We start from the raw sequence: 56,588 nt of genomic DNA on the forward strand, positions 1-56,588 counted from the left end.
CCTATGCAACATGACCCTCCGGGGGATGCGCACTACGCGCCGGGGAAATATGGCCGCTAAAGCGACCGCGCTTCGGCGCGAGAGTCCGGCGAGCCGGACTCTTTATTCTTACATAGGAAACTGCGTTCCCTATGTAACAAACCCACCGGGGGATCGCACTGCGGCGTAAGGAATTACGTCGCTAAAGCGACATGCCGCAGACGGGGAATCCCGCGAGCGGGATTCTTTATCATTCATGGGAGTTTGTTTAAAAGAAACAGAAGTTGAGGAAGTGAGGATTTTCACGATATGACAAGACGTGCCATGCGTGAGCATGTATTTAAAATTGTTTTTCATCTGCCTTTTTATCCTGCAGAGGAAATGGACGGCCAGATTGAGCGCTACTGGAAATCAGCAGAGGATGTCACCGAGGCGGAGCAGGCTCTGCTGACGGGCAAGGCAAAAGAAATTTTGGCGAAAGTGCCGGAATTGGATGAGAAGATTACCGCATCCACAGAAGGCTGGCGTCTGAACCGTTTTAACCGGGTGGACCTGGCAGTGGTCCGTCTGGCTCTGTACGAGATGCTCTATGATGAAGAGGTTCCTGTAAAGGTTTCTATCAATGAAGCGGTAGAGCTGGCGAAAAAATTCGGCGGGGATGAATCTCCTCAGTTCGTAAACGGAATTCTGGCAAAGCTGCTGAAGGCAGAGGGGCTGGACGGTCAGGAGTAGGACATGGCGGGAAGTATTTATACGGTAGCCCAGGTCAATTCTTATATTAAAAATATGTTCACACAGGACTTCGCTTTGAATCAGATCTCGATTCAGGGGGAAGTCTCTAACTGTAAATATCATCCTACGGGACACATTTATTTTACTTTGAAGGATGAGCGCAGCGCTCTGGCCTGCGTGATGTTTGCGGGAAATGCCAGAAGCCTGAATTTCCGGCTGGCGGAAGGACAGCAGGTTGTGGCCAGAGGCTCTGTCAATGTCTATGAGCGGGACGGAAAATATCAGCTTTACGCGTCAGAAATTAACAGAGCAGGGGTGGGAGACCTCTACCGGCGGTTTGAAGAGATGAAGCTGCGGCTGGAAGAGATGGGCATGTTTGATTCCTGCTATAAACAAAAAATCCCCCGATACGGGATGAGAATAGGGATCGTGACCGCATCTTCTGGGGCGGCGATCCAGGATATTATGCAGATCAGCAGGCGGCGCAATCCTTATGTGCAGCTGTTTCTCCAGCCGGTGCTGGTTCAGGGAGAACAGGCTCCGGAGAGCATTGCGGCAGGGATTGCCAGAATGGATTCCCTGGGAATGGACTGTATGATCGTAGGCCGGGGAGGAGGCTCCATGGAGGATCTGTGGGCCTTTAACGAAGAAGTTGTGGCCAGGGCGGTGTTTGCCTGTGAGACGCCTGTGATTTCTGCAGTGGGACATGAAACGGATGTGACAATTACAGACTATGTGGCGGACCTGAGGGCCCCGACACCTTCGGCGGCGGCAGAACTGGCGGTATTTGATTACCGGCAGTTTATTGAGCGTCTGCAGGAATGCGATCAGAGAATGATCCGCAGGCTGGAGGCCGCGCTGCAGAGGAATATTGCCAGATCTAAAGAACTGGCGCTTCGGCTGAAGCTTCAGCATCCGGGCAGAAAACTGGACCAGCAGAAGCTGAGATCCGCGGATCTGAGGACCGCCCTGGATACGCTGATGGATCAGAAAGTGCAGCGCATGAGGCACAGGCTGGAGCTGCAGGCGGAAAAAATGTCCGGCCTTTCCCCCTTATCCAGGCTGACGGGAGGGTATGCCTATGTGAGCCGCGACGGCAGCACAGTCCGCCGGATCGGAGATCTGAAAGATGGGGACAGGATCGTAGTGCGCATGAAGGATGGAACAGCAGAAGCGCGGATATTGTCAAAGGAGCTTACAGATGAAGATAGAGGAAAACTTTGAAAAGGTGGAGGAAATTATCCGCCGGATGGAATCTGGAGAGCAGTCGCTGGAAGATGCGTTTGCAGATTATGAAGCGGGTCTTCGGCTTCTGAAGGACAGTAATGACCAGATAGCCAGAGTAGAACAGAAAATACAGATACTGGTGGAAGAGTGAGGTTGTGGATGGAACAGAATGTGTTTGAGGAAGAGCTGAAAAACAGGGTGAGTTCCGTAGAAGGGATTCTGGCAGAATTTCTGCCGGAAGAGACGGGTTATCAGAAAACGATTTTTGAAGCCCTCAATTACAGCCTGCTGGCCGGAGGGAAAAGGCTGCGCCCGCTGATCATGCGGGAAGTATATTCCATGTTTGGAGGAAGCGGGCCGGAGATCCGTTTCCTGATGGCCGCAATTGAAATGATTCATACCTCTTCCCTGGTTCATGATGATCTTCCCTGCATGGATAACGACCTGTACAGGCGGGGAAAGCCCACTACATGGTCCAAATTTGGGGAAGACATGGGAACCCTTGCGGGCGACGCGCTGATGATTTATGCTTTTGAGACAGCGGCCGGCGCTTTTTCTAAAACATCAAACCCGGGCCGGGTGGGGGAAGCCATTCGGGTTCTGGCGTCTAAAACCGGCATTTATGGAATGATCGGCGGACAGACTGCAGATGTGGAACTGACGGGAAAGCAGATGGACGGAGAACAGCTGGAATTTATTTACCGGCTGAAAACAGGAGCTCTGCTGGAAGCTTCCATGATGATCGGCGGAATCCTGGCGGGAGCCTCTGAAGAACAGACTGCGCGTTTGGAGAACATTGCCCGGAATGTGGGCATGGCATTTCAGATCAGAGACGATATCCTGGATGTGACCAGCAATCTGGAAACCTTGGGTAAACCTGTTCACAGTGATGAACGCAATCAAAAAATAACGTACGTGACGTTGTACGGCCTGGCAGAAGCGGCGGAAAAAGTGCGTGAACTGTCAGAAGAAGCGATCCGGGAACTGGACGGTCTTCCGGTAAAAAATGAATTTCTCAAAGAATTAATTATGAATTTAATTACGAGAGAAAAATAAGGCTGTGAATCGTGATGGTATTAGAAAAAATTAAAAAACCTAATGATATAAAGAAGCTGCAGCCCGAAGAATTTGGGCTGCTGGCAGAAGAAATCCGTAGTTTCCTGATTGAGAAAATCAGCGAGACCGGCGGGCATCTGGCGTCCAATCTGGGCGTGGTGGAATTGACCATGGCCCTGCACCTGGCTTTTGACCTGCCGGAGGACAAGCTGATCTGGGATGTGGGCCATCAGGCCTATACCCACAAGCTATTGACAGGAAGAAAAGAGGATTTCGGCATGCTGCGCCAGCATGGTGGAATCAGCGGATTTCCGAAGCGGAGAGAGAGCGATTGTGACGCTTTTGATACAGGGCACAGTTCTACGTCTATTTCTGCAGGCCTGGGCCTGGTCTGCGCCAGGGATCTGATGCAGCAGAAGCATTCTGTGGTTTCTGTGATCGGAGACGGCTCCATGACGGGCGGCATGGCTTATGAAGCGATGAATAATGCGGCCACGCTGAAAACAAACTTTATTATTGTGCTGAACGACAATAATATGTCAATTTCTGAAAATGTAGGGGGTATTTCCCGCTATCTCACCGGCCTGAGAACAAATACCGGATATAATGATTTTAAAGAAGGGCTCAGTTCTGCCCTTTCCCGCATTCCGGTGCTGGGTGACGCGCTGGTATACAGGCTGAAGCAGACGAAAAGCAGTATTAAACAGCTTTTGATTCCGGGCATGTTTTTCGAAGAAATGGGGATTACCTATCTGGGCCCTGTGGATGGGCATAATATTCAGCAGATGATGCAGGTTTTTCAGGAAGCGAAAAAGGTGCGCCATGCGGTGCTGGTCCATGTGCTGACGAAAAAGGGGAAAGGTTACCGTCCCGCGGAGATGAATCCCAGCAAATTCCACGGCGTATCGCCGTTTCATGTCAGCACCGGAAAGCCAAAGGAACAAAAACGTCAGCCGGATTATACGGATGTATTTTCCGATCAGATCTGCCGCCTGGCGGCCGAGGATGAAAGGATAGTTGCAGTTACGGCTGCAATGCCGGGCGGGACAGGGTTATCCAGATTTGCGCAGAAATATCCAAAAAGATTTTTTGATGTGGGAATTGCAGAAGGCCATGCGGTTACTTTTGCTGCCGGAATGGCTGCTGCGGGCCTGCGTCCTGTTTTTGCCGTATATTCTTCTTTCCTTCAGAGAGGGTTTGATCAGATTCTGCATGATGTCTGCATCCAGAACCTTCCGGTATTGTTTGCTGTAGACCGGGCGGGGCTGGTAGGCTGCGACGGAGAAACCCACCAGGGTATTTTTGACTTATCCTATCTCACCCAGATTCCGAACCTGACGGTGATGGCGCCCAAAAATGGCTGGGAGCTGGGAGAATTTATGAAGCTGGCCCTGGAGCTGGAGGGTCCTGCTGCAGTCAGATATCCACGGGGACCGGCCTGTATGGAATTGGAAGAATACCGCGCTCCCGTGGAGTACGGCAGAGCGGAAGTGCTGGAAGAGGGCGGAGACATTGCTTTCCTTGCAGTCGGCAGTATGGTGGAGACCGCCATGGAGGTACACAGACGTATGCTGGAGCAGGGAAAAGGTTCTTTTGTAGTAAATCTCCGTTTTGCCAAGCCTTTTGATAAAGATACAGTAAGAAGGCTGGCAATGAACAGCAGGCTGTTGGTGACAATGGAAGAAAATGTGCATATCGGCGGACTGGGAGAACAGATTGCCGCCTGGCTGTCGCAAGAGGGATTAAAAGTGAAGGTGCTGCAGATTGCGCTTCCTGACGCATATGTGGAACATGGAAACGTGATGATTCTGCGGGAAGAAAACGGGATTGACGCCGGAAGCATTATGCGCCGGATAACAGAAGTCAAAGGAGAAATGGAATGAAGGAACGACTGGACGTGCTGCTGTGCAGCCGGGGCCTGGCAGCTTCCCGGGAAAAGGCAAAGGCAGTCATTATGGCCGGGCTGGTCTATGTGAACGGGCAGAAGGAAGATAAGGCCGGCGCTTCTTTTGACGCGGAGTCCGATATTGAAGTGCGGGGAAATGCTCTGCCATATGTGAGCAGGGGGGGATTAAAACTGGAAAAGGCCATGAAGGAATTCGGCCTGACCCTGGATGGCCTGGTCTGTATGGATGTGGGGGCTTCTACCGGAGGATTTACGGATTGTATGCTCCAGAACGGCGCGGTACAGGTGTTCGCTGTAGACGTGGGCCACGGACAGCTGGACTGGAAACTGCGCAACGACCCGAAGGTGGTCTGCATGGAGCGGACGAATATCAGATATGTGACGCCGGAGGATATTGGCGTGGCTGTGGGATTTGCTTCCATAGACGTTTCCTTTATTTCTCTGACAAAGGTTCTGGGGCCGGTCCGGGAGCTGCTCACGGAGCAGGGACAGATTGTCTGCCTGATTAAGCCGCAGTTTGAAGCGGGCAGGGAGAAGGTGGGCAAAAAGGGCGTGGTGAGAGACAAGGCAGTGCATCGTGAAGTGATCGAGGCAGTGATGGACCATGCCAGAAGCCTTGGGTTTGGGCTGCTTCATCTGACTTATTCTCCCATTAAAGGCCCGGAAGGCAATATTGAATATCTGCTGCATCTTCAGAAAAATGCCGGTGAGACAGAGGGACCGGACTTTGACACGGCGGCTCTGGTGGAGGAATCCCATCAGGCGCTGCAAGGATAAGAGGATAACAAATGAAGCATTTTTTCCTGATTATAAACAGAGAAAAGGACAGAGAAGGTAAAGTGACCGCGCGAGTCAGGGATTATCTGAAAAAAAAAGGCGCTGTTTGCGTCTGTTGCAGCGGCTGCGCGGAACAGAAGGCTTCTTACCGGTATACTGATCCCGCAGAAATCCCCCCTGAAACGGAATGTGTGATTGTATTGGGGGGCGACGGAACGCTGATTCAGGCGGCCAGAGACCTGGTACATACGGATTATCCCCTGCTGGGCATCAATATGGGGACCCTGGGATATCTGGCTGAGGTGGACCTCTTATCGATTGAGCAAACCCTTGACTGCCTTTTGGAAAACCGGTTTTATCTTGAGAAGCGCATGATGCTTTGCGGCAGAATTTACCGGGATGGAGCGCTTTTGCGGGAAGACGTAGCGCTCAATGATATTGTAATTTCCCGCAGCGGGCGGCTTTGTGTCCTCCATTATCATGTGATGGTGGACGGAGAGCCCCTTAATGATTATCTGGCCGATGCGCTGATCACCAGTACTCCTACAGGTTCCACCGCCTACAATATGTCGGCCGGCGGGCCGGTGGTCTCTCCCCAGGCTTCTCTTTTTGTACTGACGCCGGTCTGTTCCCACTCTCTGAATGCCCGCAGCATCGTGCTGCCCGACAGTGTTAAAATATCTGTGGAAACTGTGGGAGAGATGAAGTATCCGGATCTGGAATGCCTGGCCACATTTGACGGGGACGGGCCGATCCGGCTTTTTCCGGGAGATCTGGTGGAGATTACAAAAGCAAATTGTATTACCCGCCTGATCAAACTCAGCCGGGTGAGCTTTCTGGAAACGCTGCGCAGAAAAATGATCTGAACCTGTCGCGTTCCATGGGTTTGCCTGCCGCAATATAAATTTAAGAATTTGTAAGAGAAAATTATAAAATATTTCTAAAAAAAACCCTTTGACCTTTTGTAGTATCTCCTGTATAATACATTCGAAAGGATGATGATATGGGACAGAATAAATTTCGAACCAAAATTATGAAGCGCCAGCTGCAGCGCTGGGTATCAGATGCATCCTGGATGGTGCACAGGAACTCATTCCAGGATCAGGAATATATCAGCTGTGTGGAAGATATTCTGGACAGTTCAGTATTTCAATCCATGAACCAGTATATTCAGCATGGGCATACAACCTGCCTGGAACACTGTGTTCAGGTTTCCTATCTCAGTTATCGGATCTGCAGGCTGTATGGGCTGGACAGCAGAGCCGCTGCGAGAGCGGGGCTGCTTCATGATTTATTTCTCTACGACTGGCATACTGTTGCGAAAGAAACGGGGAATCATTTTCATGGTTTTACACATCCCCGGGTTGCGATGAATAATGCGCAGGAACACTTTACCCTGACAGATAAAGAACGGGATATGATTCTGAAACACATGTGGCCGCTGACAGTAATTCCGCCCAAGAGCCGGGAAGGATTTGTTTTGATGTATGCAGATAAATACTGCAGTATCGCTGAAGTTGGGAAGCGGGTGCAGGGCGGTGTACAGAGGCGTGTGATACGCCTGGCGGCAGGAAGGTCATAAGGAGTTGCTTTTATGATATTAGGAATGAATTTTTTCTACTTTTTAAATTGGTTTTTTGCTTTCAGTATTTTTGGCTATATTTTGGAATGTATTGTTTTGAGTATGGAAAACCGAAGGCTGGTTTTGGACAGAGGTTTTGTCCACGGTCCGTTCTGTATCATTTACAGTTTCGGGGCGCTGGGAGCTTATCTGTTCCTGAAGCCGCTGGCAGGAAATTTGGTGCTGCTGTATTTTGCCAGTATGGCTCTTGCAACCACGATGGAACTGGTGACAGCTCATGTGATGATCCGGTTGTTTGGTTCCTTCTGGTGGGATTACAGTAAAAAACGTTTCAACTATAAAGGGATAATCTGCCTGGAGAGCAGCATTGGCTGGGGATTTTTAGGAATATTCTTCTTTTATGCGCTGGATAAATTTGTGCATGGAGTTGTCGGCCTTATCCCTCCTCAGGCAGGAATGGTGCTTGGAGTAGGCCTTCTGACCTATTACATAGTGGATTTTACAGTCTGTCTGGCGAAGAACCGCCGGGAGAAAAACAATCCGGAATCAGAGGAGCGCGTGGGCAGGCTGAGAGTATTGTAAACGATGTTTGAAGATGGATTTGTACAACCAAAGCAGAAGGGGCTGTCAGGAAATAGACAGCCTCTTTTGCTTTCTGCTCTAAAAATAGATTAATTTTCTTCAGCATTCCCCTCCCTGCAATTTATTCTTCAAGAAGCGTCGGCCCGCTGATATCAGGAGCCGCCACCATAGAATAATTGCTGTGATAGATGACGAACCCCGGCTTCCCGCCGGCGGGTTTTTTCACCTGTTTTTTATCAATATAATCAATCTCCACCTTTTCGGCATTCCTGCCCTGGGAGTAATAAGCAGCCAGAGAAGCGGCCTCTTCGCAGGTGCGGTCAGGAATCTCAAACCCACGGCCGCCGGTTTTCACAATCACATGAGAGCCGGGGATTTTCTTGGCGTGAAACCAGAGGTCTTTCCCTTCCGCAAACTTAAAGGTCAGTTCCTCATTCTGCAGGTTGTTGCGGCCCACATAGATATCAAAGCCGTCTGAAGACAGATAATGCCAGGGGCGGCTGGAAAGTTTGACTTTCTGCCTCCCTTTTGTTTGGACATGGCGGCGCATATATCCGCACTGAATCAGTTCTTCTTTGATCTGTACCAGGTCGTCCGGGTTTTGAGCCATATCAATAGAAGCTGCAATGGATTCCAGATGGGAAATTTCATCGCCGGTTTCCTGAAGGTGGCCGGTGAGCGCTTCACAGGTGCGTTTCTGCTTGCTGTATTTTTCATAATAGCGTTTGGCGTTATCCAGAGGGGACATCGTATCGTCCAATGGAATGGTGATTTCCTGATTATCGTAAAAATTCACCACTTTGGCCTCTCTTTCCCCGGCCGGAAGCTGATAGCCGTAGGTGGTGAGAAGCTCGCCGTACAGCCGGTACTTATCCCTTTTTTCCGTATCCTTCAGCTGCTTTTCCTGAAGATCATATTTTTTGCGGCTTCTTTCCAGCAAAGTCTGAACAACTTTTCGAAGCTCCGCGGATTTCTGCCGGATCCGCACAGCCTGATTTTTCTCTGCATAAAACTGTTCCAGCATGCGGCTGGGGCTGTCAAAGTCTGTTCTGGCACATTCCGTAAGAGAGGACAGCTGAAGGCTGGAAAACTCCACGGGTTCCTGTCCGAGGTAATAGACAGAAGGGAAAAACTGCCCGGATTTTACCTCGTCCAGCAAAAGGAAAAAAGTATGTGCCAGATGGGTAAGGCTCAGTTCATCCAGTTCGCTGCAGGGAACCGCACCGTCAATTCCGGCACGGAACAGCACCTCCTCGGATATGGCGGGGCTGATCCCGGTAAACAGGGTGTAAAAGGCTTTGTGGCCGGGGCGGGAACAGGATGCAAGAGCGGAACGTATTTCTGTTTCCGGCAATTCCAGCGGGTTCAATTTATGCATGGTGTCCGGAATAAACCACTGGCGTCCGGGCAGCACCTCTCTGACGGAGCTCATCTGGGCGGAAACATGTTTGATGCTGTCGATGATCCGGTCGCCTTCTTCACAGAATATGATGTTGCTGTGTTTTCCCATCAGCTCAATGATCAGATGTTTTTTTTGCAGGTCTCCCAATTCATCCAGATGTTCCACCTCTATGTCCAGAATCCTTTCCAGACCGGGCTGCCTGACGCTTAAAATCCTTCCGTTGCCGATATGCTTGCGCAGCAGCATACAGAAATTTGGCGCAGTGGCCGGGTTGGAAAAAGTGTTTTCAGTAAAATAAGCCAGGGGAAGCCCCGCGCTGGCAGAGAGCAGCAGTTTATAAGTATCCCTGCCTGCCTTAACAGTCAGCAGCAGTTCGTCCGGTTCCGGCTGGGCGATCCGGGAAATTCTGCCGCCAATCAGACAGCGGGAAAATTCATCGGCCAGGCTGGCGATTACAATTCCGTCTAAAGCCATAATTTCTCTCCTTTAACTCCGTATAAACGGCATAATATTTATATTTTAGCAGAAAGAAGGCAGAAATACAACATAGAACAAATTTTGTAATTAACAGTAATTTTTTTGCCCAAAATAAAGTTATATCCTGACGCCGCAGTACGCATCCCCCGGAGGTTTTTGTTGCATAGGGAAAGCAGTTTCCTATGTAACCAGAAAAACTTGATAATATTGATTTACGTATCCGGAAGACGCAGGTTATAATTATTTTAAATACAGAGAGACTATGAAAGTAAAGGAGAGATTTAATGAGAATTGTTCAATGTTTCAATGAAGACTGGCGTTTTATCAGAGAAGATGCAGGGCTCCCTTCCTCCTGCCCGGACCACTGGGAACAAATTTCCCTGCCCCATACCTGGAATGCCGTGGACGGTCATGACGGAAAAGGTTCCTATTACAGGGGCAACTGCTGGTATGTTAAAAAATTCGAGACTCCTGCGTTAGTGGAAGGAGACAGAGTGTATGTGGAAGTTCTGGCCGCAGCGCTGTCAGGAACAGTTTATATGAACGGGCAGGAAATGATCAGCCACGAAGGCGGTTTTTCCAGATTCCGTGTGGATGTGACAGACGCCCTGAATGAGAACGGGGAAAATCTGCTGGCAATCAGTGTGGATAACAGCGAGAGATCCAATATCTATCCTCAGATGGCGGATTTTACTTTCTACGGCGGTTTATACCGGGGCGTGAACCTGATTATTGTGCCGCACGTACATTTTGACCTGGAATACTGCGGAACTCCCGGCCTGGCGGTAACGCCGGAGGTAAAGGACGGCGGAGCGCTGGTGCACCTGCAGTCCTGGGTGCAGAATGGGGATGAAAACTATACGGTGCGCTATCAGATTCTGGACGCTGACAGCAGGGAGGTGGCGGAAAGCTGGCGGCCTTCGTCAGAACCTTCCAGCCAGATATTTTTGCCGGAAGCTCATCTGTGGCAGGGAGTGGAAGATCCTTATTTGTATACCTGCATAGCCTCTCTGGTGCGCAGGAATGAAACAGTGGATGAAATCACCACCAAATTCGGCGTGAGAAGCTTTTCTATAGATCCTGAAAAAGGGTTTATTCTCAATGGAAAGCCCATGATGCTGCGGGGCGTTTCCAGGCACCAGGATAAATTGTACCAGGGAAATGCCCTGACAAAAGAAGATCATGAACTGGACGCTGCGCTGATCCATGAGGTGGGCGCTAATACAGTCCGCCTGGCGCATTACCAGCACAGCGAGGATTTTTATAATGCCTGTGATGAATATGGGTTTGTGGTGTGGGCGGAAATCCCGTTTATCAGTTCTCAAAATGAGGACCCTCTGGCCCATGAAAACTGCCGCCGGCAGATGCAGGATCTGATCATTCAGAATTACAACCATCCTTCTATTTGTTTCTGGGGGCTGTCAAATGAAATCACCATCAGCGGCGGGACAGACCATATTGTAGAGGATCACAGAGATCTGCATGAGCTGGCAAAGAGCCTGGACCCCACCCGCCTGACTACGATTGCCCATGTGTCCATGCTGCCTCAGGACAGCGGCCTGCACCAGGTCTCTGATATAGAGAGCTATAATCATTATTTCGGATGGTACGGCGGGGAATATACCGCCAACGAAGTCTGGCTGGATTCGTATCATGCCAAATACCCGGACCGGTGCATCGGCCTGTCCGAATATGGGGCGGAAGGAATCATCACTTATCAGACAGACGAACCCAGATGCCGCGATTATTCCGAAGCATATCAGGCGGAATATCACGAACACATGGCGAAAATCCTTTCAGAGCGGGAATATATCTGGAGCGCCCACGTGTGGAATATGTTTGATTTCGGGTGCGCAGCCCGGGATGAAGGCGGGGTGGCCGGCAGGAACAATAAGGGCCTAGTAACCATGGACCGCAAAATTAAAAAAGATGCGTTTTATTTGTACAAGGCATACTGGAGCAGCGATCCTTTTGTGCATGTATGCGGGCGGCGCTATGCTCAGAGGGCCGGAGAAACTGCAACGGTCCGGGTATATTCCAATCAGCCTCAGGTAAGCCTTTACGCAGCAGGCAAACTGGTGGAATCCAGATCCGGAGATAAGGTATTTATTTTTGAAAATGTTCCTCTGGAAGATGGGTTTACCACAGTAACGGCCTGCTCCGGCAGCTATTGTGACAGTATCGCATTGGAAAAAGTGAAGGAAAAGCCTGGGATCTATACGCTGCCTATGGAGGAGGACGACGACATGTCCGGCGTGGCGAACTGGTTCGAACAGGCGCCTGAGGAAGTGTCAAATATTACTGTTCTGGAATTTCCGGAGGGATTCTTCTCTATCCGAGATAAAATCAAAGACATCGCCAATGATCCGGACGCCTTTGAGATACTGAGGAACGCGCTGGCTTCTATGACAGGAATGAAGCTGAAGAAGGGGATGCTGATGATGGTGGGGAATAAAACCCTGGAGGAGATGATGTCCATGACAGCCGGCATGAGCATGGGCGGCGGACAGAACATTCCGGAAAATGCTGTCTGCATTCTCAACGCGCAGCTGAACAAAATCCCTAAAAATTAAAAGGAGCGGATATGACAGTAGATTTAAAGGCCAGGCCTTATTTTCTGGAGGAAGAGGACTGCAGATGGGTGGAAGAGACCATTCTGTCCATGAGCATGGAGGAAAAAGTGGGACAGCTGTTTTTTCAGCTGACCGCGTCTCAGGAGGAAGCATACCTGAAAGAACTGATGGAAAAGTATCATTTAGGAGGATGTCGCTATAATCCTGCTCCTGGAAAGACGGTGCAGGAACAGAACCGCATACTGCAGAAATATGCAAAAATACCGGTATTCATCGCTTGTAATACAGAAGCCGGAGGGGACGGGGCCTGTGCGGATGGGACTTACATCGGTTCCGGTGTCAAAATCGGCGCGACAGGAAAGGATGAATATGCCTGGGCGTTGGGAAAGATGGCAAATGAAGAGGCAGCGGCGCTGGGCTGCAATATGGCTTTCGCGCCGGTCTGTGATATTCTTTATAACTGGCAGAATACGGAAGTGGCTACCCGGGCATTTGGCAGCGATCCGGAGCTGGTAGCCAGAATGAGCGCAGCATATTTGAAGGGGGCGCACACAATTCCGGGATTTGCCTGCGCAGCCAAGCATTTCCCAGGAAACGGACAGGATTTCCGGGACGCCCATCTTTCCAACAATGTGAATTATTTCAGCGTGGAAGAGTGGGACAGGACTTATGGTATGGTTTACCGAGAGCTGATTAAAAATGGGCTGGACGCCGTAATGGCAGGTCATATTATGCTTCCTGCCTATGCCAAAGAAATCAACCCGAAGCTGCAGGAAGAGGATATGATGCCGGCCACGCTGAGCCCTGAAATCATGAAAGGGCTGCTTCGGGATAAACTTGGTTTTAACGGCATGGTCGTAACGGACGCGTCCCATATGGTGGCGATGACTGACCGGATGAAGCGGGCAGAAATGCTTCCCCGCGCCATAAATGCAGGCTGCGATATGTTCCTGTTTTTCAATGATCCGGAAGAAGATTTTTCTACCATGCTGGAAGCCTGCCGAAGCGGCATTATTTCAGAGGAGAGGATGCAGGAGGCGCTGGAACGCGTTCTTGGGCTGAAAGCCCATCTGGGGCTGCATAAAAAAGAACAGCAGGTTCCTGCAAAAAATGTTCTGGATACAGCGCTGGGACGGCAGGAATACAAGGATATGCAAAGAGCGATCAGCCAGGACTGCCTGACGCTGGTGAAATATAAAGATATGGGCGTACTGCCTGTGACGCCGGAACGATTCAATAAAATCATGATAGTTCATATCAAGGGTGCGGAAAGCTCTATGTCCATGCTGATGAAAGCAATGGGCATGGGCAGCGGAAATGCGGCGGAACTGCTGAAACAAAAGCTTTGCGAAAAGGGGTTTGACGCATTTATCTATGAAAGTCCGCTGGAGGAGATGAAGAAGCAGATCGCCGCGGGAGAAAAGCCGAATCTGAATCTTTATTTTGCAGGAAAAAATGCGATTGCGGATTTTGTCTCTGAAATGGATCTGGTTATTACGCTGTGTGATGTACCAAGCGGAAGGCCCAGCTTTGGCATGTCCAAAGGCGGCGGGGAAATTCCCTGGTATGTATTTGAAGTGCCGGTGGTGGCTGTAGGGTGCGGACAGCCCACCATGCTTGCCGATCTTCCTCAGGTGCGCACCTATATCAATGTGTATGATACAAAAGAGACAACTTTTGACGCTCTGACAGAAGCGCTGGTATCAGGCCCGGAAGCATTCACGGGAAAAGACCCCATCGACAGTTTCTGCGGACTGTTTGATGCGAGACTGTAAAAATTGTTATGAAGACTTCCGGACAGGCGGCGCGTATTCCGCTTGTCCGGAAGTTACTTTGTTGCATAAGAAACTGCGTTCCCTATGCAACAAACCTTCCGGGGGATCACACTGCGGCGTAAGGATTTCGTCGCTAAAGCGGCACGCCGCAGGCGGGGAATCCCGTGAGCGGAATTCTTTTTTAAAAGATTCTTTTTCATGCTTTTTCTTGACTTGCAATTATGAATGACTTATAATAAATGAGATATAGGCTGTTCTTGACAAATATTGGAAACAGTCTGAATAAAGATGAAGCGAGTGAAAGAAATGTTGAAAAGTATGACGGGATTCGGGCGTTTTGAGACAGAAAATGCCTGCGGGAAGCTGTCTGTGGAAATGAAGGCGGTGAATCACAGGTATCTGGATCTGAATATCAAGATGCCGCGCCGGTTCAACTGTTTCGAATCGGAGATCCGCAGCCTTCTGAAAAAGGATGTGCAGCGGGGCAAGGTAGATCTGTATATATCCTATGAGGAATACGGCCAGGCAGCAGGAGCGCTGAAGTATAATGGTACGCTGGCGGCGGAATATCTGAAATACCTCCGCCGGATGACAGAGGAATTGGGCGTGGAAAATGATGTAAAGGTTTCCGGGCTTTCCAGGATGCCTGAAGTATTTACCATGGAACAGAACGCAGAGGATGATGAGGAGCTGTTTTTGCAGCTGCGGGAAACACTGGTGTGTGCAGTGAAAAAATTTGTGGGCAGCCGGGAGCTGGAGGGCAGCCACCTTCAGACAGACCTGCTGGAAAAACTGGCGAATATGGCGGCGCTTGTGGAACACGTGGAAGCCCGTTCTCCGGAAGTGCTTCGGGCTTATCATGATAAGCTGAAAGCAAAGGTCACTGAACTGCTGGGAGATACCACGGTGGAAGAAAGCAGAATCGCTGCAGAAGTGATTCTGTACGCGGACAAAATCTGTGTGGATGAGGAAACAGTACGTCTGAAAAGCCATATTTCCCATATGTCCGAGGCGCTGAAACAGGGGGGAAGCATCGGAAGGCAGCTGGATTTTATCGCGCAGGAGATGAACCGGGAAGCCAACACAATTCTGTCCAAGGCCAATGACCAGCAGGTGACGGATCTGGCAATTGCCCTGAAAACAGAGATTGAAAAAGTGCGTGAACAGATCCAGAATATCGAGTGACGGGAAGGGCTGGCATGTTTATCAATATCGGATTTGGCAATTATATTAACTCAGATCAGATTATATCTGTATCGAGAGCGGACTCCGCTCCCATGAAGCGGCTGGTGCAAAACGCAAAAGATCACGGGACAGCGGTGGACGCCACCCAGGGACGCAAGACAAAATCAATCATCATGACAAATGGAGGCTATGCGGTGCTTTCCGCACTGCTGCCGGAAACCATTGCCGGACGTTTCCGGGATAACGAGACAATAGAAGAGACCAGGGGGGACTGTGATGAGGCGTGAGGGAATTCTGACTGTGGTGTCCGGCTTTTCGGGAGCAGGCAAGGGTACCGTGATGAAACGGCTGATGGAGCTGTATGGCGATACCTATGCGCTTTCTGTGTCAGCTACCTCCAGAGCACCAAGGCCGGGAGAAGAAGAAGGCCGGGAATACTTTTTTAAAACAGAAGATGAATTTAAAGAGATGATCAGCAAAGGCCGGCTGATTGAATACGCAAAATATGTAAATCATTATTACGGCACTCCTGCGGAATATGTTTTTTCTCAGATGAAAGAGGGGAAAGATGTTATTCTGGAAATTGAAACCCAGGGAGCGCTGCAGGTGAAAGAGAAGTATCCGGACACGCTGCTGGTGTTCATCACCCCGCCGTCCGCGGAGGAGCTTCATTCCAGGCTCAGCTCCAGAGGGACGGAGACGGATGAAGTCATTGCGCAGCGTCTGTCTCAGGCGGCGGAGGAGGCTGTCCTGATGCCGCGGTACGACTATATTGTCATTAACGAAAACGGCAGGGTTGACGCCTGTGCCCGGGAGCTGCACGGATTGATCCAGAGTCAGCATGGGGCCAGCGGGCGCTGCAGGGAATTGATTGAAAAAATGAAAACAGGACTGAGCACATTTTCGAAAGGAGAATAAAACTATGATCCATCCTTCTTATACTGAATTAATCGATGTAGTAAACAGCGAGGCTGAGGACGAACAGCCCGTGATCCAGAGCCGCTATTCCATTGTAATTGCCACCGCCAAGAGGGCGAGACAGCTTGTGGCCGGAGCGCCGACAGGCGTAGAGAATTCCTCCAACCAAAAACCGCTGTCTATCGCTGTGGAAGAACTGTGGCACAAAGATCTTAGAATTGTTGGCGAGGATGATATTTCCGAGGATGAGATAGAAGTATGAAAATATTGTTCGTATCCCTGGGCTGTGACAAGAACCTGGTGGACACTGAGAAAATGCTGGGGCTTCTGGCAAAAGCCGGCCATACGTTTACGGACGATGAGGCAGAGGCGGAAGTTATCATTGTAAATACCTGCTGTTTCATCGGTGACGCCAAAGAAGAGAGCATCAATACGGTGCTGGAACTGGCCGCCCAGAAAGAAGAAGGGAAATGCAGAGCTCTTCTGGTCACCGGATGTATGGCGGAACGATACCGCGAAGAAGTGTTAAAGGAAATGCCGGAGGTAGATGGGATTCTGGGAATATCTTCTCTCCAGGAGATCCCTCTCCTGGTGGAGGAAGCTGTGGCGGCGCACAGGCCGGTGATCTTCCATCCCAAAGAAGAGCTTCCGGATACCGGGAGCGCCAGAGTGGTCACAACCGGGGGGCATTACGCTTACCTGAAGATTGCGGAAGGGTGTGATAAACGCTGCACCTACTGCATTATTCCCAGCATACGCGGACCATACCGCAGCGTGCCGGAGGAGAAGCTTCTGGAAGAAGCGCGGCAGCTTGCCCAGGCAGGGGTAAAGGAGCTGATTCTGGTAGCCCAGGAGACCACCGTCTATGGGGTGGATCTCTGGGGAGAAAAAAGGCTGCCCCAGCTGCTGAAAAAACTTGTGCGGATTCCCGGAATCCAGTGGATCCGGTTACAGTATTGTTATCCGGAAGAACTTACGGAAGAGCTGATCCAGGTGATGAAAGAAGAACCTAAGATCTGTCATTATCTGGATATACCCATACAGCATGCGTCTGACCGCATCCTGAAAAGGATGGGGCGCAGGACTACGCAGGAGCAGCTGCGCAGGACGATTGCCTGGCTGCGGGAGGAGATTCCGGATATCGCTCTGAGGACTACGCTGATCGCGGGTTTTCCCGGAGAGACCCAGGAAGATCATGAAGAGATGATGCGTTTTGTGGATGAAATGGAGTTTGAACGGCTGGGCGTATTTACATACTCGGCTGAGGAAGATACTCCTGCCGCGGGGTTTTCTGATCAGGTGGAGGAGGAAAGGAAATGCCTCTGGCGCGATGAAATCATGGAGCTGCAGCAGGAAATATCTGAAGAACACTGCGCTTCCATGAATGGAAAAGTTCTGGAAGCGATGGTAGAGGGGCAGCTTTCCGGGGAGCGCGCCTATGTGGCCCGCACTTATATGGACGCTCCCGGGGTGGACGGCTATCTGTTTATTCAGACGCCGGAGGAGCTGGTTTCCGGTACATTTGTGCAGGTACGGGTGACAGGAGCTCTGGAATATGATTTGATTGGAGAATTATATCATGAATCTGCCGAATAAATTGACCCTGATCAGGGTCATACTCATTGTTCCTTTTGTGGCATTTCTGATGATGGACTGTAAAGATGTCACCTTCATCAGCCAGGATGTGGCGAGATATGCGGCGCTGGCGATTTTCATACTGGCCAGCCTGACAGATCTGGCGGATGGAAAAATCGCCAGAAAATACCATATGGTAACAAATTTTGGAAAGTTTATGGACCCGCTGGCCGACAAGCTGCTGGTCTGTTCTGCGTTAATCTGTTTCGTATCTCTGGACAGAATCCCCCTGTGGGTGGTTCTGGTCATCATTGCGAGGGAGTTTATTATCAGCGGATTCCGGCTGGTTGCAGCGGATAATGGCATTGTGATCGCCGCCGGGATCTGGGGGAAATGGAAAACTGCGGTACAGATGGCCATGGTTATTGTATTGATCGCCAATATACCGGGAACATTTTTTTATGTAGTGGAACAGATTTTAATTTATGCTTCGGTTATTCTGACCATCATCTCCCTGGTGGATTATATCTGGAATAACCGGTCTGTTTTGTCTGAAAGGAGCAATTGATGGCAGTAGAACTGATATTTGTCGGGACAGAGCTTTTGCTGGGCAATATCCTGAATACCAACGCGAAATATCTTTCAGAGAGATGCGCGCTTTCCGGTCTTTCTGTATACTATCAGTCGGTGGTAGGGGATAACGAGGAGCGCCTGGCGGAAACCATTCGCACCGGCCTGAACCGCAGCGATATTCTGATCCTCAGCGGCGGCCTGGGGCCTACGGAGGATGATCTGACAAAAGAGACGGCCGCAAAGGTCCTGGGCCTTCCTATGGTGGAAGACCCGCATACAAAAGAGCTGTTAAAGCAGTATTTTGCTAAGCTGAAGCAGAAAAATGTGACGGAAAGTAATTGGAAGCAGGCGTTGGTTCCGGAGGGCGCCGTTGTTCTGGATAATGATAACGGTACCGCGCCGGGGCTGATTCTTGAAAAGGACGGCAAAACCATAGTCCTTCTTCCCGGCCCGCCGGCGGAACTGATTCCGTTATTTGAAAAAAAAGTGGAGCCTTATTTATGTTCCAAACAGCCTGAAACCATCCGCTCCACTATGGTGAAGATTTGCGGCGTGGGCGAGAGCAAGGTGGAGGACATGATCAAGGATATGATTGCCGGCCAGGACAATCCCACTATAGCTCCCTATGCGAAAACAGGGGAAGTGCACCTGCGGGTGACGGCCCGGGCGCAGAGCGAAGATGAAGCGAAAAAGCTCATGAAACCGGTGGTGAAGGAGCTGAAGAGCCGATTTGGCAATCACATCTATACGACCAAAGAACAGGATACGCTGGAACAGGTTGTGGTGGATATGCTGAAAAAGTACGAGCTGACGCTGACCACTGCGGAATCCTGTACCGGCGGCCTTCTGGCCGCCAGGCTGATCAATATTCCCGGCGTATCCGAGGTGTTTAAATCAGGCTTTATTACTTATTCCAATAAAGCGAAACGCAAGCTTTTGGGCGTAAACAAAAATACGCTGAAAAAATATGGCGCGGTGAGTGAAGAGACTGCCCATGAAATGGCTAAAGGATGCGTGTTTGAGACGGATTCCCTGGCAGCCCTGGCGATTACAGGAATTGCGGGGCCTGATGGGGGAACAGATGATAAACCTGTGGGGCTGGTCTATATTTCCTGCTATTTGAACGATCAGGTGGTGGTGAAAGAGTGCCGCTTTAAAGGGGACCGGAATAAAATCCGGGAACAGGCTGTGGTGCGTGCGATGGATCTCCTGCGCCGCTGTATCATAGACCATTTTGAGACAAAAAAATGACAGAGGATAAAATAGAATGGCAGAATTATCAACCATAATCAGGCAGCTGCAGAAGGGGAAAAATGTGGAATCAGGACTGGCGCTTTTTAGCAGCAGCATGATGAATACAGCCAACCGGCTTTCCTTTGTGCGGCTGGCCATGAACTTTTGTACCTTGTACGAAGTTGCAGTGGAAATGCAAAAAGAAGGGATTGATGTTGCTTCTGCTGCCGGCGGAAGCCTGGAGCTGCTGTGCCGTCTGGTGGAGACCGCCTGCAGAGACGGAATCTGCGGGGAGGCTCAGGAGCAGGCTGTGGTTTTGGCGGACAACCTGAGAGAAAGTCTGATGAAGCAGGTGCGGGGGTTGAATTATTATTATGACTGTTTTGCTGTGGAAGAATATGTACTGAACCGGGTGGAATACAGATTCCGCGCGCCCGGCGCGCCTTACTCTGAAGATCTGCTGCGTCAGGAAATCATGCAGTATATCACGTCCGATCAGGACCGGATTATCATGCGCGATAAAATCAGCTCTGTGATCGGACAGCTTCCTTTGAGGATGACGAAACAGCGTTTTCTGCAGATTGTACAGGATGGGTTAAGCGTTTATACAGGCTCGGAGCAGCGTACAGTATCCGACCTGATCTATATGATCCGCACCAGCGCCCTCTTAGAGGAGCCGGAAAATGCCCTGCAGTCAGATCCGGAATTGGCCGGAATTTATGCAAAATTGAAGGATATTGACAGCAGCTCTCTGGACCGGGAGTCATATGAAGCAGCTGGGAAAGAGCTGGAGAAGGGAACTAACAGACTGAACAATCTGCAGGATCTGGCTGTGCTGGAGCAGGGGCTGGTCAATGATTTGTATGTCATTTTCCTTTCATCCCCCTATGCGATGTATGATGTGGAGGAACGAAGCTGTGTGCACAGGCTGCTGGAACAGATTTTGGCGCTGTTCCGGACAGGAACCTGGCGGGAAGTGCCCGAAGATTATTATGATGGTTTCCTGCCCCTGGAAGGCGTTCAGGAACGGCTGTATGAAAGCTTTTCCCAATGCGACGCCGTTCTTGAGGAATTGTCAGAATCATATAAAAAGCTGATCCCCGGACTGATGCTGGACAAGATTTTCTGCTCGCTGAGCAGAATCAGCAAACTTCTTTCAGACAACTTATTTATTGATCTGGAGGAAAACGGCAGGAAGGATAAGGCTGATGAAGCTTATGTGATGCAGGCCGGGGGAAAGCTTCGGACAGAGCTGGAGGCCCATCTGAAAAAGATGTCCAAGCTCAGGGCCAGGGCGGTCATGTCTAAAGTGCTGGAACAGCTCCCGCCTTTTTTAAATACTTATTCAGAATTGGAAGAATATGTATCCGGCAGTCTGGCTTCCTGTACCGATGAAGCTGAACGCTATGGGTGCATGGAAATTCTGCATCAGATGATGATAGAATAGAGGGATGAGATGCGTTGGTACCACGGGCTGTATACAGGAGAGATGGCCAGACCCCGCCGGTTCCGGATTGTGGCAGGTGTAAAAGCGGGCAGGCTGCAGGACAATGTATATCTGCTGACCCTCCCATCCAATCCGCAGAACCTGCTGGATATTTATCCTGCCTGGGTGCTCAGGCAGAAATATTTCCGCAAAGCGGATATGCTGGTGGTAGGGATTGCGCTTGGTTACCGTGAGGCAGTGGAGCTGGCAGCAAAGATCATGAATGAGATTTATGAGGAAACAGGAATATATTCCACAGCCGGATATTTCCGTGAAGGCTGACAGGAGGGCTTATGCTGCATGTGATCTTGCTTATACTGAAAATAGTGGGAATCATTTTGGCCTCTGCGGCAGGCCTTGTTGTGCTGGCTGCTTTGGCCATACTTTTGGTTCCTCTGCGGTATCAGGCGAAGGGAAAGGCAGTGGAAAAGGATGCGGCGGTGTCCGCCCGGCTGTGCTGGCTTTTTCGCATTCTGACTGTACGGGCAGATTTTGTCCGGCAAAAGCTGGTGCTGCGGGTTAAAATACTGGGAATTACATTTTATGACAGCAGCCGTCCGCCGAAACAGAAAAAAAGCAGGAAAAGAGAACGATATCCGGAAGAAACGCCGGTGCTGGCGGCGGTGGAATCTCCAGAAGCAGATACAGCTGCGCAGGAAGAACAGATGGAGAACCGCTGCGAGGAAGCAGTTCTTTCCGATTTTCCGATAGCAGAACAGAAAGAAAAAAGACGAAAGAAACCCGGCTTTTTCCGCTGGCTGTATTGGAAGGCCAGGAAGGCAGTACAGAAGATCAAGAAATGGTATGACAAGATCAAAACGTTTCTGCAGAGCCTATTGGAAAAAGGAAAAAGCTGGAAAGAGCGGATTTGTGCCTGGGCAGAAACTGGCAGGCGGGTGAAAGAGCTGCTGAACAGCGATAGATTCCGCAGGGCCTGGAGGAAGTTGAAAACAGAGATAATGCGCCTCTGGAAACATATCAGGCCCCGGAAATTGGATATCAGAGCGCATATTGGGCTGGATGATCCGGAACTGATGGGAAAGATCACAGCTGCTGCAGGCATGCTGTACCCGCTATATACTGATCACGTCGTATTACTGCCGGAATTTGAACAGCAGGTAATGGAAGTGGAATTCAGCCTGAAAGGCAGGATTCGGACTGGGACGCTGCTGCTCGCGGCGCTGCGGCTGTTTTTTGATAAAGACATAAAGGATATGATCAGGGATTTTAGAAAGGCAACAGAGGAGGTTTCTTATGGCAAAGGATAACAATAGTTTTCATGAAACAGTGAATTCACTGTTCCAGGGAATGGATGGTATGATCACATCTAAAACAGTGGTGGGGGAGGCTGTAACCATCGGGGATACCACGATCCTGCCTCTTGTGGATGTGCAGTTCGGCGTGGGGGCGGGCGCTTTTTCCAATGACAGCAAGAGCAACGGCGGCGGCGGAATTTCCGGGAAAATTTCTCCCAGCGCGGTCCTGGTGATCAGCCAGGGAACTACGAAGGTGGTCAGCGTGAAAAACCAGGACGGCCTGACGAAGATTCTTGATATGGTGCCAGATCTGATCAATAAATTCACCGGAAAGGATAAAGAAAAGACGCCGGAAGAGCAGGCGGTGGAAGACGCGGTGGATGATATTCTGAATGAGGAAAAGAATTAGTAAGGAATCAGATGGAGCAAGGACGCATAAGATAAGATGAGCAGGTGATTGGGAGCTTGTGATGAGACGATTATGCGGCCTTGTTTTATTTTGTATTGGCTTTGGCATGGCGGTAATGCTTTTTCTGCCGATTGGCTTCTGGTCAATCTGTATTATGCTGTGCCTGCTGATGATCGGATATAATTTATTCTGCCAGTCCTGAACTGGCGGCAACAGGAGATAAAAATCAATGAAAACAGAAGATAAGAATTTTTACCGTTCCCTGCTGATGTTAGTGGGGCCTATCGCGCTGCAGTATCTGATTAATACTGCTGTAAGCTCTGCAGATGTGGTAATGCTGGGATATGTGAGCCAGACGGCCCTGGCCGCCGGTTCTCTTGCAAACCAGATCCAGTTCATCCTGAATTTGTTTTTGGCTGGACTTACATCCGGTATGACGATCCTGGCTGCTCAGTATTGGGGCAAACGGGATCTGGACTCCATCCAGAAGATTTTGGGAATGGGGCTGAAGCTTTCGGCTTCTGTAACATTTTTATTCGCTGCCGCAGCCTGCTTCCTGCCGGGTATGCTGATGAGGATTTTTACTGATGATGAGAATATGATTGCCAGCGGCATTATTTATCTGCGGACGGTGGGCGTTTCTTATTTTTTGATGGGAATATCGCAGACCTATCTCTGTGTGATGAAGAGCATGGAGCGCGTGCGCGCTACCACAATGATCAGCAGCAGCGCGCTTGTACTGAATATTTTTTTGAATGCAGTATTTATCTTTGGGCTATTCGGAGCGCCGCAGCTGGGGATCATGGGCGTGGCGCTGGCTACTTCTATTGCCCGGGGAATTGAGCTGCTGCTCTGTGCCATAGACTTGAAATTCCAGAACACCGTGGTACTGAAGTGGAAGAAAATGTTTCAGAAGGACAAGCTGCTTTTTGGCGATTTCATCCGCTTTTCCCTGCCGGCTCTGGGAAATGAGGTGGTATGGGGCGTCGCCTTTGCTATGTATTCTGCGATTATGGGGCATCTGGGCGAGGATATGGTTGCGGCCAATTCAGTGGTGGTGGTTGCAAGAAATCTGGGAACCGTGCTCTGCATGGGTGTAGCCAATGGCGGCGGCATTCTGCTGGGGAAAGAAATGGGGCAGAACAGGTTAAAGGAAGCGAAACGGGATGCGGCCAGGATCAGTTGGATCACGCTTGGGACCAGCCTGCTGGGGAGCGCAGTGATTTTGCTGCTGCGCCCGGTATTTTTACAAATGGCCAACCTTTCTCCGATGGCCCGGGAATATCTGGGATTTATGGTTTTGGTCAACGCAGTCTATATCCTTGGCCAGGGAATCAATACTTCCTGGATCTGCGGCGTTTTCCGGGCCGGAGGGGATTCAAAATTCGGATTTATTATGGATCTGATTATCATGTGGGGTTATGCCGTTCCCGCAGGTTTTCTGGCCGCATTTGTTTTCCGGTTCCCGCCCATGCTGGTATATGTGGTGCTGTGTACTGATGAATTTGTTAAAATGCCGTTTATCTTCTGGCGGTATAAGAAATATAAGTGGCTGAAGAATATTACCCGGGGCTGACCGGAAGGCAGGATACATATGAAAACCTATATTTTTTTCCAAAGTTGCTTATCCTATTTTTTTGTGCTGCTATTTCTGCTGTTGTTTCTCCGCCTGCGAAAAAAACTTCTTTTTAATATTGCTGTCTCGTTCGTCAGTTTTGCGCTCTATTGTCTGCTTGCATGGGGAAAATCGGAGGATCAGCTTTGGGGCTGGCAAGTTCTGGCTGTTACAGCGGCTCAGATATTGCTGACCCAGGGTATTGCTTTTTATCTGGACGCCTACCGGGATTTCAGGACGCTCTTTACAGGATTCAGTTCCGCCGCATTTACCATGGCCTGCGGAGTACCTTCCAGTGCGGTATATTCTCTGACAAAACAGGTGTGGATTTCCATGGTGACGCTGGTTGCTGTAAACGGTCTGGCGCTGTGCATCCTGGCACATTTTATCAGGGCATATTATCACACTGAGCAGCGGATGAGAAAAGGGGGATGGCTGAAGCTATGTGTAGTGCCTGCGGTATTTTACATCACTGTAAATGCGCTGGCGGTATTCCCGGCTAATATTTCTGAAACGCCCCAAAACTGGCTGGCATTGGTGATGGTGCTGATCCTGCTGGTGGTTTCGTATATCACCATATTTCAGCTTCTGGCTGCCCAGAGGAATCAGAATATGCTGCAGCGCAACGCAGATTTTTTGACCAGAGAATCGGAACAGCTGTCGCTCCGGCTGAAGATGAATAAAGAACAAGAAACGAATATGGCGATGCTCCGCCATGACATCCGCCATTATCTGATTTCAGTGTCGGCTTTCTGCAAAGCAGGAGACTGCGGGCGGGTACGGGAAATTTTACAGGAAGCCGAAGCATGGGTACAGGAAAATTCCGACAAAAAGTTTTGCGAAAATGTGATGGTGAACAGTGTGGCGGCATATTATATCCGGGAGGCTGAGAAGAAAAAGATCCGCTTTGTAGCAGCTTTGGATGTTCCCGAAAAACTGCCGGTCCATGAAACTGAATTTGCTGCAGTGCTGGGCAACCTTTTGAGCAATGCTCTGGAAGGGGCCGAGAAAACAAAGGATGGGAGAAGGCGGGAGATCATCTTGCGCTGTATTTGCGGAGGGAATCTTTTTCTGGAAATTAAGAACAGCTATGACGGTAAAGCAATAGAATTTTCTGAAGAGACGGGCATGCCCGTTTCGCAGAGGGGAGAGGGGCATGGATATGGGATGCTCAGTGTGGCTGGTTTTGTGAAAAAGTATCAGGCTGAATTTTCCTGGTGTGCAGAAAACGGAATGTTTACAGTGAAAATATTTATTTGACAAAAAACTTCCTGCATCAAAATAAAGTGTGCATCCCCCGGAGGGTTTTGTTGCATAGGGAACGCAGTTTCCTATGCAACAAAAAAAGAAGACCGCTGTTTTATAGCAGCGGCCCCCTTAATCGACCATACATTTTCGTGAATTATGCTCTCTCAACTAAGCCGGACTTTAAGCAAGAAGTACAAACATACATCTTTCTGGTTCCACCGTTCACCTTTACGCGCACAGCCTTCACATTAGACTTCCACATCTTATTGGATCTTCTATGGGAATGACTCACAGCGATACCAAAGTGAGCACCTTTTTCACAGATAGCACATTTTGCCATAATTGCACCTCCTTATACTTATTAAGCCTCCAGGCTCACAACAAAAATATCATAGCAGAATTTGGATAGGAATGCAAGCAGAATTTTAATTTTTTTTTAGAGTATGCCAAATTTTGCAGTTCCTGTAAAAAATGTAAAATAGAACTTTCATTTTTGAGAAAAACAGGTTATAATAGAATCAGCACAGGGATCAGTGCGCTTTTTTGTGGCGCGTGCCTTGTTCTAGAACGAGAAGTGGAGGGAACCATATGAAAGGTCGTATTTCCAATCAGCTTGGAGAAATATTAATTGATCCGGATGTCATAGCGATGTATGCGGGTTCCACTGCAGTGGAATGCTTTGGGATCGTGGGGATGGCTGCCGTCAGCGTGAAGGATGGTCTTGTAAAGCTTCTGAAGAGAGAGAGCCTGACGCATGGTATCAATGTAGAGATCCACGAGAATAAACTGATGATCGATTTCCATGTAATTGTGTCTTATGGTGTGAGTATTTCTGCAGTGGCGGATAATCTGATCGATAATGTGAAATATAAGCTGGAAGAGCTTACCGGCATGGAAGTGGAGAAAATCAATATCTTTGTGGAAGGCGTCAGAGTCATCGACTAATCTATAGAGCTTTAAGGAGGAACACTGTTGTGGCAATCAGTACGATAGATGCAGGGCTTCTGAAGAAATTTTTTCTTGCGGGAGCTAAAAATTTGGAGGCAAATAAGGAATGGATTAATGAGCTGAATGTATTCCCGGTGCCGGACGGCGATACGGGAACCAATATGACGCTCACCATCATGTCTGCGGCAAAGGAAGTATCCGGTTTGGAAGGTCCCACCATTGAGACTCTTTCCAAGGCGATTTCTTCCGGATCGCTCAGAGGCGCCAGAGGAAATTCAGGCGTAATCCTTTCCCAGCTGTTCCGTGGATTCTGTAAGGAAATAAAATATGTGGAAGAAATCAACGTTACAGTGCTTGCCAATGCATTTCAGCGTGCGGTGGAGACTGCTTATAAGGCCGTCATGAAGCCAAAGGAAGGAACGATTCTGACAGTAGCCAGAGGAATGGCCGACAAAGCGGCGGAGCTGGTGGATCAGACAGAAGATCTGGAGGAATTTACGGTACAGATCATTGAATACGGCAATTATGTCCTGAGCAGGACTCCGGAAATGCTGCCTGTGCTGAAGCAGGCCGGGGTAGTTGATTCCGGCGGGCAGGGCCTGATGGTGGTGATGCAGGGCGTACTGGACTGTATGATGGGAAAGGAAATTGATTTTTCCGATATCCCTCAGACTTCCGGAAGCAGAGCTGCTGCCGTGCCGGACCAGGATATTGATACAGCAGATATAAAATTCGGCTACTGCACGGAATTTATCATAATGCTGGAAAAAGAGTACAATGAAGAAAAGGAACATGAATTTAAGCAATATCTGGAATCTATAGGCGATTCCCTCGTAGTGGTTTCAGATGACGATATTGTAAAAGTACATGTTCATACAAATGACCCGGGGCTGGCAATTCAGAAAGCCCTGACTTACGGCTCTCTGACCAGAATGAAAATTGATAATATGAGGGAAGAGCACCAGGAAAAGCTGATCAAGGACGCGGAGAAGCTGGCAAAAGACCAGAAGGAACAGGAGAAAGCAGCCAAAGCCGCTGTGTCTAATAAACCTTATGGGTTTATCGCAGTATCTGTAGGCGCGGGCCTGGATGAGATATTCAAAGGCCTGGGCGTGGATTATGTGATTGCCGGCGGACAGACCATGAACCCCAGCACGGAAGATATGCTCAATGCGATCAGCCACGTTCATGCGGATACGATTTATATTCTTCCGAATAATTCCAACATCATTCTGGCTGCACAGCAGGCAAGTTCCCTGGTGAAGGATAAGAGAATCGTAGTAGTTCCAAGTAAGACGGTTCCTCAGGGGATTACGGCGGTGCTGAATTTCATTCCGGAGCGGTCGGCAGAAGAAAATGCGGAAGCCATGGCTGCAGAGATGGCGAATGTGAAGACCGGCCAGGTCACCTACGCTGTGCGCAATACTGTGATTGACGACAGGGAGATCCACGAGGGGAATATCATGGGCCTGGGAGATCATACGATTCTGGCAGTGGGGGATGATATTCACGATACCACCAGAGAGATGGTTGACGCAATGATTGACGAGGATGCTTCCCTGATCAGCATTTATTATGGACAGGATGTGAGCAGAGAAACCGCGGAAGCCCTGCTTTCTGAACTGGAAGATGCATATCCGGATATGGATGTGGAAATTCATTCCGGCGGACAGCCGATTTATTATTATCTGGTATCTGTGGAATAACACAAAGGCGGAGAAATTGAGCTGCCGCGGCTTGGCGGGAAACTGCACAGCTGCGGCAGCTTTTCCTTTTCCGCTGGCAATACCATTAAGAGAGAAAGTATGGAACAAAAGGGAGGAAGGGAAAAATGTCAGGACAGACTCCGCTTACGGCGCTGAAGGGTGTGGGAGAAAAAAGGGCCGCAAATTTTTTGAAATTAAGTATTACTACAGTGGAAGAACTGATGGCCTGCTATCCCAGAACTTATGACCATTTTTTGCCTCCTGTATCCATAGAGGAGGCTTCCGCCTGTACATTCGGCGCAGTTTGCGGCACAGTGATGAAACAGGTTGCTGTCCGGTCTTTTGGGACAAAGAATATGACAGCGGCGGAGATCGGGGATGGACAGGGCGGAAAAATGCGCCTTACCTGGTTCAATATGCCTTATCTGCGAAATACGCTGAAGCCCGGAATGCGTTTTGTTTTTCGGGGAAGGATACGGCTGCAGGGAAAAACGGCCGTCATGGAACAGCCGCAGATTTTTACCCTGGGCGCCTATGAGGAGAAGCAGGGAACGTTTCAGCCGGTATACAGCCTTGCGGCCGGGATTAAAAACAGCACAGTGAGCCGAACGATGGCTCAGGCATTTGAGCAGTTTCCAGATCTGCTCCTCACCATGCTTCCGCAGGAAATCCAAAAAAAATATACATCCATGCCTTATGGCCAGGCATTATACCAGATTCATTTTCCATCAGATGAGAGAGAACTGATCGCGGCCCACCGCAGGCTGGCATTTGAAGAATTTTTCCGGTTTATCTACCAGATCAGGCTGCTGCGCAGCAGCGTCAGCCAGGAAGAAAATCAATGCAGGATTTCCAGACGTGCAGAGACAGAAGATTTGATGAATTCTCTCCCGTTCCGGCTCACCGGCGCGCAGAAAAGGACGCTGGAAGAAATAAGGGAAGGGTTGGCCGGCCCTTATGTTATGAGCCGTATGATTCAGGGAGATGTGGGTTCCGGTAAGACCATCGTTGCTTTTCTGGCATTATATGAAACGGCGCTGGCCGGCTATCAGGGCGTGATGATGGCGCCCACGGAGGTGCTGGCCAGGCAGCATTATCAGTCTCTGAACCGGCTGTTTTCTGAACAAGGGATCAGCCTGCAGACGGAACTGCTCACCGGTTCCATGAAAAAGAAGGAAAAACGGGAGGCCTATGAGCGGATCGCTGCAGGTATTTCTTCCATTATTATTGGAACACATGCGCTGATTCAGGAGGCCGTACAATACTTCAGACTGGCTCTGGTAATAACGGATGAACAGCACAGGTTCGGTGTGAAGCAGCGCCGCGTCCTGAGTGAAAAGGGATATCTCCCCCATGTGCTGGTGATGAGCGCCACGCCCATTCCCCGCACGCTGGCCATGATCCTGTACGGCGATCTGGAGCTGTCGGTAATGGATGAGCTTCCTGCGGACAGACTGCCGATCAAAAACTGTGTGGTGAATATACGTTACAGAGAAAAGGCCTATCAATTTATTCAAAACGAAGTGGAAAAAGGGCACCAGGCCTATGTAGTCTGCCCCATGGTGGAAGCCAGCGAACTGATGGATGGGGAGAATGTAGTAGATTATGCACGGCAGCTGCGCCAGGTTCTTCCTGCGTCTGTGCGGGTGGAGTATCTTCATGGGAAGATGAAAGAGGAACAGAAAGATGCTCTGATGCAGGCCTTTTCTCAAAATGAAATTCAGGTACTGGTTTCAACCACAGTCATTGAGGTGGGGATTGATGTGCCGAATGCCACAGTAATGATGATTGAAAATGCAGAGAGGTTCGGCCTGGCCAGCCTTCATCAGCTGCGGGGGCGGGTTGGGCGGGGAAACGCCCAGTCCTATTGTATTCTGGTAAATTGTTCAGGCAATGAAGAGGCACAGAAGCGCCTGGAAATTTTGAACCAGTCTAACGACGGCTTTTTCATTGCCTCAGAGGATTTGAAGCTGCGCGGGCCTGGGGAATTGTTCGGCGTACGCCAGAGCGGCCTGCTGTCCTTCCGGATCGGAGACGTCTACCAGGATGCAGATCTGCTCCAGCTGGCTTCAGAGGCGGTGGAGGAGTATCTTGCGACCAGCTCACCGGAAGAACAAGGGGAATTTTCAGGAGGCCTGACTGGGGAAAGCGTACTGGGAATCATGTCATAAACCAAACTGGTTAACAAGAGGAGGAACTCAGATGAAAGTTTTGTTGATTAATGGCAGCCCTCACGAGACAGGGTGTACTTATACGGCTCTGCATGAAGCCGCACAGGAACTGGAGAAAAACGGAGTTTCCACGCAGATTTTCTGGCTTGGAAAGAAACCTGTAGCCAGCTGTATGGCCTGCGGGGCCTGCGCAAAATTGGGAAAGTGCGTGGTGGAAGATGCGGTCAATGAGGCGCTGGAACTGGCAAAGGATGCCGATGGTTTTATCTTCGGATCGCCAGTGCACTATGCAGCGGCCAGCGGAGCCATAACCGCTTTTCTGGGGCGTTTTTTTTATGCGGGAGACCATTCTTATAAACCGGGAGCTGCTGTCGTCAGCTGCCGGCGTGGAGGCGCCTCTGCGGCATTTGACCAGTTGAATAAATTTTTTACTATTTCAAATATGCCTGTGGTTTCTTCAAACTACTGGAATATGGTCCATGGTTCCACGCCGGAAGAAGTGTATCAGGATGAAGAAGGGATGCAGGGAATGAGGATGCTTGGGAAAAATATGGCCTGGCTGCTGAAATGTATCGAAGCAGGAAAGAAAGCCGGCCTTGGCCATCCTGAACAGGAACAGCCCAGGATGCGTACAAATTTTATTCGATGATGGTTTTTTTTTACATTTTAATTAGAAGTTGCCAGTGTATTTTGTTTTTCCGGGAACATACTAGGATTGTAACAGAAAACAAGCTTTCATGAAGCTGGGGTTACGAGTAAAGCGGTTCCGGAATCGCCACGGAATATTGATTTCATAAAGAGGATGGACCCGCGGAAAACAAAAAGGAGGACAATTTTATGTCAAACAACACATCTAGCAACAAGACTGTAGTACCTGAGGCAAAGGAAGCTATGAACCGCTTCAAAATGGAGATCGCTGAAGAACTGGGCGTGCCGCTGTCTAACGGTGGTTACAACGGAAACCTGACTTCTTACCAGAACGGCTCTGTTGGCGGTTATATGGTGAAGAAAATGATCGAGAACCAGGAAAAGCAGATGGCATCTAAGGGTACTCTGTAATCACTCCTGAAAATTGAATTGAACTGAACGAAAAAGGAAGGCTCTGCGCGGCGAAAATCATGACCTGCGCAGGGCCTTCTGTCTTTTTCGTTAAACAGTAGATTTTCAATACTGAAATTTATCTGAAACGCTTGTAACAAGACAAAGAATATATTATAATATAAATCTGTTTCAATGTTCTTCAGAAGAAAGGAAGCTTTATGAGAGTGATTGCTGGAATTGCGCGCAGCATGCCGCTGCAGACCATAGAAGGAAAAGACACCCGGCCGACCACAGACAGGATTAAGGAGACTCTTTTTAATATGCTGCAGAATCAAGTTCCGGGCAGCAGATTCCTGGACCTGTTTTCCGGCAGCGGAGGGATAGGAATTGAAGCTTTGAGCCGGGGAGCTGCAGAAGCGGTTCTGGTGGAAAAACAGCCGAAAGCATGCGCCTGTATCAAAAAAAATCTGGAGTTTACAAAACTGGCGGACCGGGCGGTCCTGATGGAGACAGATGCGCTTACTGCTATCCGGAGGCTGGACGGCAGCTCTCCTTTTGATCTTATTTATATGGACCCGCCTTATGCACAGGGCTTGGAACAGGATACACTGGCAGCCCTGGCAAAGTCAACACTGGTCAATATGGATACAGTGGTTCTTGTGGAAGCGGGTCTGGATACAGATTTTTCCTTCCTGCCACAGACAGGTTTGGAAATATTCCGGGAAAAACGATATAAAACAAACAGGCATCTGTTCTGCAGGAAGGAGGATATATGAGCAAAGCGATATATCCGGGGAGTTTTGATCCCGTAACCTTTGGCCATCTGGATGTAATTTCCAGAGCCAGCAAGGTGGTGGACCATCTGATTGTGGGCGTGCTGAACAATACTTCAAAAAGCCCATTGTTTTCCGTAGAGGAACGTGTTACAATGTTGAAGAAGGCTGTTAAATCTCTTCCAAATGTAGAAATACAGTCATTCAGTGGGTTGCTAGTTGACTTTGCCGCTGCCAGCGGAGCCTCTGTGATCGTCAGGGGTCTGAGGGCGGTGACGGATTTTGAATATGAACTGCAGATGTCCCAGACGAATCGGAAAATTGCGCCGGAGGTGGATACGGTGTTTTTCACCACCAGCCTGCAGTATGCCTATCTCAGCTCCAGCACGGTGAAGGAAATCGCCATGTTCGGAGGGGATATCAGCCAGTTTGTGCCGGATTTTGTGGCGGCAGAAGTGGAAAAAAAGTTTGCAGAAAAAGGAGAATGTCATGAGCAGAATAGAACAGTTGATTGATGAAATAGAAGAATATATTGAAGGCTGCAAGATGCAGCCCTTTTCCTCTACAAAAATAATTGTGGACAAGGCCCAGCTGGAAGAACTGCTGGTGGAGCTGCGTCACCGCACGCCGGATGAGATTAAAAAATATCAGAAGATTCTCAGCAATAAAGAGGCCATTATCGCGGACGCCCGTTCTCAGGCTAACAAGATGATAGAAGATGCAACGGTTCAGACAAACGAGATGATCAATGAACATGAGATCATGCAGAGGGCGTATATTAAGGCAAATGAGATCATAGACCAGGCAACCCGCCAGGCGCAGGAGGTAGTGGACCAGGCTGTGGAGGACGCTAACAATATCCGCCTGGGTGCCGTAAACTACACAGATGACATGCTGAACAGCCTTCAGACGATTATCAGCCATACAATGGACAGCACGCAGACAAAGTTTTCCGCTTTTATGACTTCTATGAAGTCCAGCTATGACATTGTGTCCGCCAACCGCCGGGAATTGTCTCCGGAAGAAGAGGAAGGGATGGAGGAAGAAATGCCGGTTATTTCTTCCGAGGATGAAGAGACAGAATAAGTCATACATACCACAGCGCCAGCAGGAGAGCGGCTGAAGCCGCGCCATGGAATAATTTCCAGAACAGATACTGCCAGACTGTAAAGGGAAGGCCTTTTCCTGCGCTGATGGATTGTGCGGCTACGGACAATCCTCCGAAACAGATAAAAAAGGTGATGCACGCTGCCTGCCAGGCCGGTGACAGCGTGCTTTTTGCGGCAAGATAGCTGCCGGTGGTCATCTCCAGCAGGCCGCTGGCGCCCATCTGAAGGACCGGTGTTCCGGGAAGGAGCTGCTGGATGCATGTAGCCAGAACAGAAAAAAGCATCATGAGCAGCCCTATTTTCACTACAGTAGTGCAGCTGTCCATGAGAATTTCATCCAGCGCTTCGGCAAAAGCCGGTGAATCCTGTTTTGCAGGATTCTTTTTTTGTATAACAGGAATAAGCTTTCTGGTATTCTGCGCAGAAATCTGCCTGGAAAAATTTTTCACCCTGAAAATAAGGGCCAGGATGATTTCGGCAGCCAGCGGAGGGAAATAGACTGCCAGAGCCAATTTCCAGAACGGAAAAGACTGAGCGAGCAGGCCGGTATAAATATAGCCGGTGAGAAACATTGGGCTGGGAAAGCTGAGACAAGCCATGAGCCTGCGGCTCTCTTCCTGCTCCAGACGGCCGCCGCGGTATAAGTCCGCCGCGGTTTTCATACCGGCGGGATAGCCGCAGAGCAGGCCGATTAAAAGGGCGTAGGTACCATGGGAAGTGAGCTTCATAAATAATCTGGATATTGGCGCAAAGATACCTGAGAGCAGCTGGTCTCCGCCGGTAAAAATCAGCAGCTTGGACAGGATCAGCGCCGGAAGGATGCTGGGCAGCACTGTCTGATACCAGAGGAGCAGGCCGTTTGCGGCGCCCTGTATCGACAGCCGGCTATATAACAGCATCCAGATAAAAAGAGCGAAGAGCCCTGCAGCGCCAATCCATTTTTTCATCTCATACCCTCCATTTATGGATAAGATATTGATTTTTGCAGAGAATTATGCCACAATAAGCACAGAAAATGAAGGAGGCGCATCATCATGGATGTATTAAAGGGACTATCCCCGGAACGGGTATTCTATTATTTTGAGCAGATCGCACGGATTCCCCACGGATCTGGAAATACAAAAGCGGTCAGTGATTATATCTGCGCTGCTGGCAAAGAGCTGGGGCTGGAATGCCGCCAGGATGAACTGAACAATGTGATTCTCATCAAAGAAGCCAGCGCAGGCTATGAAAACGCCCCAGCCGTAATGCTGCAGGGCCATATGGATATGGTCTGCGAGAAAGAGAGCGGAGTGGAACATGATTTCACGAAAGATCCTCTTAACCTGCGGACCGAGGGAGATGAGATTTTTGCAGAAGGCACTACCCTGGGCGGAGACGACGGCATTGCAGTCGCTTACATGCTCGCCTTGCTGGAAGACAAGAAACTGAGCCATCCCAGGCTGGAGTGTGTGATTACAGTGGATGAAGAAACCGGCATGGAGGGCGCAGAAGGCATTGATTTAAGTGGTTTGGAAGCAAAATATCTTCTGAACCTGGATTCGGAGGAGGAAGGGATCTTTCTGGCCAGTTGTGCCGGGGGACTGCGTTTTAATCTGGATCTGCCTGTGAAGAGGGAGCGCTGCGAAGGAAACTGTGTATGCATCCGGATCGATGGACTGACAGGCGGGCACTCCGGCGGGGAGATCCATAAAGGAAGGGCGAATGCCAATGTACTGCTGGGGCGTCTGCTCAACAGTCTGGCAGAAACAGTAGAATTCCGTCTGGTCAGTCTGGAGGGGGGAACCAAGGACAACGCGATCACAAGATCTGCGAAAGCAGTTCTGAAGACTCGTTCGGACCGGCAGATCATTCAAAAAGTGAAAGATCTGGCTGAAACCTACCGCAGGGAATATGCCCTGACAGATCCTCAGATGGAAATTACGGCAGAAGCCTTTATGGAAGAAGCTGAAGCAATGGATCGGGAATCTCAGAAAAAAGTGCTTTTTGCGCTGCTGGAAGCTCCCTATGGGGTACAGGCTATGAGCAATGACGTGGAAGGGCTGGTGGAATCTTCTTTAAATCTGGGCATTATGAACACAGCAGAAAACAGCTGGCATATTTCCTATTCCATCCGCAGTTCTGTGGAATCCAGAAAGGAATGGCTCAAACAGAAGCTGACGCATCTGGCGGATTTTCTGGGAGCCAGCCATTCTGAAACCGGAGATTACCCGGGATGGGAGTTTGTAAGGGAATCCGGCCTGCGCAATTTAATGTGCCAGGTATTTGAAGAAATGTACGGAAAAAAACCTCAGGTGGAAGCAATTCATGCAGGCCTGGAATGTGGGCTCCTGCTGAACAAACGTCCGGGTATGGACGCAGTTTCCATCGGTCCGGATATGAAAGATATCCATACCCCCCAGGAACGTCTGAGCATTTCTTCTACAGCCAGAGTGTATGATTTTCTGAAGAAAGTGCTTGAAAGAATCCACTGAGCATTGACATATCAATATAAAGAATGGCCTTTTTTTCTCAAACGGTTGACAGTACTGCTTTATGGTGGTACGATACAATCAGATTAAATGCTTTGTATCAGTATAAAGAACGGAGGCCGTTATGGAATTAAATCTGCAGCTGGCCTCCCGCCTGAAAGGAATGCGGGAGGCCATGGGATACAGCCTGGAGAAATTGTCGGAAGTATCAGGAGTAAGTAAAACCATGCTGTTTCAAATGGAAAAGGGAGAGGGAAATCCTTCTGTCAATACGCTGTCCCGCCTGGCGGCGGGCCTGCAGACTACGGTGACATCGCTGCTTGGAGAAGATCCAAAGCCTGTGGAACCCAGTGTGGATGCAGGAAACCAGACAGTAACTATGCAGGAAACCCAGCATGAGAAAGAAGGAACCGGAAAGTTGAGAACATTTGAAAAATCGCATAAACTGGACAACGTGTGTTATGATGTGCGTGGACCGGTGGTGGAAGAAGCAGACCGCATGATCGCCAATAATATCAATATTTTGAAGCTGAATATTGGGAATACCGCGCCTTTTGGGTTTCATACGCCGGATGAAATCATCCACGACATGCAGATGAATCTGGTAAACGCAGAGGGATATTCCGATTCCAAAGGCGTATTCAGCGCCCGAAAAGCGGTAATGCAGTATGGACAGATTAAAAAGCTTCCTAATGTGCAGATCAATGACATTTACATGGGAAACGGCGTCAGCGAGCTGATTTCCATGGCAATGCAGGGATTCCTGAACGATGGGGATGAAATTCTGATTCCTTCTCCGGATTATCCTCTCTGGACAGCTGCTGCAAATCTGGCAGGCGGGAAGCCTGTCCATTATATCTGTGACGAATCGGCAAATTGGTATCCGGACCTGGCGGACATGGAAAAGAAGGTAACTTCCCGGACAAAGGGAATTGTGATCATTAACCCGAACAATCCTACTGGCGCTCTGTATCCCAAAGAGCTGCTGGAACAGATTGCAGAATTTGCCAGAAGGCATGATCTGGTGATTTTTTCTGATGAAATTTACGACAGGCTTTTATATGACGGACAGAAGCATATCTCTATCGCTTCCCTTTGCCCGGATCTGCTGTGCGTTACATTTAACGGGCTGTCCAAATCCCACCGGATGCCGGGCTTCCGCTGCGGCTGGATGTGCCTGTGCGGTGATAAGTCCAGGGCGAAGGGATATATCGAGGGGCTGAACATGCTGTCTTCCATGCGGCTTTGCGCCAACGTTCCGGCGCAGATGATCGTACAGACGGCTCTGGGCGGGTATCAGAGCTCGGATGAATTGCTGGTTCCCGGAGGCCGTCTGTTTGAACAGAGGGAATTTATTTATAAGGCTTTAAATGATATTCCGGGAATCAGTGTGGTGAAGCCCCAGGGCGCGTTTTACTGTTTCCCCAAAATTGACTGTAAAAAATATAACATTACTGATGATGAAAAGTTTGTTCTGGATTTCCTCCATGAGGAAAAAGTGCTTTTGGTTCCCGGGAAGGGGTTTAACTGGATGGAGCCGGATCATTTCCGAGTGGTGTATTTGCCCGCAGTGCAGGACTTGAGGATGGCGACCGGCCGTTTGGCCAGGTTTTTATCTTCCTACCGCGGCTGATTGAGAAAGGAGAATGTATCTGTGAAGATTGCGGTAACTTATGAAAATGGTAATATATTTCAACACTTTGGCCACTGTGAATCCTTTAAGATTTATGAGGTTGAGGATGGTGCGGTGAAGTCCCGGCAGGTGGTGAGCGCTGTGGGAAGCGGCCACGGCGCGTTGGCTGGTTTTTTATCGGAGAACGGTGTGGACGCGCTGATCTGCGGAGGAATCGGCGGAGGAGCCAGAGCCGCTCTTGCAGAAGCCGGCATCCGTCTGTATCCGGGCGCGGCCGGCAATGCGGATGACTCTGTCAACGCGCTGCTGTCCGGAAAACTGGTATATAATCCCGATGTGGAATGCGCTCATCATCATGATGGGGAGCATAGCTGTGGAGAACATCACTGCAGTACAGACAAACATGGTTGCCCGGGAAACCACTGAGAGACAGTAGTGGAATAATATCTGAGAAAAATACGTTCCAACAGCAGGAAAAATGCTGATGGGACGTATTTTTATTTCATAGGAAACTGCCTTCCCGATGAAACAAAACCCTCCGGGAGGATGCGCACTGCGCGCGAAGGAAATATGGCCGCTAAAGCGGCCGCGCTTCGGCGCGAGAGTCCGGCCAGAATCTTTGTTCTATTCTGCCAGGGCTGTACATATAATCTTATAGTATGTCTAAAAGAGGTGAGCCATGAGATTCAAAGGATACCGGCTGATTCTGCCGGAAGGAATTGGACAGGGAATAGCCCTGATTGCCGGAATTTTGCTGGCCGGAGCGCTCTGTGCGCTTTATCTGCAGTATTTCCGGGATGTGGCATGGCTGATGCCGCTGCAGGAAAATACTTGTGAGTCAGAAGAATTTTGCCGAATGTCCTTCCCGGGGGACAGTCTGAACCAAATCATGCAGTTTTCAGAACGGGAGGATCTGGATCCCTGGAGCTGTATCGCTGTCCTGATGCTGAAGAATGGCTTTGTTTTAAATGAAAGCTCGGCATCTTCAATTCAAAAAGCACAGGCTGAGGAAATGATTGCGCAGGCAAAAAACTGGAAGCCAGAGGAATTTTTTCAGCTGCGGGAAGCCTACAGAAGAGTGCTGGAAGGGCTGGAATATTTTCCGGTGGCCAGGAGCGCAAGCCAGGAAGTGAAATGGGTGACCTTTGAAAACTCCTGGGGAGACGGACGGAGCTTCGGAGGAGAACGGAAACATGAAGGCTGCGATATCATGGGCATGGAGTATCCCAGAGGATTTTATCCGGTGGTAGCGTCAGCCGGAGGAACTGTTGAGCAGATTGGCTGGCTGCCCCAGGGAGGATGGAGGATCGGAATCCGGCGCCCGGGCGGCGGATATGATTATTATGCTCATCTGTACGGATACAGGGACGGGATTGAGGCCGGAACAGAAGTGGCGGCGGGAGAGTTATTGGGATATATGGGTGATTCAGGATACAGCGAGATTCCGGGGACTGTCGGAAACTTTCCGGTACACCTGCACTTTGGTATTTACATACAGACTCCTCATCTGGAAGAAAGGAGCGTAAATTCCTATGACATTCTCAGATATCTGGAAAGGCGTCAGATGACTGCGGATTATAAAGAAAACATGAAATAAAGGGGAAGGAAATGGACATTTATCGGCGTGTATGTTATAATCATACATACAAAACTGTGATGATTGTTAAAGGTGGGATGCAGATGGAAATACAACTTTGGCGCGAGGCGCTGGCGCCGTACCGGCTGGCGGTTGATGAGTTAATTGTGAAGTTCAATTATATTATGGAAGAATATAAAATTGCCGGAAAGTACTGTCCCATAGAGCAGGTGATAGGAAGAGTGAAATCCATCTCCAGCATCCTAGAAAAAGCAAAAAAGAAAAATATCCCCATCCCGGAATTGACGAAGCGGCTGGAGGACATCGCGGGTGTCAGAATCATCTGTCAGTTTGAAGAAGATATCCGGAAGGTGGTGGAGATGATCCGCCAGCGCACGGATATGAAGGTGACGGATGAAGTGGATTATATCACAAAGAGCAAGCCCAGCGGATACAGGAGTTATCATGTAATTGTGGAATACCGGGTTCAGACCTCAGAAGGGGAAAAGGTGATTCCGGTGGAAATACAGATCCGGACGCTGGCGATGAATTTCTGGGCGGTAATTGAACACTCTCTCCGCTATAAATACGGAAAGAATTTACCTCAGCATATCAGCCAGCGTCTGAATGCATCAGCGGAGGCCGTCATCAGCCTGGATGCAGAGATGGCTTCTATCCGGGATGAAATTCTGGAAGCTCAGGGTTCCTTCCGGCAGCGTGCAAATGTGGTGGCTGAGGTTTTAAACACATTGCGCAGCCTGTACCGGATCGGAGATAAAGAAGAGACGCTGCGGCTTCAGGAAGAATTTTTCAGAATCTACAATGAAAGCGATATGGACGAGCTGGAACGGTTCAGCAGCCATGTGGACCATATCGCGCAGATGTATATGGCGCAGCAGCTGTAACGCTGCGGGAGAGGAAATACTACAGATGGAATTACCTGAATTATTTTTACAAAAAATGCAGGGACTGCTGGGAGAGGAATACCAGGATTATCTGGACAGCTTCGGCCAGGAGCGGGTATATGGACTGCGGGTGAACACGAGCAAGATCAGCTGTGAAGAATTTGAAAAGATCTGCCCTTTTCCAATCCGTCCGGTACCCTGGATCCAAAACGGTTATTACTATGAAGGGAGTGCTAAGCCGGCGAAGCATCCCTATTATTTTGCAGGGCTTTATTATCTTCAGGAGCCCAGCGCCATGACGCCGGCCGACAGGCTCCCTGTGAATCCGGGGGACAGAGTGCTGGATCTTTGTGCGGCCCCCGGAGGAAAGAGCACGGAACTGGGAGTGAAACTGGGCGGAAAAGGTGTTCTGGTCAGTAATGACATCAGCAATTCCAGGGCTAAAGCGCTGCTGAAAAATCTGGAGCTGTTCGGCATTTCTAATATGTATATTCTCAGTGAGGCGCCCCACCGGCTGGCGCCTCATTTCCGGGATTATTTCGATAAAATTCTCATCGACGCTCCTTGTTCCGGGGAAGGGATGTTCCGCAAAGAGCCTGCTGTGATCAAAAGCTGGCTGGAAAAGGGGAATGATTTCTACGCAAAACTGCAGCGGGAGATTCTGGACAGCGCGGTTCAGATGCTCCGCCCGGGCGGTTTGCTTTTGTACTCCACCTGTACCTTCAGCCCTATGGAAGATGAAGGATCAGTGGACTATGTGCTGAAGAAATATCCTGAGCTCAAGGTGAGAGAGGTGGAACCCTATGAAGGCTTCTGCCCCGGCATGCCGGAACAGGTGGAAGGCGGAGATGATCTGCTTTCCCGCTGTGTGCGCATCTTTCCCCACCGCATGCGGGGGGAAGGGCATTTTCTGGCGCTTCTGGAAAAAGAGGGGGAAAAGGAGCGGCCTCTGACTTCATCTGCGGCGGGAGTGGGAGGGCTGAAAGAGCTGCCGGAAGAATTCCGGGATTTCGCAAAATTGCTGGCCTGGAAGCCTGCTCCTGAGAGGCTGATGCTTCGGGGGGAGAAACTCTATCTGCTTCCTGCGGAAGGGGCTGATCTCAGCGGGCTGCGTGTGATGCGGTCCGGCCTGCTGCTGGGAGAGTGCAAAAAGAAACGTTTTGAACCAAGCCAGGCTCTCGCCATGCATCTGGACAGCGATTCGTATGAGAACTGCATTAGTTTTTCTGCAGAAGATTCCCGGGTGATTAAATACCTGAAGGGAGAAACCATTGAAGCGGATAAAGCTGCCTCCGGATGGGTGCTGGTCTGTGTGGACAGTTTCCCGCTGGGGTTTGCAAAGGCTTCTGGAACGGTGCTGAAAAACAAATATCTGGCAGGATGGCGGTGGCAGTGATGGCGGGGACGATGCGTTTGGATAAATTTCTTTCCGGAGCAGGCTGCGGCACCAGAAGTCAGGTAAAAGATTTTTTGAAAAAAGGCAGGGTGACCGTGGACGGCGAGGCTGTCAGAAAGCCGGAAACCAGGGTGACGGAGGGCGTATCCTCTGTATGTCTGGACGGGCGGCCTGTGCGGTATGTTTCGTATGAGTATTATATGCTGAATAAGCCCGCCGGCGTTGTTTCTGCGACAGAGGACCGCCGGGAACAAACCGTACTGGATCTGCTTCCGCCGTCTCCCTGCCGGGATCTCTTTCCTGTGGGGCGGCTGGACAAGGATACCACAGGGCTTCTGCTGGTCTGTAATGACGGGGAACTGGCCCATGAGCTGCTGTCGCCCAGAAAGCATGTGGAAAAGGTATATGAAGTAATAACAGACGGTTCTGTTTCAGAAGAGACGGTCCGGCTGTTTGAACAAGGGCTACAGGTGGATGCGGAATGGAAAGCCCTGCCTGCCAGGCTGGAGATCACAGGAGAGAATGCCAGCCGTGTGACGCTGCAGGAAGGGAAATTCCATCAAGTCAAACGGATGTATGCATCGGTCGGGCTTAAAGTGATGAAATTGAAGCGGATTTCCATGGGGCCGCTTTCTCTTGATCCGGCTCTGGCTCCGGGAGAATCCAGGAAACTGACTGATGAGGAAGTGGCGTTGTTGAAAAATCTGCAGGAGCGGAGAAATACATATGGTTGAGGCAGTAATATTTGATCTGGATGGAACCCTGGTGGATTCTATGTGGATGTGGGAATCCATAGATGCTGAATTTTTGGGGAGCAGAGGGATTGAAGTTCCCGGAGATCTGCAGAGCGCGATTGAGGGCATGAGTTATACAGAAAATGCGCTGTATTTTAAGAACCGCTTTGATCTTCCGGAAAGCGTGGAAGAGCTGAAAGGTATCTGGGATGAAATGGCGTTGGAGACATATCGCCGCCGGGTACCCTGCAAACCAGGCGCGAAGGAGTTCCTTCAGGCTTTGCAGAAGGCCAAAATCCCCTGCGGCATTGCGACCAGCAATTCCAGAACCCTGGCGGAAGCTGTGTTGGAATCCCAGGGACTGAAAAAGTATTTTCAAAGTGTTCGGACTGCCTGCGAAGTGGCTGCCGGAAAACCGGCCCCTGATATTTTCCTTCAGGTAGCGTACGACCTGGGGGCAAAACCGGCGGAATGTTTGGCATTTGAAGACGTTCCCGCAGGGATTCGTGCCGGTAAGGCGGCCGGAATGCGCGTGTTTGCGGTAGAAGATGATTTTTCAGCAGGCCTGCGGGAGGAAAAAATCCTCCTGGCGGACGGTTATATTCGGGATTATCGGGAATTATTGGAATATCAAAGTCTGCAGGAGGAACAACTATGGGAATTGCGATTGTAACAGGAGCTTCATCAGGGCTGGGCTGGGAATTCGTGCAGCAGCTATCCCGGAATTACCCGCATTTGGAAGAGATCTGGGCGGTTGCCCGGCGGAAAGAACGGCTGGAACGGCTGCAGGAAAAATGCAATGTAAAAATCAGGCCGGTCTGTCTGGACCTCACAGAAGAAGCCGCTCTGAAAGAGCTGGAATCCATGCTGTGCAGAGAAAGAAAAAAAGTCTGCTTTTTAATTAATTGCGCTGGTTTTGGAAAGACCGGAGGCGCCGGTCAGATCAAATGGCAGTCTCAGGCGGAAATGTGCCGTCTGAATACAGAAGCGCTCACGGCAGTTACCTGTATCGCACTGCCCTATATGGTACAACGAGGGAGGATACTGGAAGCTTCTTCCTCTGCGGCTTTTCTGCCGCAGCCTGGTTTTGCGGCCTATGCGGCCAGTAAATCATACGTGCTTTCCTTTTCCAGAGCGCTGCATCAGGAAATGAAGCCCAGAAGGATTACGGTGACGGCAGTTTGCCCGGGCCCCATGCGCACGGAGTTTTTTCTGAGGGCTTCCGGGAAGGCGGAGCTGTCCGGAATCAAGCGGTACTTCATGGCAAAGCCTGGCAAGGTGGCTGCAAAAGCCCTTCGGGATGCCTCCAGAGGAAAGGATATCTCTGTCTATGGGATTTCTATGAAGCTGCTGAGGGCCGCTTCGAAGGCGCTGCCCCACGCATTGCTCCTGCCCCTGGTCCGTCTGGTTTCCTGGGAAAATACGGAAAAATAAATCAGGTCTGTTTTTTGCAGAAGAGAAAGGATGTTAAAATGCACAAAGTAAGTAAAGGACATTTCGGCTATCTGAAGTATAAAAAGAAGGTGCAGTTTCTCAAAAGTTTTCTGGTCCTTCTGAGCATTCTGCTGCTGTTGGGCGTCGGGCTGTGGGAAACGAAATCTATCAAAAACTGGTTTACGATCGTAGCGGTGGTGACGGCGCTCCCTTTTGCCAATTTCCTGGTGGTGTGGCTGGCGCTGCTCCCTCATCATGGCAGAAGCAGGGAGGAGTATGAGCAGGTGGCTGCGTTAGCGGGAGACGGCCTGCTGAACTGTGAACTGGTGGTGACTTCCCGGGAAAAAGCCATGCCTCTTCCCTATGCCATTGTGCATGCCAGCGGAATCTACGCATACACAGACCAGAAAAACGCGGATTTGAATAAAATTTCCGAATATATCAAAACCATGGAAAAGAGCAACGGCTATGAGGTGCATGTGAAGGTGTTCGGGAATTTTAATCAGTTTCTGAAGCGGCTGAAGGAACTGCCGGCAGAATCCAGAGATGAGGTGCCGGAGGACCAGCTGAAAGTAGAAGGTGTGCTGCGCGCCATATCTATGTGATATATGGAGGAGATATGCAGGAACTGAAGGCGGGGCGCAATGAAGCAGGGCAGCGGCTGGACAAGCTGTTGGCCAAGTATCTGCCAAAAGCGCCGAAAAGTTTTTATTATAAAATGCTGCGCAAGAAAAATATTACGCTGAATGGCAGAAAAGCGGCAGGAAATGAAATTATGAAGGAAGGGGATCTGATCCGGCTTTTTCTTTCAGAGGAAACGATTGAAAAATTTTCCGGACACCCAGAGCAGATCCCTGGGCGTCTTCCGGATAAATGGAGGCCGCAGGTGATTTTTGAAACCCGGGACGCTCTGTTTTTGAATAAACCGGCAGGGCTGCTATCGCAGAAAGCTTCGCCGGAGGATATTTCGGCGGTAGACTATCTGCTGGATTATCTGCTGAGCAGCGGCGGGTTAAAACCGGAGGAACTGAAATCGTTCCGGCCAGGGATCTGCAACCGGTTGGACCGGAACACCAGCGGCCTGCTGGCGGCAGGCAAATCCCTGGCCGGGCTGCAGGAACTGAATAAAATGTTTCATGACCGCACAATGGAGAAGTATTATCTGGCACTTGTGGCAGGTGAAATGCGGCAGGGACGCCGTGTCAGAGGATGGCTGGTTAAGGATGAGACGGGCAACCAGGTCCGGATACTGGATCAGGCAGCGGAGGGAACCGCGATGATTGACACTGCCTATGAACCGCTGAAAGCAGGGCGCGGCTGCACGCTTTTAAAAGTGGAACTGATCACCGGACGCTCACACCAGATCCGGGCGCACCTAGCATATCTGGGCCATCCCATCATTGGAGATACCAAGTATGGCAGAGAACAGATTAACCGGAGCTATAGGGAGAAATACGGCCTTCGCTTCCAGCTTCTTCACTCCTGGCAGATGAAGCTGCCCGAACTTTCCGGGGTTTTGTCGGAACTATCAGGAAAATGCCTGGAAGCGCCTTTACCGGGTCACTGGAAACCAGTGCTGGACGGGGCTGGAATCCATTTTCCGCCCGGTATGGAATGATGTAAGGAAGGTAAGAAATTATGGCTACCTGGAATACAAGAGGACTTCGGGGCTCTGCGCTGGAAGAGCTTTTGAATTATACCAATGAACGCTACCGACAGCAAAAACTGGCGTTGATCCAGAAAATTCCCACTCCAATCAAACCTATCCGCATTGAAAAAGAGAGCCGCCATATCACGCTGGCGTATTTTGACCAGAAGAGTACAGTGGACTATATCGGTACGGTCCAGGGAATACCTGTGTGTTTTGACGCAAAAGAATGTGCGGCGGACACGTTTCCCCTTCAAAATGTCCACGCTCATCAGATCCAGTTTATGGGAGAATTTGAAGAGCAGGAAGGGATTGCTTTTATCATTCTCTATTTCAGCAGCCGGGACGAATGCTATTATGTGCCGTTCAGAGAACTGCAGAAATTCTGGAACCGCAGCCAGGGAGGCGGCAGAAAAAGTTTTACTTATGCCGAGATGGACCGTTCCTACAGAGTGCCGGTCACGGGAGGAGGAATGCTGCATTATCTGGAATTGCTTCAGAAAGACCTGGATGAACGGAGAGTGCAGGAAAACAGTTGACAAATATCTGGATCTATTTTATAATCCACTTGTATTTAGTATCATATTAGCAGAGTAAAGTATGAAAGCGGGTGCGTTATGCAGCAAAAGCAGTTATTACATACGCCGGAGGGTGTGCGCGATCTGTACCATGAGAGCTGTGCCAGGAAGCTGACCGTTCAGGAAGCAGTTCTGCGCCAGCAGAGGCTTTATGGGTACAGAAGCATCCAGACTCCTACCTTTGAATTTTTTGATATTTTCAGCCAGGAGCGGGGAAGCGTAAGTTCCAGAGAAATGTATAAATTTTTTGACCGTGAAGGGAATACTCTGGTGCTCCGCCCGGATATGACCCCTTCCGTAGCGCGCTGTGCGGCGAAATATTTTATGGATGAAGAAATGCCGCTGCGGTTCTGTTACTGCGGCAATACCTTTATCAATAATTCCAGCTATCAGGGCAGACTAAAGGAAGTGACCCAGATGGGGGCGGAACTGGTGGGGGATGAGACATCAGATGCGGACGGAGAAATGATCGCCATGCTGATTTCCTGTCTGAAATCCGCCGGTCTGGAAGAATTCCAGGTAGAAATCGGCCATATTGATTTTTTTAACGGACTGATGGAAGAAGCAGAATTAGCATCAGATGAAATAGAAAATCTCAGGGAACTCATTGAAAATAAAAACTATTTTGGCGTGGAGGAACTTCTGCTTTCCAAAGATCTGAAGGAAGATTTAAAAGAAGCAATTATGAAGATACCACAGCTGTTCGGATCTCTGGATCAAATTCAGGAGGCCCGGAACATGACCTCAAATCCCAGGGCGCTGCAGGCGATTGACAGGTTGGAAAAACTGTATGATATTCTGGAACTTTACGGTCTGGAACGTTATGTGAGCTTTGATCTGGGAATGCTTGGAAAGTTCCGCTATTATACAGGAATTATTTTTAAAGCCATGACATACGGTACCGGGGAACCGATAGCTACCGGCGGGCGCTATGACAGACTGATGGAACAGTTTGGGAAAAAGGCTGCGTCAGTAGGCTGCGCGATCGTAGTGGATTCCCTTTTGATGGCTCTGGACCGGCAAAAAATCAACCTGGATACAGATCTGGACTGCCAGATCCTGCTCTATGACAGAAGCCGCCGGGAAGAAGCGGTCCGCCTGGCCGGAGAGCTGCGTCTGGAGGGGCTTCAGATACAGCTGATGAAGGAATATAGAGAGAAGCGCCTGGAAGACTATGTTCAGCTGGCCAGAAGAAGTTCCGTGAGCAGAGTGCTCTATCTGGAAGCCGGAAAAGACAGTCTGCAGCAGGTGGAAATCGCCACCGGCAGAAGAAGCTGCCTGGAACCGGGAGAATATCTGAGACTGATCAGGGAGGGCGGACGATGAAATATATCACATTTGCTCTGGCAAAGGGACGGTTAGCGAAAAAGGCCATGTCCATGCTGGAGGAAACCGGAATTACCTGTGAGGAGATGAAAGATGATTCCTCCAGAAAATTGATTTTTGTCAATGAGGAGCTGAAACTGAAATTTTTTCTGGCCAAGGCAACTGATGTTCCGACTTATGTAGAATACGGCGCTGCGGACATCGGCATAGTGGGCAAAGATACAATTCTGGAAGAAGGCCGGAAGCTCTATGAGGTGGTGGATCTGGGAATTGGAAAATGCCGGATATGCGTGGCCGGACCGGCGTCGGCCAGAGAGCTGCTGCAGCACCATGAGCTGATCCGGGTGGCTACAAAATATCCTAATATTGCCAAGGACTATTTTTATAACAAAAAACATCAGACAGTGGAAATCATCAAGTTGAACGGTTCCATTGAGCTGGCTCCCATTGTGGGACTGTCAGAAGTGATTGTGGATATTGTGGAGACAGGCTCTACCCTGCGGGAAAACGGGTTGGAAGTGCTGGAAGAGATCTGCGGCCTTTCCGCGCGCATGGTGGTGAATCAGGTGAGCATGAAAATGGAGCAGGAACGGATCGGCAGGATTATCGAGGCACTTCGCCTCGTTTCACGGAACCGGTAGGAGGATGCTATGAGAATACTGAAATTAAACGAAGAGAATAAGAAAAACCTGCTGGAGGATCTTTTGAAAAGAGACCCCAACCACTATACGCAGTACGCGGATGCGGTTCAGGTGATCGTAGATACGGTAAAGGCAGAAGGAGACAGGGCGCTTTTTGCCTATACAGAAAAATTTGATCATGCCATCGTAACAGCGGAGAATGTTCGTGTTACAGAAGATGAGCTGCAGGAAGCCATGGACCAGGTGGATCCGGAGCTGGTGGAAGTAATGAAAAGGGCGCTGGTTAATATCAGGTCCTATCATGAAAAACAAAAGCGGTATTCCTGGTTTGACACCAGGCCTGACGGCAGCATTCTGGGGCAGAAAATTACCCCATTGGCCAGCGTAGGCGTTTATGTGCCGGGAGGCAAGGCGGCTTATCCCTCCTCTGTGCTGATGAATATTGTGCCTGCACAGGTGGCGGGAGTCTCCCAAATTGTGATGGTAACGCCCTGCAACGCCCAGGGAAAAGTGAATCCTGTCACTCTGGTGGCAGCTCATCTTGCAGGGGCCACGCAAGTATATAAAGCGGGCGGCGCCCAGGCGGTGGCAGCGCTGGCCTTTGGGACAGAATCCATACCCAGAGTGGACAAGATTGTGGGTCCCGGGAATATTTATGTGGCGCTGGCTAAGAAGGCGGTATACGGACATGTGAGCATCGACAGTATCGCGGGCCCCAGCGAGATCCTGGTGATTGCAGATGAGACTGCGAATCCCCGGTATGTGGCGGCCGATTTGCTGTCTCAGGCAGAACACGATGAACTGGCCAGTGCGATTCTAGTGACCACCAGCCAGAAACTGGCGGAAGAAGTGGCGGGAGAGGTTGATCAATTTCTGCAGGAGCTGTCCAGAAAAGAAATTCTGGAGAAATCTCTGGAGAATTACGGATACATTCTTGTAGTGGATTCTCTTCAGGAGGCCGTGGATACCGCCAACGATATCGCATCGGAGCATCTGGAAATTGTCACTGCAAATCCGTTTGAAGTGATGACGAAAATCAGGAACGCAGGAGCAATTTTCCTGGGCCAGTACAGCTCAGAGCCTCTGGGGGATTACTTTGCAGGCCCCAATCATGTTCTGCCTACCAATGGTACAGCCAAGTTTTTCTCTCCCCTGAATGTGGATGATTATGTAAAAAAATCCAGCATTATCTACTACTCCAAAGAGGCGCTGGAACCGGTGCATGAAGATATCATCAAGTTTGCCGAAGCAGAGCATTTGACGGCTCACGCAAATTCTATCAGAGTCAGATTTGAAGGAAAGGAATGATGGGAGGGGTTTTATGAAACGGATGGCTGCAATTACCAGAAATACAACCGAAACCCGGATCTCACTGGAACTGAACCTGGATGGAGCAGGAACAGCAGAAATATCCACCGGTATCGGATTTTTTGACCATATGCTCAACAGCTTTGCCCGGCATGGCATGTTCGACTTAAAATTACAGGTGGCAGGGGATCTGGAAGTGGACTGTCACCATACGATCGAAGATGTCGGAATTGTTCTGGGGCAGGCAATCAAACAGGCTGTGGGCGATAAAAAATCCATGAAACGCTATGGCTCCATGATTCTGCCCATGGACGAGACACTGGTGTTGTGCGCAGTGGACCTGTCCGGACGGCCTTATTTTGGGTATCAGGCAGAGTTTCACTCCGAACGGATCGGAAATTTCGATACAGAAATGATAAAAGAATTTTTTTATGCCGTTTCTTACAGTGGGGCGATGAATCTTCACCTGAGGCAGCTGGCCGGAGAGAACGCCCACCATATTGCTGAGGGGATGTTCAAGGCTTTTGCCAGAGCGCTGGATGAGGCCACGTCCCTGGATGCGCGGATTCAGGAAGTGCTCTCCACAAAAGGCAGCCTGTGAGGAGGAAAAGATGAAATTATATCCTGCGATTGATTTAAAAGATGGAAAATGTGTGCGCCTGACCCAGGGCGCTTTCGAAGATATTACGGTTTATTCGGACCGGCCTTGGGAAATGGCTGAAAAGTGGGAACGCTGTGGAGCAGGCTTTCTGCACCTGGTGGACCTGGACGGGGCAAAATACGGACGAGGCGTGAACCGGAATGTAATCGCAAAAATTGCCGAACGGCTGCAGATCCCTATCCAGCTGGGCGGCGGTATCCGCACGGAGAAAGATATCAGAGAAGTGCTGAATTTAGGCGTAAGCCGGGTGATTATAGGGACCAAGGCTGTGGAACGGCCGGAGTTTCTGGGAGAAATGGCAGAACTGTTCGGTCCGGAGCGGATTGTGGCAGGAATCGACGCAAAAAACGGCATGGTGGCAGTGAACGGATGGGAAAAGACCAGCACGGTAACAGCCCTGGAGCTGGGCGGACTCATGAAATCCATGGGTATCCCCACCATTGTATATACCGATATATCCAGGGACGGAATGCTGCAGGGCCCAAATGTGGAAGCTACCAGGGCTTTATCGGAAGCTGCCGGCGTGAACGTCATCGCTTCCGGAGGAGTGAGCTCCATGGAAGATTTAAGACGGATTGAACAAGCCGGTATCCATGGCGCCATCATCGGCAAAGCGCTTTATGAGAACCGCATTGCATTGGAAAAAGCAGTGCAGGAGTTTGAAAGAGGGACAGTATGAGCAAGAGAAAAATTCAGTTGATTCCCACTCTCTATACCGTGGGGGAGAAAGCTTCGCCTGACCGGAACGGATGTTTTTCGGAGAATACCTTTGAAGCCGCCCTGGGCTGTTTTAATCATGGAGCAGATGGGCTGCTTCTGCTGGACTTGTCTGAAACAGATCAGGATCACGACGCTGCAGTGGCGTGCCAGAAGAAGATCTGCCGAAAGCTGGACCTTCCCCTCTATCTGGGAGGACATCTGAAACGTCTGGAAGATGTGAAGAAATACCTCTATACAGGAGCCGCCGGCGTGCTGGGGCTGCCGGGGGATGAACAAGTGTGCCAGGAAGGGGCAGAGCGGTTTGGAAAAGAAAAGGTTCGCATGCTCCCGGAATTATGCTGTGCGGCAAATTTTGATGGAGTCAGGCTGCAGGCAGAAGATGAACCGGAATTTATATTTCTGTCTGTTTCTCCGGAAACAGACCTTTTCGGATGGAAGCTCCAGCTGAAATCAGAAGGTGTCCCAGTGGAATTCTGGGAACAGAAGCTGAGCTGGTCAGATCTGAAAAAGAATTCAGACGGCCTTGTGCCTGCTGTGGTGCAGGATGCTGCAACAGACGAAGTCCTGATGCTTGCGTACATGAATGAAACGTCCTTCCAGAAGACAGTGGAAAGCGGCAGGATGACTTACTTCAGCAGGAGCAGGCAGAGCCTGTGGCTGAAAGGAGAGACTTCCGGGCACTTTCAGTATGTAAAATCTCTGACAGCTGACTGCGATTTTGACACACTGCTGGCAAAAGTTCATCAGGTGGGGGCTGCCTGCCATACAGGCGCCAGAAGCTGCTTCTTCAATGAAGTGGTGAAAAAAGATGATAGAAACACAAATCCCAATAAAGTGTTTGAAGAAGTGTACCAGGTGATACTGGATCGGAAACTTCATCCAAGGGAAGGATCTTATACAAATTACTTGTTTGATAAGGGAATTGATAAAATTCTGAAAAAGGTGGGAGAGGAAGCTACAGAAATAGTTATTGCAGCGAAGAATCCAGATCCGGAAGAAATTATATATGAAATTTCTGATTTTCTTTACCATGTCATGGTGCTGATGGCAGAAAAGGGAGTGACTTGGGAAGAGATTACCCGGGAGTTGGCCAATCGTTAAGCGCGCAGAAATGACAGGCCGCATCAGAGAGAAGGAGGAGACATGTCAAAAGTATTGGATTATTTTTTAGATTATGTGAAATATGACACGCAGTCTAAGGCAAATGAGGATCAGGTGCCCAGCACCAAAAAACAGTACGCCCTGGCCCGCCATCTGGCAGAACAGCTGAAAGAGATGGGAGCGGAAAACGTGCGCCTGTCCGAAGAACACTGTTATGTCTATGCCACCATACCTGCCACTGCAAAGCAGGAAGTTCCCTCTCTGGGATTTATTGCCCATATGGATACTTCTCCCGCAGTTTCAGGAAAAGATGTGAAAGCAAGAGTGATACATTATGAAGGCGGAGACATACTGCTGAATGAAGAAAAGCAGATTGTGATGAAAGCGGCTGAAAATCCTTCGCTGAAGCTGGTGAAAGGGCAGGATCTGGTAGTAACAGACGGAACGACGCTGCTGGGCGCAGACGATAAAGCGGGAGTTGCGGAAATAATGGCGGCAGCTGAATATTTGCTGGCTCATCCTGAAATCCCTCATGGCGCTGTGCAGATCGGTTTCACTCCAGACGAAGAAGTGGGGCGCGGCGTTGACTTTTTTGATGTGGAGGGATTTGGCGCTGACTATGCTTACACTGTGGACAGCGGTCCTCTGGGAGATCTGGAATTCGAAAACTTTAATGCAGTAAACTATCGTGTGACGGTGACCGGTAAGAGCATTCATCCCGGCAGCGCGAAAGGCGTGATGAAAAATGCGCTTCTGATGGCAATGGAGTTTCATCAGATGCTGCCGGTATTTGAAAATCCTGCATTCACGGAAGGTTATGAGGGTTTTTATCATCTGGATGAAATGAATGGCTCTGTGGAAAAGGCTGTAATGGAATATATTATTAGAGATCATGATGCAGAAAAGTTTGATAAGAAAGTGGAACGATTCCAAAAGATTGCAGAATACCTGAATGAAAAATATGGAGAAGGAAGTTTCTTGCTGACAGAAGAATGTTCTTACCGAAATATGCGAGAAATGATAGAGCCTCATATGCATCTGATTGATAACGCTAAAAAGGCAATGGAAAAGCTGGGAATTCCGCCCCTGGTTTCTCCTATCCGCGGCGGAACGGACGGAGCGCGGCTGTCCTATATGGGACTTCCCTGTCCGAATCTCTGCACAGGCGGCTGTAACGCTCATGGGAGATTTGAATACGCTTGTGTACAGTCTATGGAGAAAATCGTGGAGCTGATTATAGAGATTATTCGTCTTTACGCATAAGTCATCAGAGGTTTCGCGGGATTCCCCGCCTTCGGCGTGTCGCAATTAGCGACATAATTCCTTACGCCGCAGTGCGATCCTCCGGAGGGTTTTATTGCATAAGGAACGCAGTTCCCTATGCAATAGAATAAGCGATGGGCTATCAGTTCATTACTGGCAACCCATCGCTTCCCTCTTCCAGCCTTTTCTGACCATTCTCTAACGCGCCTAATTTCTATAAAATCAGCTGAAGCATATCTTCCTGTGCCATAACAAATACCTCCCTCGAATCAGCTTCCGAGATTATCAACATAACACAGATGACAGATTTCTGCAAGAGGGCCGGACTATTACAAAGCGTACCCATACAAGTGACATAATATTATTATGTAAATTATCACTGCATATGGGTGCGCAGAAGGCCCACAACCTTCCCGATTACGGAAACCTGCTCTACGATAATGGGTTCCATATTGTCATTGTCCGGCTGTAGGCGGACATGGCCTTTTTCTTTATAAAAGCGTTTTACAGTTGCGGAATCATCCAGAAGAGCAACTACAATTTCGCCATTGCGAGCAGATTCCGTATGCTGTACGATCAGGCGGTCTCCGTTCAGAATCCCGGCGTTAATCATACTGTCTCCTTTTACATTGAGCATGTATAATTCCCCGGAAGAGGGGACCATTTCTGCCGGCAAAGGAAAGTATCCGTCAATATTCTGTTCAGCCAAAATCGGAGTGCCTGCGGCAACCTGGCCGACAATCGGGATATTCACCAATTCTCTGCGCACCATAGAAAAACTCTCATCCGTGATCTCAATTGCCCTGGGCTTTGTGGGATCCCGTCGGATGTAACCCAATTTCTCCAGGGTTTCCAGATGGGCGTGGACAGAAGAAGTGGAACGCAGGTTGACGGCTTCGCATATTTCACGGACCGCAGGCGGATATCCTTTTGTCAGAATCTGTTCTTTCAGGTATTCTAAAATCTCTTCCTGTTTTTTGGAAATCCTTCCTGTCATCATAATATTCCTCCTAAAATTATATTCTTAAATCAGTATAGCATATTATATCGTAAAATGCAAACAAATGTTTCGAAAATTTGTTCGAAAAAAGCAGAAATCCATGTTGACAAACATTAGTTCCTGGTTTATAATGGCAGTACAAAACAAATGTTCGCAACATCTGTTCACTATTATCAGATGAGGAGGTACTGAAGATGAGAGGAACGAATGCAAACAATATGTCTAACTGCAAAACAAAGCCTAAGCCAGGAATATTATGGGTACTTATAGTGTTTATCATGGTTTTAAGCATTGTGCTTATCCTAGCGGTGCGTACAGCTGCCGGAACAGAGCGATCCGGGCAAGAGTCCTATTACTATACATCAGTCTGCATTCAGCATGGAGACACCCTTTGGAGCATTGCAGAAAAGTATTCAAAAAAAACCGGAATACCTGTTCGGGAATATCTTGAGAAGCTAAAAAAAATGAACGGAATTTCCGGAGATAAGATCCAGGCGGGCAGTTACCTGACAGTGGCATATACTCATCAAGAGAGTCAGGAAGTGCAGGCAGTCTCCGCAAATTCTTTTGGATACCGCTAAGAAAGCTAATTGGAGTACAACAGTACATGGCGCTGCTACAGTGATATGCAGCCAGAAGGCGCCCTCACGGCAGAGAGGCGGCAGAAAAAATCAGGAGACTACAGCCGTCAGACATTAATCTCTGAAGTTTTCCTGCCGCCTCCCCGCGACTTCTCACCTTTTACAGAGAAACAAATTATTCCACAGTCACGGATTTTGCCAGGTTTCTGGGCTTATCCACGTCCACACCTTTGTTAACTGATGTATAATAGGCAATTAGCTGCAGCGCCACCGCTGCAGGGAACACCATGAACATATCGTCCAGCTCGGGGAGGGGAAGCTGAACATCGTAAACATCCTGGTCAGTCACGTTATTTTCTTTTGTCAGCAGAATCACATAAGCGCCTCTGGCTTTCACTTCCCTGATATTCGAAAGTGTTTTAGCCATAACCCGTTTTTGGGTGGCAATGGCAATCACAGGTACTCCATCTGTAATCAGTGCAATAGTACCATGTTTTAATTCGCCAGCTGCATATGCTTCTGCGTGAATATAAGAGATTTCCTTCAGTTTTAATGCGCCTTCCAACGAAAGAGTATAGTCCAGCCCTCTGCCGATGAAAAAAGTATCCTGGGCCGATGAGAGCGGTTCCACTACCTTTTTGATTGTGTTCTCCTGTTCCAGTATCCTTCCGATAGCAGGAATTGCCTTCTGCAGGCTGACAATAAATGCCCGGGCCTGTTTGAGCGTATATTTTGCATTGACAAGGCCTAATTTACAGCCGATCAGATACAAAGCAGCTAACTGCACGGTATAAGCTTTGGTGCTGGCAACAGCAATCTCTGGACCGGCATGCGTATAGATCACGTTATCACATTCGCGGGCAATCGTAGAGCCCTTCACATTTACAACTGCCAGTGTTCTGGCATGGCATCTTCTGGAGAGCCGAAGCGCCTCCAGGGTATCAATGGTTTCCCCTGACTGTGAGATAGCAATGACCAGCGTATTTTCATCCACCAGAGGATCTTCATATCGAAACTCTGAGGCGATGGAGACAGTGACAGGGATGCGCATCAAGGGCTCTATCATGGTTTTGCACACCATTCCGGCGTGCATAGCCGTCCCGCAGGCAATAATATAAATCTTATTGCATCCACGAAAAATATCGTCCGGAACACCATCGCTGGAAAAGTCCGGGAGACCATCCTTTATTCTGGGCGCAACGGTATTATGAAGAGCATCAGGCTGTTCATGGATCTCTTTCAGCATAAAATGAGGGAATCCGTTTTTCTGAGCTGCTTCTATGGACCAGTTCACTGTCAGCATATCCGGATGAATCGCCTGTCCATCCATATCCTGAATCTGAATTCCATTTGCGGACAGTGTCAGGATATGATATTCGGGTACAATAAAATACTGATCTGAATAGGCGATCAGGGCGGTGAGATCTGAAGCGATAAAAGAACCTTCTTCGCAATGTGCAGCAACCATAGGGCTTACATTACGCACAGCAAAAATTTTACCAGGCTGGTCATCAAAAAGCACACAGAAGGCAAAAGAACCAATAAATTGAGATATTGCATGTTTCAATGCCTGAAAAGGATCCCCCTGATAAAAGTGATTGATCACGGCGGCGGCCACCTCTGTATCAGTATCAGAGTGCAGCTGATCCTGGAGATTAAAACGGCCTACCAGGTCGTGATAATTTTCAATAATCCCATTATGGATTAATGATACTTTACCCACACGGTGGGGATGCGCATTACCGTCAGTAACTCCGCCGTGCGTAGCCCAGCGTGTATGGCCAATGCCGCAGCAGGAGAGCAGATCCGCATGCGCGCAGGCCCCGCGCAATGCAGCGACTTTTCCTGCTTTTTTAGTGATCATAATTTGTCCGCCAGAAGATTGAAGCGCAATTCCGGCGCTGTCATAACCACGATATTCTAACAGCTCCAGGCCGTCCAGAAGCACTGGCTGAGCCGGGAGTGTCCCCGTATATCCAATAATTCCACACATTTAATGTCATTCTCCTTTGATTTTCTAAAATAGTATATGATTTCAGGAACAACAAAAAGGCCTTGTTGCAGAGGATTTGTTTTGCAGTTACCCGCATATTTGTCCCCGCATAACGTACCAAGGCTGTACGGAAAGGCATCCGCCGAATATTTCGATCACCTTTCACCTCGTTAACCTGCCTACGGATTTCAGCCCGTTTCACGATCAGACAGGTGCATGGCGCTGAATATGAAGTTGTTTTACTCTGGCCTCCTTAAACCCAAAGAATCTTTGCTATTATATCATAGGCAAAACTCTTTGGCAAG

58 protein-coding genes are annotated in these 56,588 nt (G+C 49.5%); 53 read left to right on the forward strand and 5 right to left on the reverse strand.

Features of this window, described 5'->3' with window-relative positions:
• Window positions 1–288: 288 nt before the first annotated feature.
• The 9 genes from nusB (at window position 289) to EV209_RS12815 (ending at window position 7,841) form a co-directional block, all read left to right on the forward strand.
• A complete protein-coding gene (gene nusB / locus EV209_RS12775) occupies window positions 289–711 on the forward strand; it encodes a transcription antitermination factor NusB (protein WP_130435866.1) in 423 nt (140 codons plus the stop codon).
• Window positions 712–714: 3 nt separating this feature from the next.
• Complete coding sequence (xseA, locus tag EV209_RS12780; protein WP_130435867.1) at window positions 715–1,935, forward strand: exodeoxyribonuclease VII large subunit; 1,221 nt, start codon at window positions 715–717, stop codon at window positions 1,933–1,935.
• Window positions 1,913–2,089 (forward strand): exodeoxyribonuclease VII small subunit, encoded by a 177-nt coding sequence (gene xseB, locus EV209_RS12785; RefSeq protein WP_130435868.1) that lies wholly within the window; start codon window positions 1,913–1,915, stop codon window positions 2,087–2,089. The genes xseA and xseB overlap by 23 nt, the downstream gene beginning before the upstream one ends.
• Window positions 2,090–2,097: 8 nt before the next feature.
• On the forward strand, window positions 2,098–2,994 hold the full coding sequence (locus EV209_RS12790) for a polyprenyl synthetase family protein (protein ID WP_130435869.1): 897 nt from the start codon (window positions 2,098–2,100) through the stop codon (window positions 2,992–2,994).
• Between the two features lie 14 nt (window positions 2,995–3,008).
• Window positions 3,009–4,877, forward strand: coding sequence for a 1-deoxy-D-xylulose-5-phosphate synthase (dxs, locus tag EV209_RS12795; protein ID WP_130436049.1), 1,869 nt, complete (start codon window positions 3,009–3,011; stop codon window positions 4,875–4,877).
• Window positions 4,874–5,677, forward strand: coding sequence for a TlyA family RNA methyltransferase (locus EV209_RS12800; RefSeq protein WP_130435870.1), 804 nt, complete (start codon window positions 4,874–4,876; stop codon window positions 5,675–5,677). Before dxs ends, EV209_RS12800 begins: the two co-directional genes overlap by 4 nt.
• Window positions 5,678–5,688: 11 nt before the next feature.
• Window positions 5,689–6,543 (forward strand): NAD(+)/NADH kinase, encoded by an 855-nt coding sequence (locus tag EV209_RS12805; RefSeq protein WP_130435871.1) that lies wholly within the window; start codon window positions 5,689–5,691, stop codon window positions 6,541–6,543.
• Window positions 6,544–6,752: 209 nt separating this feature from the next.
• On the forward strand, window positions 6,753–7,259 hold the full coding sequence (locus tag EV209_RS12810; RefSeq protein WP_130436050.1) for an HD domain-containing protein: 507 nt from the start codon (window positions 6,753–6,755) through the stop codon (window positions 7,257–7,259).
• Between the two features lie 24 nt (window positions 7,260–7,283).
• Entirely contained in the window at window positions 7,284–7,841 is a 558-nt protein-coding gene (locus EV209_RS12815) for a putative ABC transporter permease (RefSeq protein ID WP_130436051.1), read from the forward strand.
• Between the two features lie 121 nt (window positions 7,842–7,962).
• On the opposite strand, the gene EV209_RS12820 is transcribed toward EV209_RS12815, so the two are convergent.
• Entirely contained in the window at window positions 7,963–9,717 is a 1,755-nt protein-coding gene (locus EV209_RS12820) for an Rqc2 family fibronectin-binding protein (RefSeq protein WP_130435872.1), read from the reverse strand.
• 287 nt (window positions 9,718–10,004) lie between these two features.
• Between EV209_RS12820 and EV209_RS12825 the strand changes: the two genes are divergently transcribed.
• The 16 genes from EV209_RS12825 (at window position 10,005) to EV209_RS12895 (ending at window position 25,578) form a co-directional block, all read left to right on the forward strand.
• Window positions 10,005–12,293, forward strand: coding sequence for a glycoside hydrolase family 2 protein (locus EV209_RS12825; protein ID WP_130435873.1), 2,289 nt, complete (start codon window positions 10,005–10,007; stop codon window positions 12,291–12,293).
• An 11-nt stretch (window positions 12,294–12,304) separates the two neighbouring features.
• Window positions 12,305–14,068, forward strand: a complete 1,764-nt coding sequence (locus EV209_RS12830) for a glycoside hydrolase family 3 protein (protein ID WP_130435874.1) — start codon at window positions 12,305–12,307, stop codon at window positions 14,066–14,068.
• Between the two features lie 306 nt (window positions 14,069–14,374).
• Window positions 14,375–15,253, forward strand: a complete 879-nt coding sequence (locus EV209_RS12835) for a YicC/YloC family endoribonuclease (protein ID WP_130436052.1) — start codon at window positions 14,375–14,377, stop codon at window positions 15,251–15,253.
• A 14-nt stretch (window positions 15,254–15,267) separates the two neighbouring features.
• Window positions 15,268–15,540, forward strand: a complete 273-nt coding sequence (locus tag EV209_RS12840; RefSeq protein WP_130435875.1) for a DUF370 domain-containing protein — start codon at window positions 15,268–15,270, stop codon at window positions 15,538–15,540.
• Entirely contained in the window at window positions 15,530–16,171 is a 642-nt protein-coding gene (gmk, locus tag EV209_RS12845) for a guanylate kinase (protein WP_130435876.1), read from the forward strand. Before EV209_RS12840 ends, gmk begins: the two co-directional genes overlap by 11 nt.
• Window positions 16,172–16,175: 4 nt before the next feature.
• Window positions 16,176–16,433, forward strand: a complete 258-nt coding sequence (gene rpoZ / locus EV209_RS12850; protein ID WP_130435877.1) for a DNA-directed RNA polymerase subunit omega — start codon at window positions 16,176–16,178, stop codon at window positions 16,431–16,433.
• Complete coding sequence (rimO, locus tag EV209_RS12855; RefSeq protein WP_130435878.1) at window positions 16,430–17,767, forward strand: 30S ribosomal protein S12 methylthiotransferase RimO; 1,338 nt, start codon at window positions 16,430–16,432, stop codon at window positions 17,765–17,767. Before rpoZ ends, rimO begins: the two co-directional genes overlap by 4 nt.
• Window positions 17,751–18,314, forward strand: a complete 564-nt coding sequence (pgsA, locus tag EV209_RS12860; RefSeq protein WP_130435879.1) for a CDP-diacylglycerol--glycerol-3-phosphate 3-phosphatidyltransferase — start codon at window positions 17,751–17,753, stop codon at window positions 18,312–18,314. Before rimO ends, pgsA begins: the two co-directional genes overlap by 17 nt.
• A complete protein-coding gene (locus EV209_RS12865; RefSeq protein ID WP_130435880.1) occupies window positions 18,314–19,570 on the forward strand; it encodes a competence/damage-inducible protein A in 1,257 nt (418 codons plus the stop codon). Before pgsA ends, EV209_RS12865 begins: the two co-directional genes overlap by 1 nt.
• A 16-nt stretch (window positions 19,571–19,586) precedes the next feature.
• Window positions 19,587–20,999: a hypothetical protein gene (locus EV209_RS12870; protein ID WP_130435881.1), complete on the forward strand. Its 1,413-nt coding sequence runs from the start codon at window positions 19,587–19,589 to the stop codon at window positions 20,997–20,999.
• A 9-nt stretch (window positions 21,000–21,008) separates the two neighbouring features.
• On the forward strand, window positions 21,009–21,320 hold the full coding sequence (locus EV209_RS12875) for a hypothetical protein (RefSeq protein ID WP_130435882.1): 312 nt from the start codon (window positions 21,009–21,011) through the stop codon (window positions 21,318–21,320).
• An 11-nt stretch (window positions 21,321–21,331) separates the two neighbouring features.
• Window positions 21,332–22,306, forward strand: a complete 975-nt coding sequence (locus EV209_RS12880) for a hypothetical protein (protein WP_130435883.1) — start codon at window positions 21,332–21,334, stop codon at window positions 22,304–22,306.
• Entirely contained in the window at window positions 22,293–22,703 is a 411-nt protein-coding gene (locus EV209_RS12885; protein WP_130435884.1) for a GerW family sporulation protein, read from the forward strand. The genes EV209_RS12880 and EV209_RS12885 overlap by 14 nt, the downstream gene beginning before the upstream one ends.
• 61 nt (window positions 22,704–22,764) lie before the next feature.
• Entirely contained in the window at window positions 22,765–22,905 is a 141-nt protein-coding gene (locus tag EV209_RS16395; RefSeq protein ID WP_165388927.1) for a hypothetical protein, read from the forward strand.
• Window positions 22,906–22,932: 27 nt separating this feature from the next.
• A complete protein-coding gene (locus tag EV209_RS12890) occupies window positions 22,933–24,279 on the forward strand; it encodes an MATE family efflux transporter (protein ID WP_130435885.1) in 1,347 nt (448 codons plus the stop codon).
• Between the two features lie 18 nt (window positions 24,280–24,297).
• Entirely contained in the window at window positions 24,298–25,578 is a 1,281-nt protein-coding gene (locus tag EV209_RS12895) for an ATP-binding protein (RefSeq protein ID WP_130435886.1), read from the forward strand.
• Between the two features lie 142 nt (window positions 25,579–25,720).
• On the opposite strand, the gene rpmB is transcribed toward EV209_RS12895, so the two are convergent.
• A complete protein-coding gene (gene rpmB, locus EV209_RS12900) occupies window positions 25,721–25,906 on the reverse strand; it encodes a 50S ribosomal protein L28 (protein WP_130435887.1) in 186 nt (61 codons plus the stop codon).
• A 248-nt stretch (window positions 25,907–26,154) separates the two neighbouring features.
• Between rpmB and EV209_RS12905 the strand changes: the two genes are divergently transcribed.
• The 8 genes from EV209_RS12905 (at window position 26,155) to EV209_RS12940 (ending at window position 33,291) form a co-directional block, all read left to right on the forward strand.
• Window positions 26,155–26,511 carry an Asp23/Gls24 family envelope stress response protein gene (locus EV209_RS12905; RefSeq protein ID WP_130435888.1) on the forward strand — a complete coding sequence of 119 codons (357 nt, stop codon included), beginning with the start codon at window positions 26,155–26,157 and terminating at the stop codon, window positions 26,509–26,511.
• Window positions 26,512–26,540: 29 nt separating this feature from the next.
• A complete protein-coding gene (locus EV209_RS12910; RefSeq protein WP_130435889.1) occupies window positions 26,541–28,220 on the forward strand; it encodes a DAK2 domain-containing protein in 1,680 nt (559 codons plus the stop codon).
• Window positions 28,221–28,345: 125 nt separating this feature from the next.
• Window positions 28,346–30,391 (forward strand): ATP-dependent DNA helicase RecG, encoded by a 2,046-nt coding sequence (gene recG, locus EV209_RS12915; protein ID WP_130435890.1) that lies wholly within the window; start codon window positions 28,346–28,348, stop codon window positions 30,389–30,391.
• 31 nt (window positions 30,392–30,422) lie between these two features.
• Window positions 30,423–31,040 (forward strand): flavodoxin family protein, encoded by a 618-nt coding sequence (locus EV209_RS12920; protein WP_130435891.1) that lies wholly within the window; start codon window positions 30,423–30,425, stop codon window positions 31,038–31,040.
• 188 nt (window positions 31,041–31,228) lie between these two features.
• Window positions 31,229–31,450: an alpha/beta-type small acid-soluble spore protein gene (locus EV209_RS12925; protein WP_130435892.1), complete on the forward strand. Its 222-nt coding sequence runs from the start codon at window positions 31,229–31,231 to the stop codon at window positions 31,448–31,450.
• A gap of 200 nt (window positions 31,451–31,650) precedes the next feature.
• Complete coding sequence (gene rsmD, locus EV209_RS12930; RefSeq protein ID WP_130435893.1) at window positions 31,651–32,208, forward strand: 16S rRNA (guanine(966)-N(2))-methyltransferase RsmD; 558 nt, start codon at window positions 31,651–31,653, stop codon at window positions 32,206–32,208.
• A complete protein-coding gene (gene coaD, locus EV209_RS12935) occupies window positions 32,205–32,720 on the forward strand; it encodes a pantetheine-phosphate adenylyltransferase (RefSeq protein ID WP_130435894.1) in 516 nt (171 codons plus the stop codon). The genes rsmD and coaD overlap by 4 nt, the downstream gene beginning before the upstream one ends.
• Window positions 32,695–33,291 carry an ATP synthase subunit B family protein gene (locus EV209_RS12940; protein ID WP_130435895.1) on the forward strand — a complete coding sequence of 199 codons (597 nt, stop codon included), beginning with the start codon at window positions 32,695–32,697 and terminating at the stop codon, window positions 33,289–33,291. Before coaD ends, EV209_RS12940 begins: the two co-directional genes overlap by 26 nt.
• Window position 33,292: 1 nt before the next feature.
• Here the strand turns inward: EV209_RS12940 and EV209_RS12945 are convergent, their stop codons facing one another.
• A complete protein-coding gene (locus EV209_RS12945; protein WP_130435896.1) occupies window positions 33,293–34,261 on the reverse strand; it encodes a hypothetical protein in 969 nt (322 codons plus the stop codon).
• An 87-nt stretch (window positions 34,262–34,348) separates the two neighbouring features.
• On the opposite strand from EV209_RS12945, the gene EV209_RS12950 reads away from it, so the two are divergent.
• The 19 genes from EV209_RS12950 to pepT all read left to right on the forward strand — a co-directional run bounded on the left by EV209_RS12950 (window position 34,349) and on the right by pepT (window position 52,709).
• Complete coding sequence (locus EV209_RS12950; RefSeq protein WP_130435897.1) at window positions 34,349–35,788, forward strand: aminoacyl-histidine dipeptidase; 1,440 nt, start codon at window positions 34,349–34,351, stop codon at window positions 35,786–35,788.
• Window positions 35,789–35,909: 121 nt separating this feature from the next.
• Entirely contained in the window at window positions 35,910–37,418 is a 1,509-nt protein-coding gene (locus EV209_RS12955; RefSeq protein WP_130435898.1) for an aminotransferase class I/II-fold pyridoxal phosphate-dependent enzyme, read from the forward strand.
• Between the two features lie 21 nt (window positions 37,419–37,439).
• Window positions 37,440–37,844, forward strand: coding sequence for a NifB/NifX family molybdenum-iron cluster-binding protein (locus EV209_RS12960; RefSeq protein WP_130435899.1), 405 nt, complete (start codon window positions 37,440–37,442; stop codon window positions 37,842–37,844).
• Window positions 37,845–38,097: 253 nt separating this feature from the next.
• Window positions 38,098–39,015 (forward strand): M23 family metallopeptidase, encoded by a 918-nt coding sequence (locus EV209_RS12965; protein WP_130435900.1) that lies wholly within the window; start codon window positions 38,098–38,100, stop codon window positions 39,013–39,015.
• Between the two features lie 83 nt (window positions 39,016–39,098).
• On the forward strand, window positions 39,099–39,899 hold the full coding sequence (locus tag EV209_RS12970) for a GTP pyrophosphokinase (RefSeq protein ID WP_130435901.1): 801 nt from the start codon (window positions 39,099–39,101) through the stop codon (window positions 39,897–39,899).
• 25 nt (window positions 39,900–39,924) lie between these two features.
• Window positions 39,925–41,295, forward strand: coding sequence for an RsmF rRNA methyltransferase first C-terminal domain-containing protein (locus EV209_RS12975; protein WP_130435902.1), 1,371 nt, complete (start codon window positions 39,925–39,927; stop codon window positions 41,293–41,295).
• The gene (locus EV209_RS12980) at window positions 41,295–42,029 is read left to right on the forward strand and encodes a pseudouridine synthase (RefSeq protein ID WP_130435903.1); all 735 of its coding nucleotides are present in this window, start codon (window positions 41,295–41,297) and stop codon (window positions 42,027–42,029) included. The genes EV209_RS12975 and EV209_RS12980 overlap by 1 nt, the downstream gene beginning before the upstream one ends.
• On the forward strand, window positions 42,022–42,702 hold the full coding sequence (locus tag EV209_RS12985; protein ID WP_130435904.1) for an HAD family hydrolase: 681 nt from the start codon (window positions 42,022–42,024) through the stop codon (window positions 42,700–42,702). Before EV209_RS12980 ends, EV209_RS12985 begins: the two co-directional genes overlap by 8 nt.
• Window positions 42,684–43,463, forward strand: coding sequence for an SDR family NAD(P)-dependent oxidoreductase (locus EV209_RS12990; RefSeq protein ID WP_130435905.1), 780 nt, complete (start codon window positions 42,684–42,686; stop codon window positions 43,461–43,463). Before EV209_RS12985 ends, EV209_RS12990 begins: the two co-directional genes overlap by 19 nt.
• 38 nt (window positions 43,464–43,501) lie before the next feature.
• On the forward strand, window positions 43,502–44,068 hold the full coding sequence (locus EV209_RS12995) for a hypothetical protein (protein ID WP_130435906.1): 567 nt from the start codon (window positions 43,502–43,504) through the stop codon (window positions 44,066–44,068).
• A 14-nt stretch (window positions 44,069–44,082) separates the two neighbouring features.
• Entirely contained in the window at window positions 44,083–45,081 is a 999-nt protein-coding gene (locus EV209_RS13000; RefSeq protein WP_130435907.1) for an RluA family pseudouridine synthase, read from the forward strand.
• A gap of 20 nt (window positions 45,082–45,101) precedes the next feature.
• Window positions 45,102–45,650 (forward strand): Holliday junction resolvase RecU, encoded by a 549-nt coding sequence (locus EV209_RS13005; protein WP_130435908.1) that lies wholly within the window; start codon window positions 45,102–45,104, stop codon window positions 45,648–45,650.
• 78 nt (window positions 45,651–45,728) lie between these two features.
• A complete protein-coding gene (gene hisZ, locus EV209_RS13010; RefSeq protein ID WP_130435909.1) occupies window positions 45,729–47,015 on the forward strand; it encodes an ATP phosphoribosyltransferase regulatory subunit in 1,287 nt (428 codons plus the stop codon).
• Window positions 47,012–47,656, forward strand: coding sequence for an ATP phosphoribosyltransferase (gene hisG / locus EV209_RS13015; RefSeq protein ID WP_130435910.1), 645 nt, complete (start codon window positions 47,012–47,014; stop codon window positions 47,654–47,656). The genes hisZ and hisG overlap by 4 nt, the downstream gene beginning before the upstream one ends.
• Window positions 47,657–47,665: 9 nt before the next feature.
• Window positions 47,666–48,964: a histidinol dehydrogenase gene (gene hisD / locus EV209_RS13020; protein WP_130435911.1), complete on the forward strand. Its 1,299-nt coding sequence runs from the start codon at window positions 47,666–47,668 to the stop codon at window positions 48,962–48,964.
• Window positions 48,965–48,977: 13 nt separating this feature from the next.
• Window positions 48,978–49,565, forward strand: coding sequence for an imidazoleglycerol-phosphate dehydratase HisB (gene hisB, locus EV209_RS13025; protein ID WP_130435912.1), 588 nt, complete (start codon window positions 48,978–48,980; stop codon window positions 49,563–49,565).
• Window positions 49,566–49,575: 10 nt separating this feature from the next.
• Entirely contained in the window at window positions 49,576–50,304 is a 729-nt protein-coding gene (gene hisA / locus EV209_RS13030; protein ID WP_130435913.1) for a 1-(5-phosphoribosyl)-5-[(5-phosphoribosylamino)methylideneamino]imidazole-4-carboxamide isomerase, read from the forward strand.
• Window positions 50,301–51,446, forward strand: coding sequence for a bifunctional phosphoribosyl-AMP cyclohydrolase/phosphoribosyl-ATP diphosphatase HisIE (gene hisIE / locus EV209_RS13035; RefSeq protein ID WP_130435914.1), 1,146 nt, complete (start codon window positions 50,301–50,303; stop codon window positions 51,444–51,446). Before hisA ends, hisIE begins: the two co-directional genes overlap by 4 nt.
• Window positions 51,447–51,488: 42 nt before the next feature.
• Entirely contained in the window at window positions 51,489–52,709 is a 1,221-nt protein-coding gene (gene pepT / locus EV209_RS13040) for a peptidase T (protein ID WP_130435915.1), read from the forward strand.
• A 376-nt stretch (window positions 52,710–53,085) separates the two neighbouring features.
• Here pepT and lexA read toward each other — a convergent pair whose 3' ends face one another.
• Window positions 53,086–53,709, reverse strand: a complete 624-nt coding sequence (gene lexA, locus EV209_RS13045; RefSeq protein WP_130435916.1) for a transcriptional repressor LexA — start codon at window positions 53,707–53,709, stop codon at window positions 53,086–53,088.
• Window positions 53,710–53,903: 194 nt separating this feature from the next.
• Here lexA and yneA point away from each other — a divergent pair, with 194 nt between their 5' ends.
• Window positions 53,904–54,290, forward strand: coding sequence for a cell division suppressor protein YneA (yneA, locus tag EV209_RS13050; RefSeq protein WP_130435917.1), 387 nt, complete (start codon window positions 53,904–53,906; stop codon window positions 54,288–54,290).
• A gap of 175 nt (window positions 54,291–54,465) precedes the next feature.
• On the opposite strand, the gene glmS is transcribed toward yneA, so the two are convergent.
• The gene (gene glmS, locus EV209_RS13055; protein WP_130435918.1) at window positions 54,466–56,283 is read right to left on the reverse strand and encodes a glutamine--fructose-6-phosphate transaminase (isomerizing); all 1,818 of its coding nucleotides are present in this window, start codon (window positions 56,281–56,283) and stop codon (window positions 54,466–54,468) included.
• Window positions 56,284–56,588: the final 305 nt, after the last annotated feature.

Origin of the sequence: Cuneatibacter caecimuris, from assembly GCF_004216775.1 — a bacterium.
GTDB classification, from domain to species: domain Bacteria; phylum Bacillota; class Clostridia; order Lachnospirales; family Lachnospiraceae; genus Cuneatibacter; species Cuneatibacter caecimuris.

Coding starts and splice junctions, on each gene's coding strand:
- nusB (WP_130435866.1), top strand. CDS start 289: ATGACAAGACGTGCCATGCGTGAGCATGTATTTAAAATTGTTTTTCAT.
- xseA (WP_130435867.1), top strand. CDS start 715: ATGGCGGGAAGTATTTATACGGTAGCCCAGGTCAATTCTTATATTAAA.
- xseB (WP_130435868.1), top strand. CDS start 1,913: ATGAAGATAGAGGAAAACTTTGAAAAGGTGGAGGAAATTATCCGCCGG.
- EV209_RS12790 (WP_130435869.1), top strand. CDS start 2,098: ATGGAACAGAATGTGTTTGAGGAAGAGCTGAAAAACAGGGTGAGTTCC.
- dxs (WP_130436049.1), top strand. CDS start 3,009: ATGGTATTAGAAAAAATTAAAAAACCTAATGATATAAAGAAGCTGCAG.
- EV209_RS12800 (WP_130435870.1), top strand. CDS start 4,874: ATGAAGGAACGACTGGACGTGCTGCTGTGCAGCCGGGGCCTGGCAGCT.
- EV209_RS12805 (WP_130435871.1), top strand. CDS start 5,689: ATGAAGCATTTTTTCCTGATTATAAACAGAGAAAAGGACAGAGAAGGT.
- EV209_RS12810 (WP_130436050.1), top strand. CDS start 6,753: ATGGTGCACAGGAACTCATTCCAGGATCAGGAATATATCAGCTGTGTG.
- EV209_RS12815 (WP_130436051.1), top strand. CDS start 7,284: ATGAATTTTTTCTACTTTTTAAATTGGTTTTTTGCTTTCAGTATTTTT.
- EV209_RS12820 (WP_130435872.1), bottom strand. CDS start 9,717: ATGGCTTTAGACGGAATTGTAATCGCCAGCCTGGCCGATGAATTTTCC.
- EV209_RS12825 (WP_130435873.1), top strand. CDS start 10,005: ATGAGAATTGTTCAATGTTTCAATGAAGACTGGCGTTTTATCAGAGAA.
- EV209_RS12830 (WP_130435874.1), top strand. CDS start 12,305: ATGACAGTAGATTTAAAGGCCAGGCCTTATTTTCTGGAGGAAGAGGAC.
- EV209_RS12835 (WP_130436052.1), top strand. CDS start 14,375: ATGTTGAAAAGTATGACGGGATTCGGGCGTTTTGAGACAGAAAATGCC.
- EV209_RS12840 (WP_130435875.1), top strand. CDS start 15,268: ATGTTTATCAATATCGGATTTGGCAATTATATTAACTCAGATCAGATT.
- gmk (WP_130435876.1), top strand. CDS start 15,530: ATGAGGCGTGAGGGAATTCTGACTGTGGTGTCCGGCTTTTCGGGAGCA.
- rpoZ (WP_130435877.1), top strand. CDS start 16,176: ATGATCCATCCTTCTTATACTGAATTAATCGATGTAGTAAACAGCGAG.
- rimO (WP_130435878.1), top strand. CDS start 16,430: ATGAAAATATTGTTCGTATCCCTGGGCTGTGACAAGAACCTGGTGGAC.
- pgsA (WP_130435879.1), top strand. CDS start 17,751: ATGAATCTGCCGAATAAATTGACCCTGATCAGGGTCATACTCATTGTT.
- EV209_RS12865 (WP_130435880.1), top strand. CDS start 18,314: ATGGCAGTAGAACTGATATTTGTCGGGACAGAGCTTTTGCTGGGCAAT.
- EV209_RS12870 (WP_130435881.1), top strand. CDS start 19,587: ATGGCAGAATTATCAACCATAATCAGGCAGCTGCAGAAGGGGAAAAAT.
- EV209_RS12875 (WP_130435882.1), top strand. CDS start 21,009: ATGCGTTGGTACCACGGGCTGTATACAGGAGAGATGGCCAGACCCCGC.
- EV209_RS12880 (WP_130435883.1), top strand. CDS start 21,332: ATGCTGCATGTGATCTTGCTTATACTGAAAATAGTGGGAATCATTTTG.
- EV209_RS12885 (WP_130435884.1), top strand. CDS start 22,293: ATGGCAAAGGATAACAATAGTTTTCATGAAACAGTGAATTCACTGTTC.
- EV209_RS16395 (WP_165388927.1), top strand. CDS start 22,765: ATGAGACGATTATGCGGCCTTGTTTTATTTTGTATTGGCTTTGGCATG.
- EV209_RS12890 (WP_130435885.1), top strand. CDS start 22,933: ATGAAAACAGAAGATAAGAATTTTTACCGTTCCCTGCTGATGTTAGTG.
- EV209_RS12895 (WP_130435886.1), top strand. CDS start 24,298: ATGAAAACCTATATTTTTTTCCAAAGTTGCTTATCCTATTTTTTTGTG.
- rpmB (WP_130435887.1), bottom strand. CDS start 25,906: ATGGCAAAATGTGCTATCTGTGAAAAAGGTGCTCACTTTGGTATCGCT.
- EV209_RS12905 (WP_130435888.1), top strand. CDS start 26,155: ATGAAAGGTCGTATTTCCAATCAGCTTGGAGAAATATTAATTGATCCG.
- recG (WP_130435890.1), top strand. CDS start 28,346: ATGTCAGGACAGACTCCGCTTACGGCGCTGAAGGGTGTGGGAGAAAAA.
- EV209_RS12920 (WP_130435891.1), top strand. CDS start 30,423: ATGAAAGTTTTGTTGATTAATGGCAGCCCTCACGAGACAGGGTGTACT.
- EV209_RS12925 (WP_130435892.1), top strand. CDS start 31,229: ATGTCAAACAACACATCTAGCAACAAGACTGTAGTACCTGAGGCAAAG.
- rsmD (WP_130435893.1), top strand. CDS start 31,651: ATGAGAGTGATTGCTGGAATTGCGCGCAGCATGCCGCTGCAGACCATA.
- coaD (WP_130435894.1), top strand. CDS start 32,205: ATGAGCAAAGCGATATATCCGGGGAGTTTTGATCCCGTAACCTTTGGC.
- EV209_RS12940 (WP_130435895.1), top strand. CDS start 32,695: ATGAGCAGAATAGAACAGTTGATTGATGAAATAGAAGAATATATTGAA.
- EV209_RS12945 (WP_130435896.1), bottom strand. CDS start 34,261: ATGAAAAAATGGATTGGCGCTGCAGGGCTCTTCGCTCTTTTTATCTGG.
- EV209_RS12950 (WP_130435897.1), top strand. CDS start 34,349: ATGGATGTATTAAAGGGACTATCCCCGGAACGGGTATTCTATTATTTT.
- EV209_RS12955 (WP_130435898.1), top strand. CDS start 35,910: ATGGAATTAAATCTGCAGCTGGCCTCCCGCCTGAAAGGAATGCGGGAG.
- EV209_RS12965 (WP_130435900.1), top strand. CDS start 38,098: ATGAGATTCAAAGGATACCGGCTGATTCTGCCGGAAGGAATTGGACAG.
- EV209_RS12970 (WP_130435901.1), top strand. CDS start 39,099: ATGGAAATACAACTTTGGCGCGAGGCGCTGGCGCCGTACCGGCTGGCG.
- EV209_RS12975 (WP_130435902.1), top strand. CDS start 39,925: ATGGAATTACCTGAATTATTTTTACAAAAAATGCAGGGACTGCTGGGA.
- EV209_RS12980 (WP_130435903.1), top strand. CDS start 41,295: ATGGCGGGGACGATGCGTTTGGATAAATTTCTTTCCGGAGCAGGCTGC.
- EV209_RS12985 (WP_130435904.1), top strand. CDS start 42,022: ATGGTTGAGGCAGTAATATTTGATCTGGATGGAACCCTGGTGGATTCT.
- EV209_RS12990 (WP_130435905.1), top strand. CDS start 42,684: ATGGGAATTGCGATTGTAACAGGAGCTTCATCAGGGCTGGGCTGGGAA.
- EV209_RS12995 (WP_130435906.1), top strand. CDS start 43,502: ATGCACAAAGTAAGTAAAGGACATTTCGGCTATCTGAAGTATAAAAAG.
- EV209_RS13000 (WP_130435907.1), top strand. CDS start 44,083: ATGCAGGAACTGAAGGCGGGGCGCAATGAAGCAGGGCAGCGGCTGGAC.
- EV209_RS13005 (WP_130435908.1), top strand. CDS start 45,102: ATGGCTACCTGGAATACAAGAGGACTTCGGGGCTCTGCGCTGGAAGAG.
- hisZ (WP_130435909.1), top strand. CDS start 45,729: ATGCAGCAAAAGCAGTTATTACATACGCCGGAGGGTGTGCGCGATCTG.
- hisG (WP_130435910.1), top strand. CDS start 47,012: ATGAAATATATCACATTTGCTCTGGCAAAGGGACGGTTAGCGAAAAAG.
- hisD (WP_130435911.1), top strand. CDS start 47,666: ATGAGAATACTGAAATTAAACGAAGAGAATAAGAAAAACCTGCTGGAG.
- hisB (WP_130435912.1), top strand. CDS start 48,978: ATGAAACGGATGGCTGCAATTACCAGAAATACAACCGAAACCCGGATC.
- hisA (WP_130435913.1), top strand. CDS start 49,576: ATGAAATTATATCCTGCGATTGATTTAAAAGATGGAAAATGTGTGCGC.
- hisIE (WP_130435914.1), top strand. CDS start 50,301: ATGAGCAAGAGAAAAATTCAGTTGATTCCCACTCTCTATACCGTGGGG.
- pepT (WP_130435915.1), top strand. CDS start 51,489: ATGTCAAAAGTATTGGATTATTTTTTAGATTATGTGAAATATGACACG.
- lexA (WP_130435916.1), bottom strand. CDS start 53,709: ATGATGACAGGAAGGATTTCCAAAAAACAGGAAGAGATTTTAGAATAC.
- yneA (WP_130435917.1), top strand. CDS start 53,904: ATGAGAGGAACGAATGCAAACAATATGTCTAACTGCAAAACAAAGCCT.
- glmS (WP_130435918.1), bottom strand. CDS start 56,283: ATGTGTGGAATTATTGGATATACGGGGACACTCCCGGCTCAGCCAGTG.